The sequence below is a fragment of the Aquamicrobium sp. YD-1-mutant5 genome, assembly GCF_059509755.1.
The window spans coordinates 56,480-112,133 of record NZ_JCAKKP010000005.1 but is presented as its reverse complement, the minus strand read 5'-3'; the positions used below and the strand labels follow the sequence as shown (position 1 = coordinate 112,133).

Sequence of the window (55,654 nt, the reverse complement as noted above, 5' to 3'; positions counted from 1 at the left end):
AGGAAGGGCAGCTTCGCCTCAGTGATGTGCTTGCCGAAATTCACGGTCCGCTGCTTGTATTCCTGTGTCCAGCCTTCCGTGCGCGGCGCTTCGCGGCCATCGCCGACCTTCATCTGCTGGCGGTCGTTGGACCCCATCATCACCAGAACGACGGCCGGCTTCTCGGTTTCCAGTATGGGCCCGATTTCGCCCGGCCAGTTGTAATAGTCGTCACGCACGAAACCGGACGAGCCGTTGGAGCGGTCCACCACGCGCACGGCCGGGTTCTCTGCGAAGACGGTTGTCAGCCCATCGGCCAGCCCGCTGGCCAGAAAGTCGCCCACCACGAGCACGACGCGCGCGTCGGATGCCTTTTCCACCACCGGAGCGGGCGGCGGGGCGGGCTCTGCCGGCCTGGCGCGCACCACATTCTTCCTGGCGGCAGGAGCCTGGGTTCTCGGCTGCTGCTTCTGTGGCACGGCGGAGGGAGGTTCTTCGACCCGCTCGGCGCGCCGCGGCGAGAACAGGTTGCGCAGCCACGGCCGCAGCTGCAGATCCTGCCCGTAGGCGGGTGAAGACTGCAATGAGGCGCCGGCGCCCACAACCAGAACGGCAAAGCCCGCCAGCAGGGCAGGCTTTGCCATTTTTCCGATCCGCTGAGACAATGGCAAAGCCAAGGCGACCCCTCTCCGAGCCTGAAGACTTATACGGGAACCGCGCTCATGCCGCCGTTTTCGGCAGCCGCCGGTTCCCGTATGGCTGCTCGCGACCCTTACTGGTTGCGCCGCAGCCGCGACAACACTTCCATGCTCGGATGGCCATCCTGCTGCATGCCGATCTTGGCCTGATAGGTCATGATCGCGGACCGCGAGCCGGATCCGATCTTACCATCGAACTTGCCCGTATAGTAGCCATACTGCGACAGGCGCTGCTGCAGTTCCTGCCGCTCGACGAAGCTCAGCTTCGTGAAAGGCCGGTTCCAGTCCTGCACCATCCCGCCATAGCCAGCGATCTCGTCGGCGAGCAGGCCGACCGCCAGCGCGTATTTGTCGGCATTGTTGTAGCGCTTGATCACCGAGAAGTTCTTGATGACGAGGAAGGCCGGTCCCTGACGGCCGTCGAGAACCTTCAGTTCCGCCTGATCCGAACCGCTGACGAAAGGTTTGCCGTTGGCGCGCTTCACGCCGATCGAGGCCCATTTGTCGAGCGACATCGAACCGCTGGGGAACTTGCGGCCCGGCGGCAGCACCACCTCGTACCCCCATGTGCGGCCGCTCTGCCAGCCGTTCTTGGCGAGCAGGTTGGCGGCGGTGCCGAGCGCGTCGGGAACGGAGCTCCAGATGTCGCGCTTGCCGTTGCCGTCCATGTCGACCGCATAGGCCTGATAGCTGGTGGGGATGAACTGGGTGTGGCCCATGGCGCCGGCCCACGAACCGGTGAGGTGGCTCTCGTCGATGTCGCCGCTTTGCAGGATCTTCAGCGCGGCGATCAGCTGGGTGCGCGCGAACTTCGCCCGCCGCTTGTCGGCATAGCCGAGCGTGGCCAGCGAACGCACGACGGAGCGCATCACGTCGTCGCGCTTGAGGATTTCGCCATAGTTCGATTCCATCGACCAGATGGCGAGCAGAATGTGGCGGTCGACGCCGAAGCGCTTTTCGATGCGGTCGAGCCATGGCTTCCACTGGCGTGCCATCTGGCGGCCGGTGGCGACGGATTCGTCGTGAACGCGATTGTCGAAATAGTCCCAGGTGGGTGCCACGAATTCCGGCTGGAAGCGGGCTTTCTCCAGAACCACGGGATCTATCTCGGTAATGCCCCGGAAGGCGCGGTCGAAGGTGGCGCCGGAGACGCCGTTCTGCGTCGCCGTGGTGCGGAAGCTTGCCACCCACTGGCGGAAGCCGGCATCGGCAAAGGCTGAGCCTGCCGGAAGCATGAGGGCGAGCGACAGACCTGCCACGGTCAGGGCGCGCAGGAAGGGGCGTGCTTTTCGATCGGACATCTGGTTCTCCTGAGATATGCCGGAAAGCCAATCCATTGCAGGAATTGGGTTAGGATTTAGTTTACCATAGGCCTGACAGAGGAACGAAAATGAGGGCAGGCTGTTTACTCCACGTAACCGCCGGAAGCTGTCAGATTCCGGCTGTTCAGTATTCCTCAATTTCGCCATGCGAATGTTCCGTACGGTGGCGGCAAAAAAGAGAGTGAGACGCTGAGATTATGAAGAAAGTAAGAAAGGCAGTCTTCCCGGTCGCGGGACTGGGCACGCGCTTCCTTCCGGCCACGAAGGCCATTCCGAAGGAAATGCTGACGGTGGTGGACCGGCCTGTCATTCAATATGTTGTCGATGAAGCGCGCGAAGCGGGCATCGAGCATTTTATCTTTGTCACCGGACGCAACAAGGCGGTGATCGAGGACCATTTCGATATTCAGTTCGAGCTCTACGACACGCTGGAACAGCGCGGAAAAACCGAGGTGCTGGAGCGCCTGCAGCAGTTGCAGCCAGCACCGGGCCAGACCAGCTTCACCCGCCAGCAGGTGCCGCTCGGGCTTGGCCATGCGGTATGGTGCGCGCGCGAACTGGTCGGAAACGAGCCGTTTGCCCTGCTTTTGCCGGACATGATCATGCAGTCGCGCAAGAGCTGCCTCGCCTCCATGGTCGAGCTTTACGAAAACACCGGCTCCAACATCGTGGCCGTGCAGGAATGCGATCCGGCCGAGGCCCATAAATATGGCATCGTCGGGCGGGGAGAAGCGGCCCATTCGGGGTTCCGCATCACCGAGATGGTGGAAAAGCCGGCTCCGGGCACCGCACCTTCCAACCTCTACATCAATGGTCGCTATATTCTGCAGCCGGAAATCTTCAGCATTCTGGAAGGGCAGGAGAAGGGCGCGGGCAACGAAATCCAGCTCACTGACGCCATGCTGCGTCTGGGCAAGGAACAGCCCTTCTATGGCTATCGCTACGAAGGGCGCACCTATGATTGCGGCTCGCCTGAAGGATTTGTCGAGGCCAATGTGGCTTTCGCCCTGTGGCGCAGTGACCTGAGCGCTTCGATGGCCGGCTCGATCCGCTCGCTGCTCGACGAGATCAAACCTGCGTGATCGGCAACCGCATGTGACTTAACGGCGGGCGGCAGTGAACCGCCCGTTTCGTTTTTTGAGGCTTCGGTTCAGATGCGGTTTCGGTCTGACGACCGGTCTCAGCGTCTTGCGGTGATGCCCAGATAGACACTGTTGGTTTTGGAATCCCGGCCCATGATATTGCTGTCCAGCGTCTCGTGACGGGCGCGCACGGTCAGGCCCATATAGCGGTTCATCCACCATGTCAGGCCGGCTTGGGCGCTGTAGATGAGATCGCGCTGATCCGATCCGCTGTAGTCGCGCCAGTCGATGCCAAGTGCGGCATTGGCTGTCAGGTTGGCGCGGATCTGGCGATCGCCGGTCAGACGGAGCGCGTAGAGCACCGACCCGCTTTCGCCCGGCGTCGTGCTGCCCTCAAGTGTTGTCGTGCCGCGCAGTCCGATATTGGTGCCGCGCTGCGGCGACCATCTGAGCGTCGCATCAAGCGCGGCTGCCGAAAGGGCACGGAGGCGATCGTCGTCGAAGCTTTCGCGCAGCCAGCCGGCGGCTATTTCGCCGCCCAGCTTCTCGCCGAGGTCGAATTCCGTGCCGATGCTGGCGCCGATACGGTCGGCGGAGCGGCGATAGGTGCCCGGATCGACACGCTCGTCATAAATGCGCCGCCCGCCTTCGATCTGCACGAACGGGGTAAGTGCGGGCGAAATCTCGTAACCCGTGCGCAGCCTTGCCGTGTAAAGCGTCGAATCGCGATGTTTCTGCGAAAGCGTTCCAACCGATGAGAGCTTCGCGTCCTCGTAGAGGTCGCGCTGAACTTCGCCGGTAAGGCCGAGGCGCAATTTGCCGAGAGACTTCTCCACACCGACGCTGCCGTCGATCCTGTGGCGCGTCGGCTGCGAGGCCGTGCCGGTGATGGCGACCGGCGACGAGGCGGATTCTGGCGAGCTTTCATAGCCGAGCCGTGCAATGGCGCGCCAATCCCGGTCGAGATCAAGATTGAGCGTGGCATCGATCCGGCCCCGTACCTCGTCCAGATGCTCGCCGGAAACGGATTTGCGCCAGGTCGTGTAGCCTGTGATGTCGGCTGAATGCCTGTTCCAGTCGGATACGGCGCCGATGCGCAGCGTCGTGTCGGAAAGCACGGCAGAGCCGCCGCCCGCACTGCCGCTGGCGTTCGATGTCGCAGTCAGGCCTTGTTCGAATGAGGGGCGCAGCATAAAGCTGCCCATTCTGATGCCGGGTGCCGCAAACGGATCGTCATCGAAGCTGCCGGTTCCGCGTTCTATGGCTCCGGTGCGTTCCTCACGCATGTTGGTTCGCGAAATCTCTTCCGGATTGACGGCACCTGTGCGCGGGTTTGGAGCCTGTCCTTCCTCGCGCTCTTCTGTCACCGCTGCCGCGCGGCGACGGGTGGGCGCGGGTTCGGGAGGCGCATCGAGTGCCGCATCGACCAGCGGGTCGACGCCCGGCGCGATGTTCGCGTCTGGTGGGGATTCGGAGCCTGCGCCGGAGGTGGCAGGCCGGTAGGCGGGTGCCGGAATGCCCCGCTGACGCTCCTGCTGCCTGGGTGAAGCGGAGGTTCCGCGCAACTCCATATCCTGAGCCGACGATGGCGCGACAGGTATCAGAAAACTCGTCATCAGAAACAGCGCGCCGAGTTTCCCGGCACGCTGAACGGTTCCGAATCTGGAGTTCAAACGCGGCATCACCACCTCAAAGGCGCGGGCGCGCCATGCTTACCGAACCGTAAACGGTGATGGTTAACGGAGGGTTGAATGGAGGTTCGCATGAGGTCGTCAGGAGCAAATTATTGGACATGAAGCGTATGAAGCGCTAAGCGCACGCCCATGACCGATACCAGCGCTTCCGATCTGCGGCACCCGACCGTGGAATCCGCACTCCGCACCGTCGCGACCGGGCAGGCGGGATTGCTTGCTCTGACCGATGCCCTGCAGAACGGACTGGCCGGGCCTTTCCGGCAGGCCGTCGACACGATTTCGGCCATAAAGGGCCGGGTCATCGTCACCGGCGTGGGCAAGAGCGGGCATATCGGTTCCAAGATCGCGGCCACGCTTGCCTCGACGGGCACGCCGGCTTTCTTCGTGCATCCTTCCGAGGCCAATCATGGCGACCTTGGTATGATCGCCCCCAACGACGCGATCATTGCGCTGTCATGGTCGGGCGAGACGGCGGAATTGAAGGGCATCATCGCCTATTCGCGCCGTTTCTCCATTCCTATGATCGCCATTACTTCCGGTGCGGAATCGGCTTTGGCGCGGGCGTCGGACGTGGTTCTGCTTTTGCCGCGTGTTGCGGAAGCCTGCCCGCATGGGCTGGCGCCGACCACCTCTACCCTGCTGCAACTCGTGCTTGGCGATGCGCTGGCTATCGCGCTTCTGGAGGCGCGGGGCTTCACGCCGGAACACTTCCGCACCTTTCATCCGGGCGGGCAGCTTGGCGCGAATCTGACGCGGGTTTCGGAAATCATGCGCGTCGGGGATCAGATTCCCGTGGTCAGGCCGGGCACGGGAATGCCTGAAGCCATCGCGATGCTCGCGCAGAAACGCGTGGGTTGCGTGTGCGTGGTGGATGATGCCGGCAAGCTGGTGGGCATCATCACCGACGGTGACCTCGCCCGCAATCTGCATCGTGATCTGACCCGCACGACCGTCGACGATGTGATGACGCGTTCGCCGAAGACCATTGAGCCGGATATGTTCGCCGGCTCGGCGGTGGCTCTGCTCAACCAGCATTCGATCAGCGCGCTGGTGGTGGCCGAGGAAGGCCGGCCTGTCGGCATCCTGCATTTCCACGATCTGCTGCGCGTTGGCGCTGCCTGATCCGTCAGGCTGCCGGACATTCCTTTTAAAACGGGCCTTTTAAAAAGGGTCTTGACCTTCCAGCGCTGGAAGGTGGCAGGAAGGTCTGCGCCAATGATTGCGGCGGGGGTCAGAACCTGCTGAGAAGGGATGCCTGCATGAAGGGATTAAGCCGTCGCACTGTTCTGGCTCTGGCCGGATTCGGGATCGGGCTGGCGCTCGGCGGCGGGCGCGTATTTGCCGCGCAACAGGTGGTTGAAGTGGCGCGCTCGCCTTCCTGCAATTGCTGCGGAGCATGGATCGACCATATGAGGGCCGAGGGCTTTACCGTGCGCGACCGGCTGGTCGAGGACCTCGATCCTCTCAAGACCGCGCTCGGTGTTCCCGCCTCTGTGCAATCCTGCCACACGGCGGTCATCGACGGCTACGTCATCGAGGGTCATGTGCCGGCGCGCGAAATTCGCCGCCTGCTTGCCGAGCGGCCGTCCGCCATCGGTCTCGCGGTGCCGGGGATGCCGGTCGGTTCGCCCGGCATGGAAACCGGCGGAACGCCGGACGCCTATGACGTGCTCATCTTCGGTGCCGAGGGTGCGCGCAGCTTCGCCCGTTACTGACGGGCGAGGAGCTTCTATTCGGCCTTTTCCACCGTCAGTTCGAGATCGGTATCAGCCGCGGCAATGACGCGCACGCGCGTGCCGGCCGGCAGGTCGGGTCCGCAGACACGCCACAGGGTGTCGCCGAGCTGGATGCGGCCGCGCCCGTCGCGGATCGGCTCGGCCAGCGTGGCGGTGCGTCCGATCATCTGCTCGCTGCGACGGTTCAGCAGAGGCTGGTCGGTGTCGCCCTGACGTGACACGACGAATTTCTTGCCGAAATAGGCCGATGCCAGCGACAGGATGAGGAAAAGCAGAACCTGCACCTGCCAGCCCCAGAAGCCTGCTTCCCACAAGGCAAGCGACGCGGCACCGACGATGAGCGCGGCAATGCCGATCCACAGCAGGTAGACGCCCGGCGCGAAGATTTCGAGGCCGAGCAGAACGAGGCCGAGAACGACCCAGTTCCACGGGCCGAGTTCTGAGATGATGGGCGCGATCATGGCTTCCGCCTGTTGCTGGATCTCACGAGTCGGTGGACCGAACCACCGGCGGGCGTGCACCGGACTGGCGTGCGCCGGCCGAGCTGCCGCCATTGCCGAACACTTCTTTGGTGATCTCGCCGATGCCGCCCAGCGTGCCGATCAGGGCCGAGGCTTCCATCGGCATCAGCACCACCTTGGAGTTGGTGGCCGAACCGATTTTCGCCAGCGCTTCAGTGTATTTCTGGGCGACGAAATAGTTCAACGCCTGCAGGTCGCCCTTGGAAATGGCTTCGGAAACCACCTGCGTGGCGCGGGCTTCCGCCTCTGCCGCGCGCTCACGCGCTTCGGCGTCACGGAAGGCGGCTTCGCGCCGGCCCTCTGCTTCGAGAATCTGCGATTGCTTGAGACCTTCGGCGGTCAGGATCTGGGCGCGCTTGTCGCGTTCGGCCATCATCTGGCGGGCCATGGAGTCCACCAGATTGGCGGGCGGGTTGATGTCCTTGATCTCGACGCGCGTGACCTTGATGCCCCATGGATGGGCTGCCTCGTCCACCACGCGCAGAAGGCGCTCGTTGATGGTGTCGCGGTTGGAGAGCAGTTCGTCGAGGTCCATCGAGCCCATGACGGTACGAATGTTGGTCATGGTCAGGTTGAGGATGGCGTTTTGCAGGCCCGCCACCTGATAGGCGGCCTGCGGGGCGTTCAGCACCTGGTAGAAGGCGACGCCGTCCACGGCGACGATGGCGTTGTCGCGGGTGATGATCTCCTGCGTCGGAACATCGAGCACCTGCTCCATCATGTTCATCTTCGCGCCGACGCGGTCTACGAAGGGAACGATCAGGTTGAGGCCCGGGGAGAGGGTGCGCGTATAGCGCCCGAAGCGCTCGACGGTGAAGTTGAAGCCCTGCGGCACCGTCTTGATGCCCGCGAACAGCACCAGCAGCACAACCACCGCCAGCACCACTATGACAATATCGAACCCTGCGAGCATCGCCCGTTACCTCTCGAAAGCATTTGCTGTCGAAAGACATTTAGAGCATTGCCGGCCGAAGTGGAAACCGCCTGCTGCAAAAACAGCGGCTTCACACAGGTTCGGTGTCCGGAAAGCAGGATAAGGCTGGGATCAGGCCCAGCCGGCCAGTTCGCGGCGCACCAGAGTCTCGATGACGGCCATGCCTTCGGGGCTGTCGTTCAGGCACGGAATATGGCTGAACTTCTCGCCGCCGGCATGAATGAATTCCTCGCAAACCTCGCGGCCGATCTCATCGAGGGTCTCGATGCAGTCCGATACGAAGCCGGGATTGAGGACGGCGATGCGCTTTATCCCATCCTTTGCCAGTTTCTCGACCGTGGCGTCTGTGTAGGGTTGCAGCCATTCCTGCGCGCCGAAGCGCGACTGGAAGGTGGTCATGAGCTTGTCTTCGCCCCAGCCCAGCTTCTCGCGCAGCAGGCGTGTGGTTTCCAGGCAATGGCGCCGGTAGGGGTCGCCCTTGTCGGAAAAGGCTTTCGGAATGCCGTGGTAGGAGGCGAGGATCACCTCCGGCTCGAAATCGAGTGTGGCCAGATGTTTCCGGATCGAGGTGGCGAGGGCTTCGATGTAAACCGGCTCGTCGTAATAAGGCGGTATGCTGCGAACGGCGGGTGCGCGGCGCATCTTCATGAATGCGCGGAAGAGCTGGTCGTTGGCGGTGGCGGTGGTGGTGGCCGAATATTGCGGATAAAGCGGGAAGGAGACAATGCGGTCGCAGCCGCGCTCCACCAGCTTCTTCGCCACGCTGCCGGTCGACGGGTTGCCGTATCGCATGGCCCAGTCGACGGTGACGTTGGCCAGATCGCGCAGGGAAACCGACAGTTTCTCGCTCTGCGAGCGGGTGAAGGTGTGCAGGGGCGATTCGTTGCGCTCGCGGTTCCAGATGCGCGCGTAGTTCTCGCCGGATTTCTTCGGACGCACCGTCAGCACGATGCCATACAGGATCGGATACCAGATCAGCTTGTTCAGCTCGACGATGCGCGGATCGGACAGGAATTCCCGCAGATAGCGCCACATCGGCTTGAATTCGGTGCCGTCGGGCGTGCCGAGATTGAGCAGCATCACGCCGACCTTGGCGGTGCGGACCGGAACCTGCCGGGAAACAGGCTGGCCGGGCTGGGCCGCCGGCGATTTGACGGCAGCGGCTTCTGTCTGATCGATCTGTGTCATGCGCTCGCTTTCTCCACGAGCCGCAGAACCTAGCGCTGTCTTGCGAGGATGCAATGCAGCGTCTGGCCGCACCCGCATGCGGCGGACGATACGCCGCATGTCTGCTCGGGATCAGGAGGCTCAGGCGCGGCGCGTCAGGACGAAATTCTGGCCTGTGGCGCTGGTGCAGTTGAGCTGGCTGGTCGATACCATCAGGCAGTTGAAGCTGATGGGCGACTGGCGGATCAGCGAGGTGCCGCTGATCTCGACCGAATTCGGGCCGGTCATGCGGTAGCTGCCGTCGGACAGCTTCTGGCCCGTGTCGGTGGCGACCGTCTGGAACGCGCCTCTCGAGAAGGTGGAAAGACCGGTGCCCTGCGCATCGATCCACGAGCCGTCGACACCGTTGCGCGCCGCGACCGGTCCGCCAGGAGGCGGTGGGGTCGTCGTACACGAGGCCAGCGCACCGGCCGTCAACATGATCAGGCCTGCGTTTGCAACTTTACGGGCAATGTTCATCCTGGGCATCTCCTCGATCCGCTTCTGTTCAATCGCGCGATTTAGGCTCGATTGCAAGCAGGGCAACCGGGAAGGGCACAAGCCTATCTCACCAATATGTTGCGGAACTGCCACGGATCTTTGGCGTCGATGCTTTCGGGGAACATGCCGGGGCGGTTCTCGAGCGGCGTCCAGTCGGTATAGTAACCGTTCACAGGCCCGAGATAGGGCGACTGGATCTCAAGGCAGCGTCTGAAATCCATCTCGTCGGCCTCGACGATGCCGGCTTGCGGGTTTTCCAGTGCCCAGACCATGCCGGCAAGGACGGCGGAGCTGACCTGAAGGCCGGTGGCATTCTGATAGGGCGCCAGCTTGCGCGCTTCGGCGAGCGAAAGCTGCGAACCATACCAGTATGCGTTCCTGTCGTGACCGTAGAGCAGCACGCCCAGTTCGTCGACGCCGTCGAGCAGCTCCTTTTCTTCCAGCACATGCTGGGTGGCCTGCGGCTTTCCGGCGGCGCCGAACATTTCGTGCAGCGACAGCACCGCATCGTTGCACGGGTGATAGGCGTAGTTGCAGGTCGGCCGGTAGTGGACCTTGCCCTTCTTGCCGTGGAGCGTGAAGAAATCCGCGATCGAGATGGCTTCGTTATGGGTGACGAGGAAGCCATATTGCGGCCCGGGGGTAGGGCACCAGCTCCGCACCCGGGTGGTGGCGCCGGGCTGATCCAGATAGATACCCGCCCCACAGCCTTTCTTGTGGCCGCGGGCATTCTTCGGCATCCATTTTTCGTGCGTGCCCCAGCCGAGTTCGGCCGGCTGCAACCCCTCGGCGATGAAACCCTCGACCGACCACGTGTTCCAGAACGTATCCAGCGGTTTCGGCTTCTTCGCGCGCTGCGTGTCGCGCTCGGCGATGTGGATGCCCTTCACGCCGGCATCGCACATGAGCTTCGCCCAGCCTTCGCGGTCGCCCGGTGCGGGTGGCTCGTTGGCATCGAGGCCGAGATCCCCGGCAAGATTGACCAGCGCCTGCTTGACCAGCCACGAAACCATGCCGGGATTGGCGCCGCAGGTGGAAACCGCGGTGGTGCCGCCCGGCCGCTTGCGCTTTTCCTTCAGCAAGGTTTCGCGCAGCGCATAGTTGGTGCGCGAGGCGTTGTCCGCCTTCTCGTCGAAATAGAAGCCGAGCCATGGCTCGATGACCGTGTCGACATAGAGAACGCCCAGTTCGCGGCAAAGGCGCATGAGATCGACGGAACCGGTATCGACGGACAGGTTCACGCAAAAGCCCTGACCTTCGCCGGCCGTGAGCAGCGGGGTGAGCAGTTCTTTGAAATTGTCCTGTGTCACGGCCTCCTGAACGAAGGCGATACCGCGATCGTCAAGAAGCTTGCGGTTGGTGTCGCGCGGATCGATCACCGTCAGGCGCGATTTGTCGAAGCTGAAATGGCGCTCGATCAGCGGCAGCGTGCCGCGACCGATGGAGCCGAAGCCGATCATGACGAGCGGGCCGGTAATCTCGCCGTAAACCGGCCATTTCGAGTTTGCCATTCTTCGCATGCTCCCTGTTGGATCGCGTTCGGCAGGCTTGCCGCAGGACGGCGCAACAATCACAGATCTTTGTCACATACCAGTGAAAGGCGGCGCGTTCGACAGTTGCGGCCCGATCAGGCCGCTAAATCTCGATATATGGTGAAGCGATAGCCGTCTTTCTTCAGGGAAGAAACGTCGCGGGGATCAGGCCACGCAGCGCATTGCCCACATAGACCGCACTTGCCGATCGAAGCGATGAGGCCGGGATCACGCCTTCCACGGCGCGCCCCTGATCGATGAGTTCACCGCGCAACACGCCGGCAAGCAGGCCGCAACGCAAGCGGGGCGTGACGAGAACTCCATCGCCGAAATCGACGAACAGGCTGGTGATGGTGCCTTCGCAGACCTCATCGTGTTCGTTCATCAAAAGCACTTCGTCCACTTCAGATAAGGGATATTCCGCACGGGCGCTTTCATAGAGCGTGCGCCGCGTCGTCTTGTGGCACAGCAGCGGGTCGTTCGAGGACAGGCGCGTCCGCGCCAGCCGCAGGCGCCAGGCCGTGCCTTCCGGCAAAGGCTGAAAAGGCTGGGCGGTGGCCGTGACCGTGCCGTCATGGCTGAGCAGCAATCGCATGCGCAGCGCCGTTGTTGCCCCGGCAGAGGCGTTCTCCAGTGCCTGAACGGCCTTGTCCGCGTCGCAGGAAAAACCGAGTTCGAGGGCCGAGGCGGCAAGCCGCGCCAGATGCCGGTCGAGCCGCAGGAAGCCTGCTTCGGGCTCCCGGCGCAGCGTCTCGATCAGCTCGAAGCCGGGACCGTTCCGGTCGCGAAGCGGGCCTTCAGCAGGCATTCGCGGTACTCCTCCTCAGCCGTGGAATCATACACCACGCCGCCGCCGACATTGTAGACGGCCTCGCCCTGGGGGTAGAGCGAGATGGTGCGGATGGCGACCGAAAAGCGCATGGCGCCGCCGGGCGCGATCCAGCCGATGGCGCCACAATAGACGCCGCGCGGACTGGTTTCGAGGTCCCGCAGCACTTCCATCGCCCTGATCTTCGGCGCGCCGGTGATAGAGCCGCAGGGAAAAAGGGCCGCAAAAATGCTGCGCAGCGAAAGGTCCGGCAAAAGTCTGGCCCGTACCCGGCTCACCATCTGGTGGACCGTGGGATAGCTTTCGATGCGGAACAGTTCCGGCACATCGAGCGAGCCTACTTCGCTGATGAGGGAAATGTCGTTGCGCAAAAGGTCGACGATCATCCGGTTTTCGGCCTGGTTCTTCTCGTCGTTGCGCAGGAATTCCTTCAGCCGCTCGTCTTCTTCCGGCGTGGCTCCGCGTGGCGCGGTGCCTTTCATCGGATGGGTCTCGATCCAGCTTTCCCCGTCGATCTCGAAGAACAGCTCGGGCGAGCGCGACAGCACGATGGGACCCGCGCCGAGATTTGACAAGGCGCCGTAGCGCACGGGCTGGCGCTCGGTCAGCGCATCGAACGCGGCCAGCGGATCGCCGGTCCATTGCGCGTCGACCGGGAAGGTCAGATTGCCCTGATAGCAGTCACCCTCGCGAAGATGCCGGTGCAGGCGCGAAAACCGTTTCTCGTAATCGGCGAAGGACCAGCGTGCCTGCGCATCATGAATGGGGCCGTTGGTGGCCGGCCGTGCCGGCTCAGGTGCCTGCCGCTCCAGCGGCCCATCGAAAACACCGATGCACAGCAGGGGCGCACGCCTGCCATCGGGCAGGCGCGGCACAAGCTTGGGCTCCAGCAGGTATCCGGCCTCGTAGGAAAAATAGCCGGCCAGCCATTTCCCGGCCTCGTGAGCTGCCTGCAGCCGCTCCCATGCGGGCTCGAATTCATCGGCGGCAAAGGGAGCTACGATCTCGGAAGGCCGCGAAAACAGCTTTTCGCTGCGCGCGGGATCGTCGCGGAACAGAATGAAGGACGTGTCCGGCACCTTGCACCCGTTCTCAGGCAGCGCTGTCCAGAGCTTCAAGCTCGTCGATCAGCGCGGAAATAACACCGAGCCCGCCCTGCCAGAAGCCGGGATCGGTGGCGTCGAGCCCGAATGGCTTCAGGAGTTCGGAATGGTGCTTCGTGCCGCCGGCGCGCAGCATGTCGAAATACTTCTCCTGAAAGCCGCTTTCGGCGTTCTGGTAGACGGCGTAGAGCGAGTTCACCAGGCAGTCGCCGAACGCATAGGCGTAGACATAGAAGGGCGAGTGGATGAAGTGCGGGATATAGGCCCAGAAGGTCTCATAGCCTTCGCCGAGCCTGATCGCCGGGCCGAGGCTTTCGGCCTGCACCTCCATCCAGAACTGTCCAAGCTGTTCAGACGTCAGTTCGCCGTTGCGGCGCTCTGTGTGCACCTTGCGCTCGAACTCGTAGAAGGCGATCTGACGCACGACGGTGTTGATCATGTCCTCCACCTTCTGGGCCAGCATCGCCTTGCGCTCGCGCTTGTCGGTCGTGCGCTCAAGCAGCGAACGGAAGGTCAGCATCTCGCCGAAGACAGAGGCGGTTTCGGCTAGTGTCAGCGGGGTGGAGGCCATGAGCGCGCCCTGCGCGCCGGCCAGCACCTGATGTACGCCGTGACCCAGTTCGTGGGCCAGCGTCATCACGTCGCGCGGCTTACCCATGTAGTTGAGCAGCACATAGGGGTGGACGGATGGCACCGTCGGATGCGCGAAGGCGCCCGGCGACTTGCCGGGGCGGGTCGGCGCGTCGATCCAGTTCAGATCGAAGAACTGGCGGGCAATGTCGGCCATCTTCGGCGAAAAGCCGTTATAGGCGTCGAGAACGGTGCTCCTGGCGTCGTTCCAGCCGATTGTCGCCTGCGGTGTTTCGGGCAGGGGCGCGTTGCGGTCCCAGTGGTTCATCGTTTCCATGCCAAGCCAGCGGGCCTTCATGGCATAATAGCGGTGAGACAGGCGCGGATAAGCCTCGCGCACCGATGACGCCAGCGCGTCCACCACCTCGCGCTCGACGCGATTGGCGAGGTGGCGGGAATCGGCGATGTCCTCGAAACCGCGCCAGCGGTCGGAGATTTCCTTGTCCTTGGCCAGCGTGTTGGTGATCAGGCTGAAGGTGCGGATGTTCTTCGAGAAAGTGGCGGCAAGCGCTTCGGAAGCCTTGCGGCGCACTTCCCCATCCGCATCCTGCAGGCGGTTCAGCGTGGGCTCCAGTGTCAGTTCCTCACCGTCGATCTGGAAGCGCAGGCCGGTCATGGTCTCGTCGAACAGGCGGTTCCACGCGCCGCGCCCGGTGACGGATTTTTCATGGAAAAGCTGCTCGACGCGATCTTCGAGCTGATAGGGCTTTTCCTTGCGCAGATCCTCAATCCATGGCCGGTAGTGGCCGAAGCCTGCATCTTCCGACAGCGCTTTTTCAATCAGCGCATCGTCGATCTTGTTCAGTTCCAGACCGAAGAACAGAAGATGGGAGCCGGCATCGGTCAGCTTCTGCTGCACGTCGCCGTAGAACTTGGCGCGAACCGGATCGGCCGTGTCGCCGGTGTAGAGCAGACCTGCATAGGAGCCGATGCGGCCGGCCAGCTCGTCCAGCGCTTCATATTCGCGCATGGCTGCGCCCAGCCCGCCCTCGCTGCCGCGTTCGGCTTCTGCCGCGAGACTGCCTTTCCAGCGGGTTTCGAAGGCGATGGCATCGGACGCCGCCTTTTCCAGATCGCGCTTCAGTTCCGGTGCGTCGTGGCTGACATAGAGATCGGAAAGGTTCCACACCGGCAGGTCGCCGAGATCCGCCTTCGCCTGCGTGGCGGAGGACGCGGCAAACTGTCTTTCCGGGAAACTTGGCATGGGAAACCTTTCGATCTGAAGTTCTATAGTACAGCGGCCGTTTGGCCGGCGGCGAAACAATTCATTCACCGGCTTTCTTGAAACCTTATTTAGAACCCTGTGCCACGTTGATCCATAGGGGAAAATCAAAGGCGGGCTGTTCGGGCGTTCATGTCAGGTTCCGTGCTCATAGTCGACGACGATCCGGTCCAGCGCAGGCTGCTGGAGGCGGCGGTCTCGAAATTCGGCCATAAGGCCGTGGTTGCCGATGGCGGAGAGGCCGGCCTTCGGGCTCTCGACGGGGGAGGCGACATTTCGGTCGCGATCCTCGACCTGTCGATGCCGGGGCTGGATGGGATCGGCGTGCTCAGGGCCATGCGCGAGCGCGATATCCGCGTGCCGGTCATCGTCCAGACGGCGCAGGGTGGCATTGAAACGGTCGTGCAGGCCATGCGCCATGGCGCTTTCGACTTTGTCGTCAAGCCGGCATCGCCGGAGAGAATCCAGTCGGCCATCACCGGTGCGCTGAAGGTCGGTGCGGCCGAAGGAGAGACGCGACGGGTGGCGCGCTGTGCCGCCGGCATACTCACCTTCACGGATTTGCTGACCCGCAGCCCGGCAATGGAACGCGTGCTGCGGCTCGGCCAGAAGGCCGCAGCCTCGCGCATTCCGATCATGATCGAGGGCGAATCCGGCGTCGGCAAGGAGATGGTGGCACGCGCCATACAGGGCAGCAGCGACCGCCGCACGAAACCTTTCGTCACCGTCAATTGCGGCGCCATCCCCGAAAATCTCGTCGAAAGCATCCTGTTCGGCCATGAGAAGGGCGCTTTCACCGGCGCCGCGGATCGCCATACCGGCAAATTCGTCGAGGCGCATGAGGGCACGCTGTTCCTGGACGAGGTGGGCGACCTGCCTCTCGATGCGCAGGTGAAGCTGTTGCGAGCGGTGCAGGAGGGCGAGGTCGATCCGGTCGGCGGTCGCCAGACGGTGAAGGTCGACATCAGGCTGATCTCGGCCACGCACCGCGACCTGATCCAGCAGGTGCGGGACGGCAAATTCCGCGAAGACCTGTTCTACAGGCTGAACGTTTTTCCAATTCTGGTGCCGCCGCTGCGCGAGCGCCGGGAAGACATTCCGCTGCTGGTGAAGCATTTCATTAAGCAGGTGGTCGTCGACCATCCCCCGCGCAGCATATCCGATCGTGCTCTCTCGCTGCTTGAGGCCTATGACTGGCCGGGAAATATCAGGCAGCTTGAAAACGCTGTTTTCCGCGCCTCTGTGCTCTGCGAAGGGGATGTGCTGACGGAAGAGGAATTCCCGCAGATCCGCGCACAGGTGGAAGGGACGATCGACCTTGACCGGGAGCGCGGAACTGGCGGGGAACCGCCCGGTCCAAGCCCGGATGAAGCACCGGCTGAGGCCCCTGCGCAGCCTTCGGAAGCGGAATTGCGGCCGGGCCTTCTTCCCATGCTGGACGCGCGCGGCCATGTGCGCGCGCTCTCGGTGGTCGAGCTTGAAATGATTCGTTTTGCGATCGAACACTACAACGGCCGCATGAGCGAGGTGGCACGCAGGCTGGGTATCGGCCGCTCGACCCTTTATCGCAAGCTCAGGGAATATGGCATCGACCCGGAAACCGGGCGTGCCGTGCGGGTCGAGACGGCGTAAGCCTGTCACGTTAGCTCTTTGTTAACGCATTATAAATGGCTTGTTTACCATGCGCGGCCATGTGCGTTTTTGGCCGTGCGGTTGCCACGCTGTCACCGCATTTGGTCTTCAATAAGGGACCATTAACCATTAGGATTGATATTCGGATTTGGTTAATCCATATCCGTTTGCTCAAATCCGGGGACAAACGGCAGCCTGCAAGGCCTTTTGATTTGAACAGAAGCGAGCGACACATCAACGGTCGGCATTCCTGCGGAACCCTCACCAGATGGGTGGTTGCGGCGGTATGCGCTTTCGGTCTCTATTCAGTTTCTTCTACAGCCGCGCATGCGGAGGTGAGGACGCTGAAGCTCCACAATCTCCACACCAAGGAGAAGGCGGAGATCGTGTTCAAGCGCAATGGACGCTACGATCAGGATGGCCTGAAGAAACTCAACGTTTTTCTGCGTGACTGGCGCCGCAACGAGCCCACAAAGATGGATCCTCGCCTGATGGATCTTGTCTGGGAGGCTTACAGGGCCACCGGATCGCGCGAATATATCCATGTCGTCAGCGCCTACCGCTCGCCCGCGACCAACAACATGCTGCGTGGCCGCTCGAAGGGCGTTGCCCAGAAAAGCCAGCACATGCTTGGCAAGGCGATGGACTTCTTCATTCCCGGCGTGCCGTTGAAGAAGCTGCGCGACATCGGCCTCAAGATGCAGGGCGGCGGCGTCGGCTATTATCCGACATCGGGATCACCCTTCGTTCACATGGACGTCGGTAATGTCCGTCACTGGCCGGGCATCAGCCGCAAGGAGCTGGCGAGCGTGTTCCCCGACGGCAAGACGCTGCATGTCCCGAGCGACGGCAAGCCGCTGCCGGGCTATGAGCAGGCTCTGGCTGCCTACAAGTCGCGAAATGCGGCCGGTGCGCCGGCAATCGCTCTGGCCGGCCCCACCACATCGGGCAAGTCGGGCAAGTCCGGAGGCCTGCTGGCAGCCCTGTTCCGCGGTGGCGGAGCTGATGAGGACGAGGATAACAGCGTGGCCGTTGCGGCAGCGCCTGCGCCGAAGAAGCCGGTTGCCTCGGCGCCCGCTTCCGCGCAGGCAAAGCAGCCGGCAGAGCCATTGCCCGGCATTGCCGTGATCTCGCCTGATCGGGCCAATCGTGCCGAAATTCCACAGCTCGCGGACGAACCGGTGCAGGAAACGCCTGAGACGATCATCGCCGCACTGCCTGTCAGGAGCATTCCTGTTCCGGGCGCCGCGCCGCGACCCAGGGCAGAGGTTGGCGTTCAGACGCCGGATCAGGTTCCGTTCGGCGTTGCCGACGTCAACCCGATCCAGACGGCGGCTGTGCCACCGGCGAATGTTCCGTTCGCTCAGGCCAGCGCCGAGCCGCCGCCGCAGGTCGCCGCGAATGAAAGTGTGCCGGTGCCGAGTTTCCGGCCGCGTGAAAGCACGGCTTCGCAGAACCTGACCGCACTTGCAGCGCTGGAAGTCGATGAAGCTCTTCCCGCTTCGGACGCCGTGGTTGCCGCCGTGCCGACCGCCCGCCCGAATGACGAGGTCAAGGCATTGCTGGCTGAAGCGGAAAAGAAGACGGAGGATCTTGCCGAATATCAGGTGGCGGCCGTGCCGACGCCGCGCTCGGCTTTTGTCGATCCCGCCGGTGTTGATGCTGCACCTGCAGCCTCTCCACGCTCGGCAGCCATCGCAATGCCGGCCGATCCGGCTGGCGCGATCGGCGGCTCGGTCAAGACCACCCGCAAGGCTGCCCGCCCGACGCCCGATGTAGCGAAGCCGGAACCTAAGGCTGTGGTTGTTTCCGCAGAGCCGAAACTTGCCCGCTGGGCGCTCAATTCCGGCGAGCATGTGGAAAAGGCCGCCAACGCCACGACCGCGCCGCGCTATGCCTATAATCTGGTGCGCACGGCGCCGACCGAGGTCTACACCACCGGTTTCCAGGCCCGTAACGAGATGGGGAAAGCCAATCAGTTCACCGGAACGGCCGTGAACTTCCTGTCGGTGGCGAAGTTCGAAACCAAGGTCAACTGAGGTTTCTGCCGCATTAATGCGACACCAGATGTTTCTATCTGGCTGCAAAATACTCTGGCGGCCGGTGACGGTTGGGACCGTAAAGCAGGCAAGGCACCCTGCAAATGCGGGTGAACTGAATTCCCGACGGATGGGTCGGGGTCGGTCTTTAAAGAGATCGGCGCGAGGACAATAAAAAAGGCCACCCCGGAACGGGGTGGCCTTTTTCGTATGAAAATCAGGCGGCGCGCGTACGTTCGTTCCGCTTCCGGCGGCCGGATGCGGTGATGGTGCCGCAGGCGCCATCCAGCGCGTCCTGCTTGAGTTCGACCGCCAGCAGGCGGTGACGCTCATAGGGGCCGGGCATCGCCAGCTCCCCCGTGCGCTCAGCCGAAAAGCCGAAGCGGCCATAATAGGGCTCGTCGCCGACCAGCAGGATCGCGCCATGGCCGAGATCGCGCGCCTCGGCGATCGCCTGCCGCATGAGGGCGGAGCCGATGCCGGCGCTTTTCACGGACGGTTCCACAGCGAGCGGGCCAAGCAGCAGGGCCGGCCGGCCGCCGGCGCCGAGGGTGACGTTCCACAGGCGCACGGTTCCGAGAACCGCGCCATCGGCCGAGCGGGCGACCAGCGCGAGACCCTCTGCCGGCAGGCGGCCGCGGCGCAGCGCCTCGGAGGACTTGCGCTTGCGTCCCGGTCCCATGGCGCGGTCGAGCAGAGCCTCGCGCGCAGCCTTGTCGGCCGGACGTTCGGCTTCGATGGCGAAAGCCGGCAGGTCATGAACTGCACCGGCAGTTCCGAAGATGTTGAAATCAGCAGAGGCGATGGCGAGGCTGTTCATATCCGCGATCCTTCACAGGCGGAGTTTTTCCACGAGCGAACCCGCGCGCCGGAGACAATTTCACCGGCGCACGGATGATCTGACGAGCCCGGAGCCCGTCAGATCACGTAGGATCGGAGGGGCTCGAAGCCGTTGAAGGCGACCGCCGAATAGGTGGTCGTGTAGGCGCCCGTGCCCTCGATCAGCACCTCGTCGCCGATGGTCAGCGACAGGGGCAGGGGATAGGGCTTCTTCTCGTACATCACGTCGGCCGAATCGCAGGTCGGCCCGGCCAGCACGCACGGTTCCATCGCATCGCCGTCACGCGGGGTGACGATCGGGTAGCGGATGGACTCGTCCATGGTCTCGGCCAGACCGCCGAACTTGCCGATGTCGAGATAGACCCAGCGCACATTGTCGTTGTCGGCCTTCTTCGAGATCAGGACGACTTCCGACTTGATGACGCCGGCATTGCCGACCATGCCGCGGCCCGGCTCGATGATCGTCTCGGGAATGCGGTTGCCGAAATGCTTCGACAGCGCATCGAAGATCGCCTGTCCATAGGCCTGAGCGGCGGGAACGTCGGTCAGGTAACGGGTCGGGAAACCGCCGCCCATGTTGACGAGTTTGAGCACGATGCCTTCAGCCGCCAGCTTGCCGAACACGTTGGCGGCGTCAGCCAGCGCGCGGTCCCACGAGGTGAGGTCCGTCTGCTGCGAGCCGACATGGAACGACACGCCATATGCGTCGAGGCCGAGCGCTGCGGCATGGCGCAGCACGTCGACGGCCATCGCCGGAGCGCAGCCGAACTTGCGCGACAGCGGCCATTCAGCCCCTTCGCCGTCGGTCAGAACGCGGCAGAACACCCGGGCGCCGGGAGCGGCGCGCGCGATCTTCTCCACCTCTTCGACGCAATCCACCGCATAGAGCTGAATGCCCAGCTCATGGGCGCGGGCAATGTCGCGCTCCTTCTTGATGGTGTTACCGAAGCTGATGCGGTCGGGCGTGGCGCCGGCATCGAGCGCCATCTCGATCTCGGCGACCGAGGCGGTATCGAAGGACGAGCCCATCGATGCGAGCAGGCGCAGGATCTCGGGCGCAGGGTTAGCCTTCACCGCATAGAAGATGCGCGACTGCGGAAGCGCCTTCTCGAACGCGCGATAGTTCTCCTGCACGACGTCGAGATCGACGACGAGGCAGGGACCGCTCGGGCGGCGGGTGGCGAGGAAATCGAGGATACGCTGAGTGGCCATGGGGTCTTCTCCATCGCGCCGGACAAGGCGCGCACAAAGGCTGCGTCGAGCGGGCACGCAGCCTCGCATGAACGCGGTGGACAAAGGCGGAAGAGAATTTGCGGGGAGCCGGCCGGTGGAGACACCGGAACCCCGAAACGCCTTTCCGCGGCGGTGAGCTGAAGCCTTGCCCGGCTCCGGCTCGCTTTGTCTGCCTTGGCTTGGATGGGAGTTCCCAACCGCACTGCCGGCAATGAAGGTGTGCCTCTTCAGTAACCCCGATCTATGGACGATCGGCAGACACCAGAAAGGCCCGCACCGTCGTTGCTTCAAGGCGTCCTCGATCATGTGGTTGGCCACTTGATCGACCGGGCTCGTTATTTCCCGGGTACCGTCCCGATTGTCCTCGCCATTCGAGGAACCGGGGGACGCCCACAGGCACGTGCGACTTTGGGCAAGCGCGATATAGGAACAGCGCATGTCACAATCAACTCAAATCTTTGAGTGCCTTGAAAAAATTCCGGCATCGAACAATCCTGCCATCATCGTTTCACTTTTGGAGACGATGGCTGCGCCTGTTATCCGGCGGAAGGAAGCCTCATGGACACGCTGACACGCATGCGCGCATTCATAGATGTGGTGGAGGCCGAGGGTTTTTCGGCCGCCGCACGCAAGATAGGGCGGTCGAAGGCCCTGCTTTCCAAATATGTGCGCGAACTTGAGGACGAGCTGGGCGCGCTTTTGCTCAACCGCACCACGCGCCAGTTCTCCCTCACCGAGGCCGGCCACACCTATTACCGGCGCGCTTCCGAGATCGTCCGTGAGATCGACAGCCTTGCTGATTCGGTGCGCGAATCATCCGGCGACGTGCGCGGGCGAATCAAACTGTCGGCGCCGCGTACCCTTGCCGACGCGCCCATCGGTCAGTCGCTGGTCGATTTCGCCAAGGCCCATCCCGACATCGTGCTGGAGATCAGGCTCGACGACCGCTTCGTCGATCTGGTCGAAGAGGGCTTCGACCTCGCCATCCGCATCTCGCGGCTGGAGAGCTCGTCGCTGATCGCCCGCAAGCTGGCGCCGTTCAGGGTGATGATCTGCGGTTCGCCGGAGCTGCTGGCCGCGCATGGCAGGCCCGCCAGGCCGCAGGATCTCGCCGGCATGCCCTGCATCGTCGACACCAATGGAAGGTGGCTGTCGAACTGGCCCTTCAAGGGCGAGGGCGGCGAGACGATCAGCGTGTCCGTGGCCGGCCCCATTGAGGTCAACAGCCCGATCGCCGCGCGCGCGGCCGCCGTTTCCGGCCTCGGCTTCGCCGGCCTGCCGGATTTCATCGCCGAACCGGAGATCGCCGCCGGCCGGCTGGTGCCGGTTCTGGAAGACCGGATCCTGGAAGGCGGCGGCATTTTCGCGGTCTATCCGCACCGACGCTATCTGCCGGCCAAGGTGCGTGTTTTCGTGGATTATCTCGCCGACTGGTTCAAAACCCGCGCGGCGCCATGACACATCTGTCATGGTTTCGTGCGATTGTCCCATTTTCGCCCGCTTTGTGATAATCCTCGGGCACGCAGCAAGACAGGGAACACGAACCTTCATATGTCCTTCAAACGCACAGTGCTGAAGGCCGGGGCCGCGATTGCAGCCCTGCTTGCATGTACGGTTCCCGCAAGCGTGCATCCGCATGTGTTCGCCGAAGCGCGGCTCGACGTGGTACTTGGTCCCGATCACCAGACGGTGAAGGCGCTGCGCCATCTGTGGCGCTTCGACGACCTGTTTTCCTCCACCGTTCTGATGGAGTTCGATGCCAATGCCGATCTCAAGCTTGATGCCGACGAGCTCGAGCAGGTAGCTAATACCATCCATGCCTCGCTTGCCGACTTCAACTATTTCCAGATGGTCACGGTGAACGGCAAGGATGTGAAGATGAAGCCGCCACCCGGCATCATGGCCAATTTCGAGAACAACCAGCTCATCATCCTGTTCGAATCAGAGCCTGAGACACCAATCCAGCTCACCGGAGATATTCGCCTCGGCGTTTACGATCCGACTTTCTATACAGCCATCGATTTTATCGACGACGCCAACATGGCGGTGGAAGGCCTGCCTTCCTCCTGTGTTCGCACGGTGATCCGTCCCGATCCCGACACCGCTCTGGCGGAAAATCAGCAGACCCTGACCGAAGCGTTTTTCAACGATCCGGCAGGAACCGACATGAGCAGGATTTTCGCGACCAAGCTGGAGCTCAAATGCCATGCGTGAGGACCGTACCTTGAGCAAGATCTTTATACGCGTAACTTTCGCCCTGCTGGCAGTGGCCTATGTGCTGTCGCATTTCGCCGTCCAGGCCCATGCGCAAAGCTCGCTCGGCATCGGTGCCAACGAAGCCGTCATCCCCTCCGGCGGCATGTTCTCCGGGCTGATGATCTGGATCAATCAGCATCAGCAGGCGTTCTACCGGTCGCTGTCATCCGCCATGAAAGCCCTGCGCGACGATGGCGGTCAGGTGTGGGTGCTGGTCGGCCTGTCCTTCGCCTATGGTATTTTCCACGCGGCCGGTCCCGGCCATGGGAAGGCAGTGATTTCGTCTTACATGCTGGCCAACGAGGTGGCGCTGCGTCGCGGCGTGGTGCTGTCCTTCATCTCGGCATTCCTGCAGGCGGCAACCGCCATTGTGGTCATGCTGCTTGCCTATTTCGTGCTGCGCGGCACCTCCATATCGATGACCAATGCCGCGCAGTTCCTTGAAACTGCCAGCTATGTCTTCGTTACGTGCTTTGGTGCATGGCTTCTGTGGAAGAAGGCTGGGCCCGTGGTGAGGCGCATGATCGGCGCTGCCCCTGCCTACAACCTCTCGGCGGCAAGCGTTCCGCACGTACACCATGATCACGCCGACTGTGACGGACACCATCATAATGGTGAGCATTGCAGCCATGGGCACCATACGCATGATGATGCACATCATCACCACGATCATGCGCACCATCATCATGACGAGGGCATGGTGTGCTCCAGTTGCGGCCATTCGCATGCTGTGGACCCCGCGCTTCTTTCCGGCGAACGGTTCGACTGGCGCACCGCATGGACGGCCATGGCGGCTATCGGCCTGCGGCCATGCTCGGGAGCGCTGATCGTGCTGTCCTTCGCCCTGCTGAACGGGCTGTGGGTGGCGGGCATCCTGTCGGTTCTGGCGATGGCGCTGGGCACCGCCATCACCGTCTCGACGCTGGCCGTTCTGGCGGTGACGGCGAAGAACTGGGCGGTACTGCTGGCCGGCGGCGGCAGGCTCGGCAACCGCATTCACGCCACGATCGAGATCGGCGCTGCCGCTTTCATCTTCCTTGTCGGCGTGACCCTTCTGTCGGCCAGCCTCAGCGTCTGAGGACTCAGCCGTTGCCGTTCTGGCGGCGCGAGCGCAGCCAGAAAAACAGGAACGGTGCCACCAGAACAAGCCCGATGACGACGGCGCCCAGAACCGGCGATATGGCGCCGACCGCGATCATGATCTGCGGCACGAAATAAAGGAATGTCCCGAACACGGCCAGAATCAGGAAGGTGGCAATTGCCGTCTGTCTGGTTTCGCGGGTCATGGTCGTTCCTCGGTGGAGTGCGGCTGGCGCCAGCCAGCCATGTCAAACATCATGAACCCTGCTTTGCCACGTTGTGCTGCGAATGACCATGGTGTTCGTCCTCGTTGCCATGGCAGTCTGCGCAGCAACCGAGTTCGGTTTCGACCGTCGCATGGTCTACGCCATGATCTGAAGCCAGCCTTCGCTTGATAGCCGAGACCGTCTCATGGGCGTCGGCTCCTTCGTCCAGCCGGGCGTGAAGCGTGGCCATATGCTTCGAGCCGTCGAGAGACCACAGATGCACATGATGGACGTCGCGCAAGCCCGCGATATTGGCCGTGAGATCGGCCGCGACCGCGTCGCGGTCCAGCGTTTCGGGCGTGCCTTCCAGCAGGAGATGGGCAGCCTCGCGCATCAGCCGCCAGGCGGTGGACAGGATGATGACAGCCACCAGCACAGACAGGATCGGATCGATCGGGTACCAGCCGGTGGCGATGATGATGAGTGCGGCGGCAATGGCGGCGACCGAACCCAAAAGATCGCCCAGCACATGAAGGATGGCGCCGCGCATGTTGAGGCTTTCGCGGTCGCCGCCATGCAGGATCAGGAAGCCCGCAACATTGACCACCAGCCCGAGCGTCGCGACCACCAGCATCGGTGCGCCGAGCACCTGCGGCGGCTCCTGAAAACGCTGCCACGCCTCATAGACGATCCATATGGCAATGACGAAAATGGCAATGCCGTTGGTATAGGCAACCAGCGTCTTCACGCGTCCGAAGCCGTAGGACATGCGGGCCGTGGCCGGGCGTTCGGCCAGATGGAACGCATACCACGCCAGGCTGAGCGCCAGCGTGTCGGTGAGCATGTGGCCGGCATCGGCAAGCAGTGCCAGCGAATTGGTGAAGATGCCGCCCAGCGCCTCGGCGATCATGAAGCCGCCCGTCAGGCAGGCGGCGATCATCACCCGGCGCTTGTCGGTGGCGCCGCCATGGTCATGCGCATGGTTATGGCCGGCATGATTATGTGCCGCGTGACCGTGCGCTGTTTCGCCAGCCTTGTGCGAATGGGCCATGCTCGCCGCCTTTCGAGGCTCAGGTGACGGCGCGGAATTCCTCCAGCCGCCGGATCTGTTGTCCGTCCGAATCGAAATTGGATGGGTCCAGCCAGGAAATATAGGCGCTTTTCAGCGCCGGCCACTCCTTGTCGATGATCGAATACCACGCTGTGTCGCGATTTGCGCCCTTCACCACCATGTGCTGGCGGAAGAGACCTTCGAACGTGAAGCCGAAACGTTCGGCGGCGCGTTTCGAGGGTTCGTTGGCGTTGTTGCACTTCCATTCATAGCGGCGATAGCCGAGTTCATCGAAGACATAGGAGGCGAACAGGAATTGCGCTTCGGTGGCGGCCGGCTTGCGCGAAACCAGCGGACCCCAATAGATGTTGCCGATCTCGGCCACGCCGTTATTCGCATCGATGCGCATCAGGGTCTGGCGGCCGGCGACCTTGCCGCTTGCCTTGTCGATGACGGCGAAGAACAGCGGATCGGGACTGGCCTCGGCCTTCTCCAGCCAGGGTTGGAAGGCGGCGCGATCCTGAGGCGGCAGTTCCGGCAACCAGGCGAAGCGCGATCCGGCATCCGCGACGGCAGACGCCGCGAACAGTTCGTCGCCGTGGCGCGCGGCCTCCAGCGGCTCCAGCCGCACCGTGCGGCCTTCCAGAATCGTGCGCCCGGGGCGCGGTCTTGGCTGCCAGTCGCTCAGATCGTCTGCCATGCTTGCTTCCCTTCCTCTTTGCGGTGAGGCTCACAGGAAAATGCGGGGGTAGGCAAGAACCAGCACGATGCGGGACCTGTTCCAGGGCGAGAAGGTCAACCCCTGCCGACGAACGGCATTTTGGTTGCCATCACCGTCATGAACAGCACGTTGGCATCGAGCGGCAGGCCGGCCATATAGACGACCGCTTCCGCCACCCGCTGAACATCCATCACCGCCTCGACCGCCACGCTGCCATTGGCCTGCGGAATGCCCGCCGCCATCGGCGTGGCCATTTCGGTCAGCGCATTGCCGATGTCGATCTGGCCACAGGCGATGTCGAAGGGGCGGCCATCGAGGGCGAGCGTTTTGGTGAGCCCCGTGATGGCGTGCTTGGTGGTGGTGTAGGGAACCGAGCCGGGACGCGGTGCATGAGCCGAGATCGAGCCGTTGTTGATGATGCGGCCACCCATGGGCTCCTGCCGGCGCATGGCGCCGAAGGCCGCGCGGGCGCACAGGAACGACCCGGTGAGATTGACGCCGAGAACCTCGTGCCAGTTTTCGACCGGGATTTCATCTATGGGGGCCGCCTCGCAGCCCATTCCGGCATTGTTGAACAGAAGATCGATGCGGCCGAAAGCTTCGACCGCCGTGCGAAACAGGTTTTCAACCTGCTCTGGCGAGCTTACGTCGCAGGAAACGGCAAGGCCTTTGGCCTCGGTGTCCGACGTTTCGGATATAGCCGCTTCCAGCGGTTCGGTGCGGCGGCCACAGAACACCGTGTTCCAGCCGTCACGCAGCAAAGCCTGCGCCACGCTTTTGCCGATGCCGGAACCGGCGCCCGTTACAATTGCTGTTCCCCTGATTCCCATGCTTCCTCCTCCGGACTGGCAGAGGGTTCGCAGAACCGGCGGCGCAAGGCAAGCATACAAAAGGGGCGATCATTCGCGATCGCCCCAATTTGCAGACAGCGTCCGGGAGGAGGAAGACGCGTCCGTCTGTTTCAAATGCTGCGCCCTGAAGGCTAACAACTGGTTAACGGCTGTGTTCTCACCACGGAGAGCCGGGAACCGGGGCCGGTTGCGGCGCGCCGGACGAGGCAACCGTCGCCTCGATGTGATCGACAAGCTGGTCGGCAAGGCCAAGGCGTCCGGCCAGCAGATCGAGATAGCCGCGTTCGGCACGGGTGTCGGCATCGACGGCAAGCCGTGAGGCCGTATAGAGTTCCACTTTCTGCGCCTCGGTCCGGGCAGCTGACACCAGCGCGTCGAGGTCGAGCGGCGATTCGATTTCTGCCCTGAGGAAGCTCTCCGCGTCGGAATCGAGCCCCGAAAGGCTGAGCTTCTCGCCGATGCGGCGGCGCTCTTCATCATCGATCCTGCCATCGGCCCTGGCGGCGGCGATCATGGCGCGCACCAGCGTCAGGGCGAATTCGGCTTCGCCCTGTGGGGCCTGCGATGGATGGAACTCGGTATCGGCGGGCGGGGGCAGCAGAACCTGTTCTTCAGCGGGTGCGGCCTCGTCCGGCTTTTTGCCGTTCTGGTAATTCTGGTAGGCTTTGTAGGCGAGGCCGCCAATGGCCGCCAGGCCGCCGAGCTTGACCGCCGCGCCGCCGACCTTGCGGCCGGGCCCGGTGCCGAGAAGCACGGCCGCGAGCGCGCTGGCGGCCAGAGGATTGTCCTTGGCCATCTGCACGGCCTGACCGGCCTTTTCCCGGACGGTTCCGGTCGTTCCGGGAATCTGCGAACCGAGCAGGTCGTCGAGAAGCTTCTTGGGGTCGAACATCGGCACCTCCGCTAAGGCCCATGGGGCGATTTCTGTCGCAGACAGGTAGGGCGGCAACCTTGTCATTACAATGACACGGAATGGGCACCGATGCGGAAGGGGGAGGCGGTCAGCTTCCGATGTGTTCCCTGCCGCGTCTGGCGGCCAGTTCCACCTGCCGTTGGCGCTCGGCATAGCGGGCGCGATCTTCCTCGGAGCGGCTGTCGTGGCAGTACTCGCAGGAAATGCCGGGACTGTATTTCGGCGAGGCCCGCTCGGCGGGCGTCAGCGGATGGCGGCAAGCACGGCAAAGCTCGGCCTCGCCTTCCACCAACCCGTGCGCAACCGATACGCGCTCGTCGAAGACGAAGCATTCGCCTTCCCACAGGCTCTGTTCGGCGGGTACTTCCTCCAGATATTTCAGGATGCCGCCCTTGAGGTGGAACACCTCGTCGAAACCCAGCGACTTCACGAAGGCGGTGGCCTTCTCGCAGCGGATGCCGCCGGTGCAGAACATGGCGATCTTGCGGTTTTCCAGTTCGCCGCGGTGCTCGTCCACCCATTGCGGGAACTCGCGAAAGCTGTCGGTCTGCGGGTCGACGGCGCGCCTGAAGGTGCCGAGCGCCACCTCGTAGCCGTTGCGGGTGTCGATGACCACGGTTTCCGGGTCGGAAATAAGCGTGTTCCACTCAGCCGGCTCGACATAGGTGCCGACGCTCTCCAGCGGGTCGATGCCTTCGACGCCCATGGTCACGATCTCGCGCTTCAGCCGCACCTTCATGCGGTGGAACGGCATTTCGGCGGCGTGACTGTATTTGACGTCGAAGCCGGACAGCTCGGACTGCGCATTCAGGTGGTTGACCAGTTCGGCGATCGCTTCCGTGGTGCCGGCAACGGTGCCGTTGATGCCTTCGCGGGCCAGCAGCAGCGTGCCCTTGATGCCGCGCGCGCAGCAGAAGGCGGCCAGCGGCGCGCGCATCTCCTCGAACCGGTCCAGCCGGCAGAAGCGGTAGAGCGCGGCGACCCGGACGCTTTTGAGATCTGGAGTTTCAGTCATGCGCAGGGCCTAGCGCTTACCGCGCGTGGATTCAAGATGTTCCGGCCGGCTCATGATAAGGCAAAAAGCGCCAATGCTTTCCGGTGTCCGGAAGGGAGACCGGCATTTTCCGGACGCGTTTTTATCCCCACCGTTCCAATCGCGCCGAAACTCGGGCCTGCCAACGGGAGCCGACAGGGGAGCGCACAAGCCAATGTTCAGCCAGGATGTCATCCGCGAAGCACAGGCCGCAGCACGGCAGGCCGGCATCACACCGGCTGCCCTTCTGGCTGTCATGGACGTGGAAAGCGGCGGACGCGTTTTTGCCGTCGTGCAGGGGCGCAACGAGCCGCTCATTCGCTTTGAGGGCCATTATTTCGACCGCCGCCTAACTGGCAGCAAACAGGCGCGCGCCCGCGAGCTTGGGCTCGCCTCCCCGAAGGCGGGCGCGGTGGCCAATCCCGCCACCCAGAGCGCCCGCTGGGCGCTGCTCGGCAAGGCCACGCAGATCGATGCCAGCGCCGCCTATGAATCCACATCATGGGGGATCGGGCAGGTGATGGGTTCGCACTGGCTGTGGCTTGGCTATCCCAATGTGCAGGCACTGGTTGCCGAAGCGCGGTCGGGCGTGGCCGGCCAGATCCGGCTGATGGTGGGCTATATCGACAAGGCAGGCCTGATCTCAGCGCTGAATGCGCAGGACTGGCCGGCTTTTGCGCGCGGTTACAACGGTCCCGGCTATACGAAGAACGGCTATGACAGGAAGCTCGCCGCCGCTTATCGACACCATGCGGGAGGCGCAGGCACAACTGATGCCAACACTGTTCTGAAGGCCGGCTCTAAAAGCGAAGCCGTGCGGGAATTGCAGCAGCATCTGGCCGCGCTCGGCTATGGCATTGCGGCTGATGGCCTTTTCGGGCCGGCGACACAGGCTGCGCTACGCCGCTTCCAGAAGGAGAATGGTCTCGTCACCGACGGCATCGCCGGGCCAAAAACGTTTGCGGCGCTGAAGACGGCCATTGCGCGCCCGACGCCCGGCTGGTGGACAGCCATCAGGGCGGGGTTTTTCCGGCTGCTTGGGCTGTCCTGAGGCGAGGGCTTCATAGACTTGACAAATCTGTCGTGCTAAATCGGTTGAATTATTGATTTCACTGAAAGATCGCCATGCCGAACAAGTCCGACAAGCTGGTTGCCCTGCTCGCTGGCCAACCCGTCATCCCGGTGCTCAGGATCGCGGATGCGAAACGCGCAGTGCCGCTGGCGCGCGCGCTGGCACGAGGCGGGCTTCCGGCCATCGAGATCACGCTGCGCACCGACGATGCGGTCGAGGCCATCCGGCGCGTGGCCGGGGAGGTCGGGGAAGCGATCGTCGGCGCCGGCACCATTCTCGACCCCGCCCAGTATGAAGCGGCGGTGTATGCGGGCTCCCGCTTCATCGTCAGCCCTGGCATCACCAAGGAACTGCTGAAGGCATCCGCCGACAGCGACGTGCCGTTCCTGCCCGGGGCGATCACGCCGGGCGAGATCATGGCCGCCCGGCAGGCGGGCCTGAACTTCCTGAAATTCTTCCCTGCCGAGCAGGCCGGCGGCGCTGCCTTCCTCAAGGCGCTGGCCGCGCCGATCGCCGATGTGCGCTTCTGCCCGACAGGCGGCGTCAGCCCGGCCAATGCCTCCACCTATCTCGACCTGCCGAATGTCATCTGCGTCGGCGGCTCGTGGGTGGCGCCCGACGATCTGGTCGAAAAGGAAGACTGGAGCCGCATAGAGGAACTGGCGCGCGAGGCCTCCGGTCTGCGCAAGGCTGGCTGAACTGAAAGGCGCGGGCAAACGCCCTGCCATATCGGCTTGAAAGCAAAGAAGGCCCCGGTTGAACGGGGCCTTCTGTTTATCCTTAGCCTGTTGCGGGCCGGGGTGTTTGCCGTGCCGGCAGCTCAGCCAATCAGCTGGCTGAGCTGCATGGCGATCGACATGTCGCCCTCGATCTTCAGCTTGCCGCTCATGAAGGCCATGGTCGGGTTCAGATCGCCGGCGAGCAGCGATTCCAGATCGTCGAGCGATAGCTTGATGGTACAGTCGGCCGGGCCGTCGGTGGTGGAGATGCTGGTGCCGTCGATGAGGATGACGCCATCGCTTCCCGTATCGAACTTCACCGACCGGTTAAAGCCGGCGCTCTCGACCTGAGACTTCAGCTTGTCCGCGATGTCCTGAACGCCCATGATTCTCTTTCCGTGATTTTGCGCCTGTGCGCTGTTGCGTTTGCCCGGACTGTGCCAAGCCTCCATACGGTGCGGGAGACCCACGCCGTTTGCAGGTTTTATAGGTCAATATTGACGTTTACGTCAACGTGATTTCGGGATTTCTCCGCGCCGTATCTTATGGGGCGGCTTCCGGTGCCGGATTGGTCTGTGCAGCGGGTTTGCGGCGGCGGTTGGGATGATTGCGGATCTCGTCCTTGGTCAGGAAATCCACCTGTTCCACCAGCACCTCATGGATGAGCTTTTCACCGACGCGGGCATTGACGGCCTCGCGCACGCCGTCGCGGAACTTGTCGATGTTAATTGGAGCCTGGCCGGTGAAATCGAGCTGGGGCGTGGAGTAGAGGTAGGAATAGACCTCATCGGTGATCAGGGCCGGCGCCGGCACGGAGAGCCTGTTCAGACGGGCCGGTTCGGCAGTGAAGACCAGCCGCGCGATGAAATATCCATCGACCTTCGCGTCGCGCACCACCGGTACGGTGATGATGTCGGTCTTCACATAGTCGAGACCGCCGAACATGGCGGGGGCGGACGCCGCATCGTCGCTCTTGCCGGAGGCCTGAAACGCGTAGAAGACAGCCCCCACCGTTGCCGCGCTGATCCACAAGGCCGAGACGACGAACTTTATCATGGCAGCACGGCAAGCCCTGTTCGCATGGCAAGCCTCGTCATGACTGCGCCCAGCCGAACTGGCCGGCGGAATAGGTGCCGTCGGCTTCCGCGTGCTGGATCGCGTCCTTCAACAGGTTCGCCACCTCGGTCACGGCATTGAGATGCGCCAGAATGGCGGCCTCGTTTCGCGCCAGCTTCTGGCGCAATCGCAGGAGTCCGTCGCGATGCTCGGCCATGGTTTCGGGCCGGCCGGCTTTCATCGCCCGGTTCAGCTCGTAGAGATAGCGGCTCTTGCGGGCATTGGATGCCTTGATGTCGAATGCGGGATCGGAGCGAATGGCTTGCGTCTCGGCCTCGACCGCTTCCTCGATGCGGCCGATTATGGCGGCAAGGCTGCCGGGTGCGGCACCCGCGGCAACCATGTCCGACGGGCGGGGAAGGCCGGGGCTAAATTCGGAATACTCGTTCATGACCCTGCCTTACTTGCTGCGGGATTCTGTCTGGGTTGGGCTGTTGTCGCCAAGCGAGCGCACGACCCGCAGCTGAAGCTGGTGGACAAGCGATGACGACATGCTGAGCTGCGCGTCCAGCTCGGCCTTGCGCGGATTGGCCGAAGCCGTGCCCGTCGCATCGGCCTGCCCGGCGGCCATGTAATGGGCCGACGCCAGGGTTTGGGCGATGCCGATGCCGCCGCGCGCGGCCACTACGTCTGCAATATTTTCTGACATGCGCGCCTTCCACATGTCGCCGGCCAGACCCTTGCCGAAAATGCCCTCAGCATCTTTCGGCAGCATGTTCTGGATGAAGGTCTGCAGGACCATGGCCTCGAACCGCCTGAAGCTGTCCGCTCCTTCGGCAGGCCGGGAGGCGCGGGCATTGCGGACGCCTGCGACCTCGAAAGGCGCGTCGCTTTCGCCGGCGCGGCTGAGCAGTTCGGCATGGGCCTTGCGGATGTCGGCCGAGTCGGCCGCCCGCGCCACATCGAGCACTATGTCGCTGGGGGGAGAGATCGCCAAGAAAAGAGCCTTCCACCGGTTTTCCTGCAAAAGATCATGACGCCGAAACCTTGCCGCAGGCTGACGTGCCGTTCGTTCAGCCGCGGGTCTGGCGCTGTTCGATGAGATCGAGCAGCGTGCGCTCTTCCATGTGGCGCTCATCGGCCCGCCGCGCCTGCCGGTAGGCGCGCTCCACGATGTTGGTGCGGGCGATGGCCGAGGCAAGCTGCGCTGCCTCGGCGCTCGCCTTCTCGCGCTCCGCATCGGCCCGCGCCAGCGCTTCGGAAATCCTGCGGTTGTACACTTCAGGAAAGAGAGCGGAGAGCGAGCCGGGCGCATCGAAGCCGGATGCAATCTCTTCTGCGTCGCGCTTCGCCGCTGCCGACGCTGCCAGATGCATGGCATGGCGCATTTCGTGCAGGGCGGTAAGCTGTTCCTGTACCTTGACCAGCTTTTTCAGGCGCTGGGTGCGCTGGGCCATGCGCGTTACCTTGCAAGGGTCATGCCGAGGAAACCGTCGGCGAACAGGGACAGCATGGTCGAGAAGGCGAAGTAGAACAGGATCAGCCCGCCGGCGACCACGAAGGGGAGCGATATGAAGTAGATCGGGATCTGCGGGGTCAGCTTGTTGACGAAGCCGATGGTGAGGTTAACCAGAATGGCATAGGCGATGAAGGGACTGCCCAGCCGCAGCACCAGAAAGAAGCTCTCCGAAACCGTGTCGGCCACGTCGACCAATGCCGATTGCGGGTTGAAGAAGACGTTCACCGGCGCGATCGAATAGGAGGCGACGAGTGCGCGGACTATTTCCAGATGGAAATCGAACACGAACAGCAGCAGCAGCGCCGACAGCGAGATGAGGGCGGCGAGCGGCCCCTGCGGGTCGGGTTCCTCGATGGCCGTGCCGCCCATGCTGTTGAAGCCCATCAGCATGGCGATGGCGGTGCCGATGAAGCGCATGGCTTCCATGTAGAGGCGCGTCAGCGCGCCGATCAGCCCGCCGATAAGCAGTTCGGAGACGATCATCGGCGCCAGTACGGAAGGGCGGGCATCGACAAAGGGATAGATGCGATCCCACAGGAAGGCGAGCAGCGCCATGGTGACGGCGATCGCCGTGAACAGGCGCACCTGCACCGGCACACGCACGCTCGAAAGGCCGGGCATCAGCATCATGCAGGCGCCGATGCGGCAAAAGGCGAGAAAGCCCGCCAGAATGGTGCTCTCGGCCAGAGCCGTCACGATATGGTTCCAAGCACCCTGATCTCGACGCCTCGGGCGATCTCGACATGGCTGAGCACAGGCAGGGTCGGGAACAGGCGTTCGATGATCATGCGCACATAGGGGCGCGCATCCGGCGCGGTGACGAGAACGAAGCGCTCGCCGGCTTCCAGATGCTTGCGGATCGCCTTGGTGGCGTCCTGTCCGAATTCTTCGAGCTGGCGCGGGTCGATGTCGAACTCGCGGATCTCGCCCTTGGCATCGCGCTTGAGGCTCTGGTGAAAGGCGAGGTCCCAGCGATTGCCGAGACGCAGCACTTTCAGCACGCCGCCTTCGGTGAGGTCGCCGCAGATCTGCTGCGCCATGCGGATGCGCACATGCTCGACGATCTGTTCGGTGCGGCGCACATGCGGCGCGATCTCGGCGATGGCCTCGATGATGAGGTGCAGGTTGCGGATCGACACGCGCTCGGCCAGCAAAAGCTTCAGCACCGCCTGCAGGCCCGGATAGGAGATGTGCGTGGTGCAGATCTCGTCGGCGAGCTTGCGGTATTCGGGGTCCTGCCGCTCCAGAAGCGCCTTCATGTCCTTGTAGGACAGAAGCTGCGGCAGGTTGTTGCGGATGACTTCGGACAGATGGGTGAGCAGGACCGACATGTTGTCGGCGAAGGCGAACTGCTCGCGCTTGAGGTCCTCGGCGAAGGTTTCCAGCACCGAATAGGCGCGCATTCCGAAGGCCGGCTCCTTCACTTCCTCGCCCGGAATTTCGGGAAGGTCGCGATTGCCGAGCAGCACCATGATCTCGCCGACACGGGTTTCGTATTCGGCCACGACAGTGCCGTGGATCTTGATCTGGTAGCTTTTCGGGGGGATGGCGAAATCGTCTGTGAGCCGGATTTCAGGAACGACGAAACCATACTGGGTGGCGAATTTCTTGCGCATCTTACCCATGCGGAAGGCGAGTTCCTGGTGCGAGGTCAGCAGCCGCGTCGAAAGCTGCTTGCCGACCAGAAGTTCGATCTCGGCGGTGGCAAGAGAAGCCTTGACCGAGTTCTTTTCCTCGTCGGCCTTGGCGGCTTCCTCGCTCTTGCGGGCAGCATCTTCGGCGGCCATCTCGCGCTTCTGGCGCATCGGGATCACATAGCCCAGACCAGCCATGGCGCCGGCCAGAACCATGAAGGGAAACAGCGGCAGGCCGGGCATGATGCCGAGCAGGGCAAGCAGCGATGCAGCAACGTAAAGCGCGCGCGGGTGCGCGCCGAGCTGGCCGAACACGGCCTGGTTGGCGGAGCCGCGCGTGCCGCCCTTGGACACCAGCAGGCCGGCGGCCAGCGAGACGATCAGCGCCGGAATCTGGGTGACGAGGCCGTCGCCGACCGAGAGCTTGATGAAGACGTCGGCTGCCTCGCCCATGCTCATGCCGTGGCGCAGATAGCCGATGGCGATGCCGCCGACGATGTTGATGGCGGTGATGATGAGGCCGGCGATGGCATCGCCACGCACAAATTTGGAAGCACCATCCATGGAGCCGAAGAAGGACGATTCCTCCTCCAGTTCGCGCCGGCGCAGCTGTGCCGTCTTGTCGTCGATGGTGCCGGCGGAAAGGTCGGCGTCGATCGACATCTGCTTGCCGGGGATGGCGTCGAGGGTGAAGCGCGCACCCACCTCGGCGATGCGGGTGGCGCCCTTGGTGATGACGATGAAGTTCACCACGATCAGGATCAGGAAGACGATCAGGCCGATGACGAAATCGCTCGACATGACGAGTTTCGAAAAGCCGCTGATCACATGGCCCGCCGCGTTGGTGCCCTCATTGCCATGCGAGAGGATGACGCGGGTGGTGGCGATGTTGAGCGACAGGCGCAGCATCGTCGCGATCAGCAGGATGGTGGGGAAGGACGAGAAGTCGAGCGGGCGCTGGATCCACAGCGCAACCATGAGGATCAGCACCGACAGGGCAATCGAGAAGGCGAGGCCGATGTCGATGAGGAAGGCCGGGATGGGCAGGAACAGCACTGCCAGAATGATGACGATGCCGAGCGCGAAGAAGACATCGCGCCCGTTGCGGGCCGTGCTCCCCGTCGAAATGGTTTCGCTGATCGCCATGGTCTGCCGTTGCCACCCTTGCGCAAGTTCTCTGTGAAACTAGCCGCTCAAACTTGCGCGAGGGTGGGGCGCAGGGTCAGTGCAGGTCGATCGGCCCCTTCGGCGTGACGATGGCCTGCTGGGCGCTGGTCTGCCGCTCGATCAGGCGGCGCACGCGTGGCCTTTCCGTGCCGCTGTGCAGGGCGCGGATACGTTCCGAAATCGCGGCATCGGCGAAGGTGGCGCGAGTGTTGTGGCGCACATATTCCAGCCAAGTCGGCGTATGGTAGCTTTCCATCCAGATGTCGGGATTTTCGAGATCGCGCGCCAGCGTCCAGTTGCGTGCGCCGTCGCGGCGGCGGATGCGCCCGCGCTCGGCCATCAGCTCGATGAACTCCGGCAGATCCTGCTCCTGAATGACATATTCGATCATGATGGCGATGGGGCCGCTGCGCGGCTTCAGGTCGAGGGACAGCAGCGGCTCGGTCCAGCGGTTGAGCGGATCGAGGTTCATGGTGGTCAGTTGCGGCAGGGGCACGGCAAAGCCGATGGCGCCGCCGGCGAGCATGGTCAGCGATGACGCAATCAGGGCCGTCTCCACGCCATGCGTTTCGGCGACCACGCCCCAGATCCAGCTTCCCAGCGCGATGCCGCCGAAAGTGGCCATCTGGTAGATGGAGAGGGCGCGACCGACCACCCAGCGCGGGGTCGACATCTGCACCGTCACGTTGAAATGCGACAGCGCCAGCACCCAGCAGGCGCCGCCGATCAGCAGGCCGGAGGCGGTCAGCCAGGCATAGGAGCTGAGTGCTGCGGTGAGCGCGCAGATGGCGAAGCCGACGAAAGCGCAACGCACCATCACCTCGCTCGACAGCATCTGGCGCAGGCGACCGCTGATCAGCGCGCCGCCGACGGCGCCAAGTCCGAATGCGCCCAGCATGATGCCGAAGGTAAGCGGCCCTCCCTGCACCAGATCGCGCGCGACCAGCGGCAGGAGGGCGAGAATGGAACCGCTGGTAAAGCCGAAGGTGGAGGAGCGCAGCAGCACCTTGCCGATATTGGGCGACATGGCGACATAGCGGATGCCCGCTCCCATCGCGGCCCCCAGCGTCTCGCGCGGCAGCTTGGAGGCGGGCAGGTTCGGCTTCCAGCGGGCAAGGACAGTCAGCAGGGCGATGTAGCTTGCGGCATTGACGGCGAAGGCCGCCGCGGCACCGGCCGCGGCGACGATGATGCCGCCGATGGCGGGACCGACCGAGCGGGTGAGGTTGAAGCCCATGGAGTTCAGGGCCACCGCTGCCGGCAGGTCTTCGCGCGGCACCATATCGCCCACCGAGGCCTGCCATGACGGGTTGTTCAGAGCCGTGCCGCAACCGATCAGGAAGGTGAAGGACAACAACAGCCACGGCGTGATGAGGCCCTTATAGGCGAAGATGGTGAGCAGAACGGAGACGATGAGCATGAAGCTCTGCGCCACCAGCATGACCCTGCGCCGGTCGAAGCTGTCGGCGATCGCACCGCAGGCCAGGGAAAACAGCATGATCGGCAGCGCCGTGGAAGCCTGAACAAGGGCCACCATATCCGACGAGGTGGTGATCGAGGTCATCAGCCACGCGGCGCCCACGCTCTGGATCAGGCCGCCGAAATTGGAGGCGAGGCTTGCTGTCCATACCGCACGGAATATTCCGTGCCTGAAAGGGGCGAGAGTGGAGCTTCGGTGGGTGTCGTGTTCGTCGTCGATCACTCGTTACGTTCCGCCGTGAGGCGGACCTTTTCAAAATCCGGGTTGCCCATGGCCGAATATATTGGGCGCAAATCGTTTCGGAGAAGTATGTTTCTAACATGGGCGCGTCGCGCCGCCGTGTCCAGTCTCGCCATGCGTGGACCGGTTCCGGAGAGCGAACTGGCACAGAAGGTTCGGACGAGAATCCGAACGCAAAGAAGCTGCTTTCGCGTCTTTCCCGGAAAGGCTCTAGAAGCCGTTCTCGACGCGTTCGAAAATGACGTTGGCAAAGGCCGAAATCTGGCTGCCGACGAAGGGTCCCGAGAGCGCCACCACAAGCATGATCGCCACGATCTTGGGCACGAAGGTCAGGGTGATTTCCTGAATCTGGGTCAGGGCCTGCACGAGCGCGATGCCGATGCCGACGACCATGGCCACAAGCACCACGGGCGCGGAGGCGACAAGCACCGTCCACACCGCATATTGCATGATGTCGAGCGCATCGGCTTCGTTCATGGCAAAAGCCCCGTCATGAGGGCGATCCGTTCAGGTCGTGGCCGGATCGGTATCGCCTGCCGGCGGCGCCGTGATGCTGATGCCGGGACCGACCAGAACCTGCTCTCCGGATTCCAGAACGGCCACCATGCCGTCGCTGAAGAGGCGCACTTCCTTGACGATGCCGGAAACCTCACCATCAAGCGAACTGATGGAATGCCCGATCAGGCTGGTCGCCTGCGACAGGCTCGACGCCTGCAGGATCTGGTCCAGCTTGGTGTTGGCCTGCATGGATTGCTCGACCTGCGAGAAGGTGGCGAGCTGGGCCACATACTGGGTGGAATCCATCGGCTGCGTCGGGTCCTGATTCTTCATCTGCGCGATGAGCAGCTTCAGGAACGAGTTGTAGTCCACCATGGCCTTGGACCGGGCCGAGGACGACTGGTTGGCGCCGGCAGGAATTGATGTGGTCATATCGACGTTCATGGTCAGCGTGCTCCCATGGCCAGCGGTTCGAAATCCCGCAGTTTTTCCCGGTCATTGCCGCCCTGCAGGGCGGCCTGCTCGGCCGGATAGAGTGAGCGTATGGTTTTCAGCGCGCCGTAGACGTCGCCTTCTGCGACCATACGGTCGACCTGCTTGAGGTGGGCCAGGATGTGCTCGTCCCCGAAACTGGCCAGCAGAAGCGGCAGCGACTTGCGGAACATGTCACGCGCGTCGGGGGCACCTTGCGGGTTCATCAGCATGACCTGAAGAATGAAATAGATCTGGCGCAGGGGCGTGCTGGCGTCTTCCGGCTGAAGCACGTGGTTTTCCAGCAGGAACTGAGCATCGTTCATGATCTCGATGGAGACCTTGCGGTCAGGGCGGATCACCGCGCCATTGATGTAGAGCTTCTCATTCGCCTTCAGGGACAGCTTGAGCGTGCTTTTCATTGGATGCCATCCCGGATGATCTGGGAGATCTCGATAATGCCCTGAAAATCGCTGGTGCGGCCCTGCCTGATGTCCTCGGCCTCGCGCAGCACCCACATGCCGATCGAGATGAGATTGGCGCGCAGTTCCTTCGGCAGGGCATTTTCGCCGGAGCCGAGATCCTCAAGCAGCGTCGCCCAGATACGTGCGGTGAAATGCAGCGCCTCCACGGCTTCGCGCGATTCCGCGCCGGCCGCGGCTGCGGCCGTCAGCATGTCGATCGACCGGCTGAGCAGCTGGCGCTCGCGGTCTTTGGCATCGGCCACCGAGTCGGTCTGAATGTCGGCGTAGGAGAATTGATACATCGCGAATTCGCCCCGTCAGGTGAGGTAGTTCAGCAGGCTGAGCTGGTTGATGCGCGCCGTCAGCGCGAAGGATGTCTGGATATGGCTCATCAGATCGTTGACGCGGTTGGCGGCCTCGTACGGGTCTATGCCCTCCAGTGCGATGATGTGCTTCTCGAACAGATCGATCTGGGTGTTGATGCGGGTGCTGGCATCCGATACGCGGTTCTGGATGATGCCGGTCTGCGATTGCAATTGCCCGAGATCGGCAATCGCTTCGCCGGCAAGCGCCTGCGCGCGCGTGGCGACGGCCATTTTGGCTTCCTGCGACAGGTTGCCCGAGAAAGCCTCGAAGGCGAGCGTCGCGGCCATGGCAACCTTGCGCAGACCCTCGTTGTTCGCGCTCACCGAGGTCTGCGTGGTCTCGTTCAGGGCTATGCGGCTGACGATCGCCTGATCCGTCGCGCTCGACCAGTTCGCTTCCCAGCCCGCACCCATAAACTGCGGTTCCACCACGCTGGTCATGAATGTTTCGATATCGGCGGCGGAAATGCCGGCGGCGGCGGGATCGTCCTTGGTGAATCCGAAATGGCTGAGGAAGGCGGCATCGAATGCGGCTTTGGCCGGCGAGGAGGATGACGTGTAGTCGTCGAGGGGACGAACGTCGGTGTTGGTGCCGGCAAACAGATATTCGCCATTCATGCTGGCGTTCAGCAATGTGGACAGCGATTGCAGCGTGGTGCTGCCGCTCTTCGATGTCACGCTGTCGGATGCATCGCCGGCGACGGCCACGGTCAGCACGTTCACGAGGTTCTGCGTTGCCGATACGATCTGGCCCAGCGAATCCTGCGTGGATTTGAGGCGGGCGGACACCAGGGCGTTGGAATCGACCAGCGCGTTCAGCCGGTCGAGGTCGCGGTGAAAATTCACCGCCTGCGCGCTTCGGGCCCCCAGCGCCAGCCCGGTATCGGCTACCTTGCCGGTGTCCATCTCTTTCTGGGCTTTGACCAGATCGACCTGCATGCGCATCTGCGAATAGCGCATCGCATTGGAGATGGCGGCTGATGAGACGGAAACTGCTTTCATGGTCAGACCGCGTTCAGCAGGGTTTTCAGCATTTCGTCCACCGTGCTGAGCAGACGGGCGGACGCCTGATAGGTGTGCTCAAGATCGAGCATGAGCGACATTTCGGTGTCGATGTTGACGCCGGTGGCATTGGAGAGCGCTTCGGCTGTGCGCGATGCCAGCGCCTCTTTCGTATCGGCCTGCGTGGTTGCCTGCTGGCGCGCATTGTCCAGCCAGCCAATGGCGCTGGCCGAGTAGGCCGTGACGCTTGAAGACGCCGTGATGCCCGAGGCTGGGCTGAACGTCATCGGCTGGTCGAGCCGGTCGCCAAGCGCAATCAGCCGGTCGGCGAAGGATGCCGTGCCCGCTGTGTTCGCAACATAGCCGGCGCCATTGGCTCCACCATCGCGCAGCAGGGTGACGTTGCCGCCCTGTTCGGGATCGAAAGCCGCATTGACCGAAATCTGCCCGGCAAGGCCGGTGACAAGAGTGCCGGGGACGCCCGGCGCGCCGTTCCATGTGAACAGGCCAGCGGCGTCGGAAAGGGGAGGCGCGCTTTCAGCAAAGGCGCTGATGAGGCCGCGCGCGATCTCGTCGAGCTGCGCCTGCATGGTCACGCTGGTGCTGTCGCGCAGTTGCAGCAGGCCCGCGAGCTTGCCCGATGCCTCATCGGTGCCGGGGGAAACCGGCACATTGTCGATATAGACCGTCGAGCCGGCCATGCCCGGCGAATAGGCAGCCGATGGCGCGAAAGAAACGGGGCGCGCCACCGTTTCAAACATGGTGATGCCGTTCGTGGTGGTGATCACCATGTCATTGTCGGCGCGCATATGCGTCGTCACCGGCACATGCCCGGCAATTCTCTTCAGCAGGGCGTCGCGCTTGTCGAGCGCATCCGACACATCGGTTCCGGTGCGGGTGCCGGAGACGATGGCCTTGTTGACGTCCTCGAACTGCGCCAGCAACTGGTTGAGTTCCGAGACCGAGGCGGCGATCTGGCTGTCGGCTTCGGCACGGAAGGCCTGTATGGCTTGCGTGCCGTTGTTCAGCGAGCGCACGGCCTGTTTTGCCGCGTCAACGACGGTTGCGCCGACATTCGGGTTGGACGGCGTCGTTGCATAGAGCTGCAGGGCATTGTGCAGCTTGCCGATGGCGCTGGAGGCCGACGAGGCGTTGTCGACGCCGTTGACTGCAAGTTGCAGCCGGTCGAGCCCGCTGGCCAGCGTGCTTTGTCCGCTCCAGGCCGAAATGGCGGTGATGTTCTGGCGGAAGAGTTGCTGGTCGACGGCGCGCTGGATGGTGACCATGCGCGCGCCGGGCGCGGTGCTGACAACCACGCCGGTGCGGCGCGCATAGTCGGGGTTCGACGCATCCGCCACATTCCGCGTGACAACGCTGGTCTGGCGCGACGTGGAAAGAAGCGCAGATTGAGCGATGCTGAGTGCGGATGAAAGTGACATGCTGCGGTTTTACGGCTGACGCCGCCTTTATCTCTTGAGGTTGACGAGAACGTCCATGAGTTCCGAGCCGGTCTGGAACACCTTGGAATTGGCCGTATAGCTGCGCTGCGCGGCGATCATGTCGGTCAGCTCCTCGGCGATATCGACATTGGAGTTTTCCAGTGCGCCCGAAACGATAGACCCGCGCGTCTTTTCATTGGCAAGGCCGATGCTGACATCCCCTGACTCACTGTTGGCCGCGAAGACGTTGCCGGGCAGAACGGTCAGACGGTCGGGGCTCGGAACCTCGGCCAGCGGAATGGAGAACAGCTTTTCGATCGTGCCGTTGCCATAGATGGCCGACACAACGCCATCCTTGCCGATCTCGATCTTCTCGATGGCGCTGCCGGCGTAGCCATCGGCATTCTGCACGACCGACGGCTGGGTGCCGCTCTCGGTCATCTGGGAAAAGTCGAGATCGATGGCCTGTCCGCTCGGCAGGGACAGGGACAGCGGCGTGACAGCCGGATCGATGGCTCCCGTTACCGGATCGAAGGTCAGATTCGTGGTTCCCAGCGCGCCGGAGGAATAGGGAAAGCCGCCGCCCGGAGCCGCATCGGCGCGGTCGAAGACTGCGACCTCCCATGTGCCGGCGCCGGTGTTGGTGAAATGCACATCGAGGATGCGCTGGGTACCCTGCGCATCATAGACGACGAGCGAGGAGCTCACCGTGCTTTGCGCCGATACGCCGTTCGCAGACGGCAGGTTGGCCGGCGGCACCGGAGTGGAGCCGGTGGGCACGCTGCCCTGAAAAGCGCCTTGCGTGGTGGCCTTCGCCGGGATCTCGCCTTGCGGAACGGCGACGGGAACGAGGCTGCCATAGTCGGCCGAACCGGATGCGGGCGTAAAGCCGTAAGGGTAGGCCATGAGCTGGAAGCCGGCCGCATTGACCAGACGGCCCTGACCGTCGGGCACGAAGGCCCCGGCACGGGTCAGGAACTTGGTGCCGCCGGGATCCTGCACGACAAAGAAGCCGTTGCCGTCCACGGCAAGGTCGGAGGCGGAGGTGGTGTATTTGTGGATGCCCTGCTGGCTGATCGAATTGATCACCGTGGTGGTGACGCCGCCCGATGTATAGCTGCGCCCGGTATTGGGCATGACCATCGACGAGAATTCGGTCGAAGCGCGCTTGTACCCGGTGGTGTCGGAGTTGGCGATGTTGTCGGCGGTCGTGGCCAACTTGCTCGACTGGGCCGCCATGCCGGAAACGCCGGTACGCATCATTCCGTAGAGGCTCATTGAGACGTCTCCTCAGGTCCACCTTGTGTGGCGGGCAGGATAGACCGTCTGTCTTGCGCGAAGCTGGCGCGGGCCTGACCTTGTGTCGCGCCTTCCTGCTTCACAGAACCAGCCGGTAGCCAAGGAAGCGCTTGGACTCGATGGGGTCGTGCCCCAGCCTTTCCCGCAGCTTCTTGCGCAGTTTGGAGATGTGGCTTTCGACCACGTTCTCCTCCACCTCGTCATCGAAGATGCCGTAGATGGCGTTGAAGACCTGGGTCTTGGTGACGCGGCGGCCGCTGTTGGCAGCCAGATATTCCAGAATGCGGCGCTCGCGGCGCGGCAGCGGCAGGGGCTGACCGTCGATCTCGGGATCGCGCCCGTCCATGAAGATGCGCATCCGGCCGACCTCGGTGTAATCGGGCTCGGTCTCGGCGCGGCGGCGTATGGCGCTGATGCGCGCCAGAATCTCGCGGATGTGGACGGGTTTGCGCACCACATCATCGACGCCGGATTCAAACAGCTTGAGGGTATTTTCCAGTGAATTGTGTTCGCTGAGCGCGATCACCGGAGCGCCGGTACGGCCACGGATCTGGCGCGGCGATACGCTGCCTTCGCGGCAATCACCGATCAGGAAAGCGCTGACGGAGCGGAGGTCGTCTTCCCGCGCACTCGTCACCCACTCGTCGAAGTCGTCCGGCGCGAAGCCCGTGCAGGCAACGCCTTCCCTGTCAAAAAGTGAGTTGAAACCCGCAGTTACGAGTTCTCGTTCGTCCACGACAACGATCATCGGCCCGCCTTCCGAATCAATTTCAATAACCCCAAAAAAAGGGTTAACGGCCGGCCTGATTCCTGACCAACCTTCAATTTTTGCGACCATAATTTTGGGGAGTGATAAACGCTGGGGTTGTGGCGTTATTTTTGGGATTTTGACCCGTTTCAGCACAGTTTCGACCAGAATGCCCTGATCGGCTACAACTCACTGGCGGCAAAAGCTGCGTGCGTTGTCCGTCCACTTGCCGAAGCCGACCGCCACCATGTTGGTGATGACACGGCAAACATAGGTCTTCTGCGCGGGGTCGTTATCGGGGCCGGCGTGGTAACGCGCCACCGCCATCGACCAGGTGGAGTGGCGGGCATGAAGGCTGAGCAGGAAGCGGGCGGCGTAATCCACGTTGCGGCGCGGATCGAGCATGTCTTCGATGCTTCTGAACTGGTTTCCGTGGTAGTGATGATTGATCTGCATACAGCCCAGATCGATCAGCTTGCGTCCCTCGCGTTTGGCTTCATGAAAGGCCGAAACGGCTTCGGTGCGATTTTTCGGAAACAGCGCTTTCCCTTCTATATTCAGGGCGTTGGGTTGCAAGCTGCCTTTTCTGCCGGTCTCCGTCAGCCCGACGGCATAGAGGATGCCGGCGGGAATATCGTAGCGTTGCGAGGCCCGCAATATCTCCTTCTCGCAGGAGTTCGTGGCTGCTTTTGCCGGAGCAGGCGACAGATCATATATAGAGATCGCCAGCAGTGCCGCCGCGAGAAGACGCAGCTGGCGTGCTGGTTTTCTCATGCCTGTCTGCATTGTTTCCGGATGCATGTCGTTCCCCCCGGGAGCTGTCATGGCCCGATTGTCCGGACTGAAAGTCAGAAGCTTGCCGATCCGGCATGTTCATTTCCGCAGGGCGACCGGCAGGCGTCGCTGTTGCGGAAGGCTGCAATATCGTCACCTTTCCGATGTCGAATCCCAGATCGCGCATGGCGCGTGTGATGGTTTCACTGTCCGACGACAGCCGATGCCATCCCTCATGCGTGTCGGGAATGATTTCAACCATGAGTTGATTTCCCGACAGATGCAGGCGGGCGCTGATCATGCCGAGTTCAGCCGGATGCAGCTCGATCCGCAGGCTTTGTGCCGGGCCTGAGGGTTTTGGAGTGGAAAAAGACGCCGCCGATTGCAGGGATTGGGTCTGCCGAACACCTTCTTCGCCCGCCAGCACCTCGACCAGAGCCGCAACCGTGGGGTTTATGTTTACGGAAGCAGGAGCGGCGAAGGTTTGCACGGACGTTACCGTCACCCTTTCGGGATGCTTTTCGTGGAAAGTTTCTTCGGGCCGCTGATCGGGAAGCGATGCGGACAGGTCCGGTGTAGATTTGCCGGGAGCAGCCGGGGTGCTATCGGTCGTGCCGCCATCCATGAGCGCAATGGCGTGTTCAGGTCTGTTATCCGTGCGGATGCCGGAAACCCCGCGCTCCGCTTGGTCGGGCTTAGGCGCTTGCGTCATCCCGATCCCGTCTTCCGGCACTGTGTCTGCTGGGAGATTTTCCTCGCCGGTCGCGGCTGCACGTTCGATTTCACGCAGGCTGATGAGCAATGGCAGACGATCGCCTGTGGCTCCGACATGGGCCGGATAGTCCTGCTGTCCGGCTGGCGGAACGGCCTCCATGGAGGCTCCGCTGTCGGTGTCTGCGATATCCTCCGCGGCGTCGGATTTTTCCGAGCAGAGGACAGCTCTGGCCTTTGCTGGAAAACCGGTATCGCCCCGCGCCGAACCATTGCCGGCGTCGATCAGGCCCTCAAAGGAGCCGGTTTCTTTTGCTTCACCTTTTTTGGGTGCCGCAGTGGGGTGAGCGGATGGCGCAACCGTGGCTTGACCTATGCTGGCATTCATAACGGGGCCGTTCCAAGCAACTGGTCGATCTTTCCGATGGCACGCCGCGTTCTGGAGATTGCCTCATCCGTCTGGTCTGGTTTCGCAGGCGGCTGCGCGTCCAGTGCGACGGCGGGGGAGGCTGCTTCAGACGGTACAGGTGCAGGCGTGTTTCGGGCCGATGCCGGTTCGGGCATGATGCCTTCGACGAGTGGCAGTTCAGCCTCATCCTGTGCGGTGATCGCATGGGGAGCGGGTGCTGCGGGGTTTTGCTTTACCGCCTTTGCAGGAGGGGACGTAAAGACACCGGCCGGTGGCGCGATCACTTCGCTGGTGACGGTACGCACGGCATCGAGCAGCATCCGGTCGCCGGGGGAAAGCTGGTTTCGATCTATGCCGCGCAGTTTCTTCGCCAGGTCTTCCGCCGGTTCGTCCGCCACTTTGGACAATCCGGAATAGAGCTGCGTGCGGGCATCGTTGCCGCCTGCCTCGCCCTTGCCGGATTTCGCTTTCGCGGCGGAGAAGGCCGACAGCTGGGCAAGCCCCTCGATCGCTGCTCCGCGTGCGATGCGCAACCAGATCACATGCCTGCGCTCCGCATCCATCATCGAAACGATTTCGTCGAGCTTGCCGCGGCCGATGACGGCATCGAAGGCGACCGCCCCGGTCACGAAGGAATCCGCAAACTGGCTCGCATAAGGCGAATGCAGGAAACGCGCCACATACTGGGTTGAAGCGCGGGTGAAACGCTCCGCATCCGACATGCTCACCGCGATGGCGATGGAGCGGCGCAATGCGGCTTCCTCGACCAGCGTGCCGGGAGCCAGAAGCCGCGCCCGGTCGAGCAGTTCCAGCGCTGTTTCCGGCTGTTCCCGCGCCAGAAGCGATCCTTTGACAAGGCACACGAAGGTGACGATATCATCGGAAAGCGCATTCATCTCGATGCTGTCGAATGCTTTCAGGGCGGCGGCCGGATCGCCTTCCAGATAGGAAATCACCGCATCCGCCAGCGCCTGATCAGCCTTGTCGAGCTTCAGGCGGGCAATGGCTTCCTGCAAGGTGGCGGGGTTGCCGCCGCTCATGCCGTAAACCAGAAGCGCACGAAAATTGCGTGGTTCGGAATAAGCATCGGTGCCGGCCTGCCGCAGGCGCGCGTCGGTAAGCTCGAGCAGCTTGGCCTGCATCGGCAGTGCTGCATGGTCGCCGCCAGCGATCCGGTCCTGCACCAGCTGCAATGAGCGCACCAGCTGGAAGGGCTGCAAACCTTCGCTTGCAGTGGCTGCATTGGCAGGCAGGGCAAGACCGATACCCGTCGCGCAGATCAGCCAGAGGTGCAGGCGAAACCTTTTCATCCCTCAGGCTCCAGAAGGATGGCAATGCGGCGGTTGACGGCGGCGAAAGGATCGGTGGCGTTTCTCGGCATCCTGTCGGCAAAGCCGGAGACTTCCCTGATGCGCTTTTCGTCGATGCCGCCGCGCAGCAGCATGTAATAAGCGGCGTGGGCGCGGGCCGTTGAGAGGCGCCAGTTGTCATAGGAGCCGCTGCGGAACGGGCGGGCGTCGGTGTGGCCCTGTATCGACAGTTTGCCTTTCTGCGCGCTGAGGATCTTGCCGATCTTGTCCATGGCGATCACCAGTTCGCGCCGGGGCGTTGCGGCGCCGATCTCGAACATGCCGAAATCGAGCTGGTCGGTTATGGTGAGCACCACGCCGCCCTCGGTGGCTTCCACGGAAATGCCGTCGCCGATCTTGTCGCCCGCGCCGAAAGCCTGTTCGATCTTGCCACGGATTTCCGCTGCCGCCTGTTCAGCCTGCTGCGCGCGGTCCGGTCCCACCTCAGTGGCCATGGCCGGAACTGCCGTTTCCTGCGGAGCTTGCTTTGAGGCTGTTTCTGCGGGGCCTTCGTCACTGCTTTTTTGGGCGGCAGCGTCGGTCGAGGCTTCCCGCTGTGCCGCCTCTGCTTTCGGGGCCTCCGCGCTGGCCTCGGCGAGCGGATCCGTCATTTCCTGGGACCAGAAATCGGGAGCGAAAGGATCGCGGTAGAACTCGCCGCCGGAAGCGCCGGAGGCTGGTCCCGCATTCTGCCTGCCGCCATCGCCTTTTTCGCTGACGTTCTGCATCTGCCCCGTTTCGGCCGCGATTTCGGCCAGCACGGCATACGGGTTGGCAAACAGGGCCTCGTCCGGTGACAGCATAGCCGACCCCGGACCTTCCATCTCGTTGCGTTCGGCAGACGAACCGGGATTGCCTACACCTTCGGCGCCTGTCGTCGCATGGGCTTCAAGGGGATCGTTTTCCGCTCGTCCCGAAGAACCGGGACCGGTGCCGAGATCCTCAAGGCCCTTGCGGTTGGCGTTGCGGTCGATCAGCTTGATCGGGTTGAAGTAGCTCGCCACCGCCGCACGCGTCTGTTCATTGGCGGCATTGATCAGCCACATGACCAGAAAGAAGCACATCATCGCGGTCATGAAATCGGCGAATGCGATTTTCCAGACGCCGCCGTGATGCGCTTCATCCTCATCGTGCCTGCGGCGCACGATGATGATTTCCTGCCGTGGTTCGGTGGTCTCGTTGCTGCTCATGACAGCATTCCGGAGAGTGCCGCCGACCATTCGTTCATGCGGGTTTCGATGACGGTTTCATCGATGGAAACGGTCAGGTCGAAGCCGGGGGCTTCGGTGAAGGCCAGCCTGCCGGCGCGTTCTCCCAGCATCTTGCTGAAGGTTTCAAACAGATGGACGGGGCCTCGCACCTCGATACGCATGGCCTCTGTATCGGCAAGCGTGGTGGCGACCGTTCTGGCAAGCTCGGCCAGTGAGCGCTCGCGCAGCGTTTCGGTGAGCACGCCGCCTATGGTGCGGGCAGCGGCAGCGCCCATCGCCTCGCACAGCTGATCCTGCAACTGGTCCATGCGCGCCGAGACGAGCTCGCCGAGGTCCGTGCCGAGGCTTTGCAGGAGGGCCTGCGCCTCAAGTGCTGCGTTTTCGCGTTCCACTGCCAGCTGGGCCGCATGTTCCTGCGCCATGCGTTCTCCAAGCTCCGCTTCCGCCCGGAAAACTGCCTGAGCGATCAGCGCATCGACGTCCGGCGCGGCCACTCGCGCTTCGGCCGAGGCATGAACAGGTTCATGCCGGGCGTTGTCATTGGACCGGCCGAAATCAGGCAGGAAATCCCAGAGAGCGGCTGCGGACATCAGGCGGCAGCCTCTGAAACGGTGGAAGCTGCTTCAGCGGCAGCCCATTTGCGCAGAATCTGGGCGGTGCGTTCTTCATTGAGGTCGACCATACGGGCAAGGCGCTCCTGCGGGGCGGGGCGAAGCCGGCGGCTGATGTCGTCGATCGGGGCAGGGGAGGTTGCGCCCATATTGGTGAGTGCGGGCGGCTCTTCTGCGCCGGCGGCCATGTCGGGCGTCGGCAGCGAGCGCTGCACGTCCTCGAAGCTCGGGGCTGCAAGGGCTGTCGCAGGCTTCGCAGTCAAGGCGGCCGCCATGGGCCGAAGGCCGAAGAAGGCGACGAGGAAGGCAACAGCCACGAACGCTGTCGCGTTGATGAGGGTGCCGGTGTATTTGCCCATGGCATCCATGACACCGGGCTGAGGCAGGGCTTCGCCGTCGAGACCATCGATGAACTCCACTGCCGACACGTCGATGACGTCGCCGCGCTTTTCATCAAAGCCGGTGGCCGATGCGACGACCTTGCGGATTTCCGCCACGCGCTCCTCAAACTGCTGAGGCGTTGCATTTTCTCCGAGAATCGACAGCAGCCGGTGCTGGTTGACAACCACGGCGACCGACATGCGGTCGACTGTATAGCCGTTCGAAATGGTGGCGACGCGGCGCGAATTGATCTCGTAATTGGTGATTTCCTCGCGCCGGTCGTTCTGCGAGCTCGATTGCGGCCCGTCGGAACTGACCGCCTGCGTTTCGGGCAGGTTCTGCTCGACGCTGGTCGGCGAGGCGGTCTGGCGCTGGCTGCTCGCTTCGTTGTTGCGCACGCTCTGAACCGATCGCTCTACGCGCGAGGCCGGATCGAAGATGGTTTCCTCGATCTGTCGGGTGTCTGTGTTGACGTTGGCTTTCACGCTGGCGCGGAAATTGTCGGTGCCGAGATAGGGGGTCAGCGCGCGGCGGATGTTGTCCTCGATCTGGGCCTCGACGGTCTGCTCCACGCCAAGCGAGCGGACGGCGCTGGTGTTGGATGGATCGTCTCCGGCAGCCAGCAGGTTGCCGGCGGAATCAAGCACGGTCACCTTTTCCGCGCCCAGGCCGGGAACGGCGGCCGCAACCAGATGACGGATCGAGCGCGCTGTCTTACCGCCGTCGGTTCCGGCGTAGCGGATCACTACCGAGGCGGATGGCTGCTGCTCTTCGCGGCGGAAATTGGCGCGCTCCGACATGACGATGTGAACGCGCGCCGCCTTGATGCCGGCCAGCGACTGGATGGAGCGGGCGATTTCACCTTCCAGTGCGCGAACGCGGGTAATCTGCTGCATGAAGGAGGTGAGGCCGAGCGACCCGACATTGTCGAACAGCTCGTAGCCGGCATTGGCGCTGTTGGGCAGGCCCTTTTCGGCCAGCAGCATGCGGGCGCGGGCGGTGTTGCCGGATGCCACCAGAACGCTGGTGCCATCGGAGCCCACATCGAAGGCGATGCCAGCTTCGCCCAGAACCATGCCGATCTGGCTCACGTCCTGCCGCTCCAGCCCGACATAGAGCGTTTCGTAAGCGGGGCGGTTCAGATAGATCGAGCCGACCACGATCGTGGCCATGATCACAGCCGCCATGGCGCCCATCAGCGCCAGGCGCTTCGTGCCAAAACCCTTGAGGTTTTCGATGATTGTCTGGATCTGTTCCGGCACTGCCCCACGGCTCCCGCATATTGGCCAGTTCAGAGCCTAGCTGCCGAAGCTTGTGCGAAAATGAAATCGGGCCGCCTGTGCAGCGGCCCGTTCATGCCGAAGTGGGGGCGCTTACCGTCAGCCCTTGAACAGGGCGAGGATGTTCTGCGAATTGGTGTTGGCGATCGAGAGCGACTGGATGCCGAGCTGCTGCTGGACCTGAAGCGCCTGAAGGCGGGTCGATTCCTTGTTCATGTCGGCATCGACAAGCTGGCCGACGCCCTTTTCGATGGAATCCATCAGCTTGGACACGAAATCCTTCTGCATGTCGATGCGGGCTTTGGCAGCGCCAAGCTCTGCCGCCGCATTGGTCATCTTGCCCAGAGCCGATTCGATGTCGGTGAGCAGATTGTCGAACTTGGTGGATTCGTCGGCACCGGTCACGCCGGCAAGGTTGTTCAGGTCGATGTTGAGGATCGACACGCCGGAGGCGGTGCCCGTGGTGTCGAGGATGCCTGTTCCCGCGGCGGGTGGCGTCACGCCGGAATCGATCAGCCTGATATTGGTGAATTCGATGTCGATGGTGGTGGTGGAGACCGCACCGCCGGAATCACGGTTATAGGCCGAGATGATCGAAACCTTGCCGGTGGCGCCGGTCGTCTGGAGAAGATTGGAGCCGGCATAGGAAGCGCCGCCGATGCTATCACGCAACTGGGCGACGTAGGTGTCGATCTCGGCCTGGATCTTGGCGCGTTCCTCGACGCCCGAAGCCTTCGCGAGCAGCACCTTCTGCTTGATCTTGTCGACAACCGTATGCGCGGAATTCATCGCTGTATAGGCGGTGTCGACCTTGCCGGCTCCGAGTCCCAGTGCATCCTGAACCACGGAATTGGCCTGATTGTCCGAACGCATGGTGGTGGCGATCGACCAGTAGGCGGCGTTGTCGCTGGCGTCCGCGACGCGATAGCCCGTCGATATACGGGCTTGTGTCTGCTCGAGAGCCTTGTTCGTCGCGCTCAGGCTTTGCAAAGCCGTCATTGCGGATGCATTCGTCATGATGCTCGACACTGGTGCTACCCCTCGGTCAACAGGCGTTCCGTTCGCCACGTGGCGAAACTTTCGGTTAACCATAATTACGAATTCGTGGTTAACAGACGATTAAAGCCGGCGGCGTGGGGTGGCAGAAAAAGAAAGGCCGCGCTTGCGAAGAAGCGCGGCCTTTCAGTTTTCAGGGTTCCGGCCGTGGCCGGACTGCTTTTAGCGGAACAGCGACAGGATCTGCTGCGAGTTGCCGTTGGCGATCGACAGCGACTGGATGCCGAGCTGCTGCTGGACCTGAAGGGCCTGCAGACGGGTCGATTCCTTGTTCATGTCGGCGTCGACGAGCTGGCCAACACCCTTGTCGATCGAGTCGGAAAGGCTCGACACGAAGGAGGACTGCAGGTCGATGCGGGCCTTGGCGGCGCCGAGTTCGGCAGCACCGGTCGACATGGAGCTGAGAGCTTTTTCGATGTCGGTGAGCATGTTGTCGAAGGCAGCCGATTCGGTCGAGACGTCGCCGGCCGTGTAGCCTGTGACACCGGTCAGATCGGAAACGCTCAGGTTGAGGATGCTCTTGGTCGAGGCCGTTCCGTCCTTGTCGAGCGTGCCGGTGCGGGCATCGGCAGCGGTCGGGTTGCTGTCGATCAGGCGGGTTTTGCTGAAATCGACGTCGATCGTGCCGGTGGTGACGGCGCCGGTGTCATCGCGATTGTAGGAGGTGATGACGTTCAGCTGGGTGGCAGTGCCGGCGGAATCGGTCTTCAGCAGGTTGGAGCCTGCGTAGTTGGCGCCGCCGATATTGTCCTTGAGCTGGGCCTGATAGGTGGCGATCTCGGCCTGGATCTTGGCGCGGTCTTCCGTGCCGGCGGTCTTGGCCAGCAGAACCTTTTCCTTGATCTTGTCGACCACCTCGATGGCCTTGTTCATGGCCGTGTAGGCGGTGTCGATCTTGCCGGCGCCGAGGCCGAGCGAGTCCTGAACGACCGAATTGGCCTTGTTGTCCGAACGCATGGTGGTGGCGATCGACCAGTAGGCGGCGTTGTCGGAAGCGGTGGCGACGCGGTAGCCGGTGGAAATGCGGCTCTGCGTGGTCTCGAGCGCCTTGTTGGTGGCGTTCAGGCTCTGAAGCGCGGTCAAAGCCGAGGAATTGGTCATGATACTGGCCATGGATACACATACCCTGATTTTACTGGAAATCTGACATACCGGGTCGACCGGTATGACGGTACGGCATCATGCCAATGATCTGCTGAGCGCGATCACCCGCCATTTCCGGAACTATGGCGGAAAGTTGCTTCGAAAAGCATAAGCAACATGGTTAACAGATGGTAAGTGCTGCTTTTTTCGGTTCAGCTGAACGATCGCACCAGCGAGCCGACAAGCAGGTTCCAGCCATCGATCAGCACGAAGAACAGAAGCTTGAACGGCAGGGAAACCACGGTGGGCGGTAGCATCATCATGCCCATGGCCATGGTGATGGTGGCCACGATCAGGTCGATGACGAGGAAGGGAAGAACGATCAGGAAGCCGATCTCGAAACCGCGCCTGATCTCGGAAATCATAAAGGCCGGCACCAGAATGCGCAGGTCGACCTCTTCGCGCGACACGGTCTGTCCGCGCTCGCGGGCAAGGTCGGCGAACAGGTCGAAATCCTTGTCGCGCACATTCTCCAGCATGAAGGTGCGGAACGGGTCGGCGATCTTGCCCATCGCCTCGGCCTGTTCGATCCGGTTGTCCATCAGTGGCTGCACGCCTTCGTTCCAGGCGCGGTCAAAGGTGGGCGCCATGACATAGAAGGTCATGAACAGCGACAGCGAGATCAGGATCAGGTTGGCCGGGGTGGATTGCAGGCCGATGCCGGCGCGCAGGATCGAGAAGGCGATGATGAAGCGGGTAAAGCTGGTCACCATGATGAGCAGGCCGGGCGCGACCGACAGCACCGTGATCAGGCCGAACATCTGGATGATGGTGCCGACCGTGGAGCCGCTCATCTGGCCGATGCCGCCGAGATCGATCTGCTGCGCCAGCGCGTTGCCGGTCATGGCAAACAGGCCTGCGACGGCCACAGGAACTATGCCGGCAAGTGCCGAAGTTTTCACTCGAACAAGCGTTTTCATTCGAATACGAGCGTCCTGATCAGCACGTCGCGGACCCTGCCGTCGGTGCGCAGCATGGCTCTCTCACGCAGGTCGGCCTTGAGGTGCTGGAGTCCGCTCGGACCTTCCGCCTGATGCATCTTCAGGGTGCGCATGAAGGCCAGAAGATCCTGATGGACCATCGCGGCCGTCTCTGTCGGCAATTCCTTTTCGATCAGCAGTGAAACGTCCATACGCACCCATATGTCCATGGGAGCTGCCATGTTGGTGGTGATCGGCGGCAGGTCCTGCGTGATCAGCTTCAGGCCGGACGTGGCGATAGCCGGCTGGGACGCAGTCTGCGCGGCGGGTGGTCGCGGCGTCTGTGGCTGCTGGCTTTTCAGATAGACGCCCGCACCCCAGCCGATGCCGAGCGCCGCGACTGTGAGACCGGCCAGCATCGCGATCTGGAGGATGATCGACGGACCCTTCTGCGTCGGTGCGGGTGCGGTATCTGCCATCGCCATGGTGTTTTCCCTAGAACGGCAGGACCTGATCCAGGATCTGCTGGCCATAGGCCGGCTGCTGGATCTCGGAGATGCGCCCGCGTCCGCCATAGGAAATGCGGGCTTCGGCGATGCGCTCGTAGGAAATGGTGTTCTTCGCGCCGATGTCGGACGGGCGTACGATGCCGGCGATATGCAGCACGCGCAGCTCGGCGTTGACGCGCACTTCCTGCGATCCCTTGATCATCAGATTGCCGTTGGGCAGCACTTCCGTCACCACGGCGGCGACGTTGAGCGTAATGGTCTCCGACCGTTCGGTCGCGCCGTCCGCGTTGGTGACAGTCTTCGACTTCAGGCTGCCATCGCCGGAACCACCAGTCGAGGATCCGTCCCAGCCGACATCGGCCTCGAAACCCAGTGTCCGGCTGGCGGTGCGGCTGCGGTCGTTCTGGTTCTTGAAGCGCGCGCGGTCGTTGATCTTGATGTTGACGGTGAGAATGTCGCCGGCGCGGAGCGCGCGCGGATCGGTGAACAGGCGGCTCTGGCGATCGTCCCACAAGGAGAAGCGCTTGACCGGCTTGGCCGGCGTTTCCGGATACTGGTAGACCGAGACGCTGCCGCCCTCGATGCCGGAGCCGACCGGGGAGAGAGCCGGCTCCTTGTTGACCTCGCGCAGGTCCGTGGCGCAGCCGGCCAGCGCCGAACAAGCGAGGATGAGTGCGAGCCTTCGCATCATGAGGGGTCCGTCCTGCGTGCTGCGCTGGCCATGACGCTGGTGAGAATGGCTGCGGCCTTCTGGTTCATTTCGTTGAGAATGACGCTGGCCTTGCGGGCATCCAGCTTCATCAGGATCGCGGCGGCGAGATCCGTCTCGACCATGGCGAGACGCTCGGCGGCGGCATCGGGCTTCATGCCGGCATAGATGGAGACAACGCTTTCCTCGGCGCGGGCGAGGAACAGCTCGCGGCGCTTGAGCCATGTCTCATATTCGGCCCGCTTGTCTTCCAGAGCCTTGATGCGCTTGTCGACCTCGCCCTGCAACTGCTTCAGCTCTTCGGCCTGCAGCGCATAGCGGCGGTCGCGCGCGGCATCGGCGATGTTGGAGCAGAAGCGCTGCACTTCGCTGGCATTGCTGTCGGGAAGGGGCGTTGCCTCACGCTGCAACTCTTCCAGGGCAACCGTTTCCGGCGCGCCCGGCAGCACCTGACGAACTTCTGCGCCCGTCGCCGGCAGAACGGTCAATGCCAGGAGAGTGGCGAGAAGAAGCGGAGCGGGGCGGGGTTTGATCACGGACATGGTCATTGCACCACGAGATCGGCCTGAAGGGC

The 55,654-nt window shown here is 62.9% G+C and carries 58 protein-coding genes (2 of these 58 cut by a window edge); 10 read left to right on the top strand and 48 right to left on the bottom strand.

Annotated elements, in window-relative coordinates:
* Both AC5XE7_RS10465 and AC5XE7_RS10460 read right to left on the bottom strand, forming a co-directional pair.
* Positions 1-623: the 5' portion of an SGNH/GDSL hydrolase family protein gene (locus tag AC5XE7_RS10465; protein ID WP_495365971.1), read on the bottom strand. Its footprint begins 592 nt before the window's first position; 623 of the gene's 1,215 nt are visible here — the first part of the coding sequence; its start codon is at positions 621-623; its stop codon lies off the left edge, out of view.
* Positions 624-751: 128 nt separating this feature from the next.
* Positions 752-1,978, bottom strand: a complete 1,227-nt coding sequence (locus AC5XE7_RS10460; protein WP_495365970.1) for a lytic murein transglycosylase — start codon at positions 1,976-1,978, stop codon at positions 752-754.
* 218 nt (positions 1,979-2,196) lie between these two features.
* On the opposite strand from AC5XE7_RS10460, the gene galU reads away from it, so the two are divergent.
* Positions 2,197-3,081, top strand: coding sequence for a UTP--glucose-1-phosphate uridylyltransferase GalU (gene galU / locus AC5XE7_RS10455; RefSeq protein ID WP_183831836.1), 885 nt, complete (start codon positions 2,197-2,199; stop codon positions 3,079-3,081).
* 98 nt (positions 3,082-3,179) lie between these two features.
* Here galU and AC5XE7_RS10450 read toward each other — a convergent pair whose 3' ends face one another.
* Entirely contained in the window at positions 3,180-4,697 is a 1,518-nt protein-coding gene (locus AC5XE7_RS10450; RefSeq protein ID WP_495917752.1) for an outer membrane beta-barrel protein, read from the bottom strand.
* A gap of 207 nt (positions 4,698-4,904) precedes the next feature.
* Here AC5XE7_RS10450 and AC5XE7_RS10445 point away from each other — a divergent pair, with 207 nt between their 5' ends.
* Both AC5XE7_RS10445 and AC5XE7_RS10440 read left to right on the top strand, forming a co-directional pair.
* Positions 4,905-5,897 carry a KpsF/GutQ family sugar-phosphate isomerase gene (locus AC5XE7_RS10445; RefSeq protein ID WP_183831834.1) on the top strand — a complete coding sequence of 331 codons (993 nt, stop codon included), beginning with the start codon at positions 4,905-4,907 and terminating at the stop codon, positions 5,895-5,897.
* A 137-nt stretch (positions 5,898-6,034) separates the two neighbouring features.
* Entirely contained in the window at positions 6,035-6,490 is a 456-nt protein-coding gene (locus tag AC5XE7_RS10440) for a DUF411 domain-containing protein (protein ID WP_495365968.1), read from the top strand.
* 14 nt (positions 6,491-6,504) lie between these two features.
* On the opposite strand, the gene AC5XE7_RS10435 is transcribed toward AC5XE7_RS10440, so the two are convergent.
* The 8 genes from AC5XE7_RS10435 to AC5XE7_RS10400 form a co-directional block, all read right to left on the bottom strand.
* Positions 6,505-6,972, bottom strand: a complete 468-nt coding sequence (locus AC5XE7_RS10435; RefSeq protein WP_495365967.1) for an NfeD family protein — start codon at positions 6,970-6,972, stop codon at positions 6,505-6,507.
* Between the two features lie 22 nt (positions 6,973-6,994).
* Positions 6,995-7,945: an SPFH domain-containing protein gene (locus AC5XE7_RS10430; protein ID WP_183831831.1), complete on the bottom strand. Its 951-nt coding sequence runs from the start codon at positions 7,943-7,945 to the stop codon at positions 6,995-6,997.
* Positions 7,946-8,077: 132 nt separating this feature from the next.
* Positions 8,078-9,154, bottom strand: a complete 1,077-nt coding sequence (gene hemH / locus AC5XE7_RS10425; protein WP_495365966.1) for a ferrochelatase — start codon at positions 9,152-9,154, stop codon at positions 8,078-8,080.
* 120 nt (positions 9,155-9,274) lie between these two features.
* On the bottom strand, positions 9,275-9,652 hold the full coding sequence (gene omp10, locus AC5XE7_RS10420) for an outer membrane lipoprotein Omp10 (RefSeq protein ID WP_495365965.1): 378 nt from the start codon (positions 9,650-9,652) through the stop codon (positions 9,275-9,277).
* An 83-nt stretch (positions 9,653-9,735) separates the two neighbouring features.
* Entirely contained in the window at positions 9,736-11,184 is a 1,449-nt protein-coding gene (locus tag AC5XE7_RS10415; RefSeq protein ID WP_495365964.1) for a homospermidine synthase, read from the bottom strand.
* A 163-nt stretch (positions 11,185-11,347) separates the two neighbouring features.
* Entirely contained in the window at positions 11,348-12,013 is a 666-nt protein-coding gene (locus AC5XE7_RS10410) for an aminotransferase class IV family protein (protein ID WP_495365963.1), read from the bottom strand.
* Positions 11,962-13,113: an aminodeoxychorismate synthase component I gene (locus tag AC5XE7_RS10405; protein WP_495366052.1), complete on the bottom strand. Its 1,152-nt coding sequence runs from the start codon at positions 13,111-13,113 to the stop codon at positions 11,962-11,964. Before AC5XE7_RS10405 ends, AC5XE7_RS10410 begins: the two co-directional genes overlap by 52 nt.
* Before the next feature lie 13 nt (positions 13,114-13,126).
* The gene (locus AC5XE7_RS10400) at positions 13,127-14,971 is read right to left on the bottom strand and encodes a M3 family oligoendopeptidase (RefSeq protein WP_495365962.1); all 1,845 of its coding nucleotides are present in this window, start codon (positions 14,969-14,971) and stop codon (positions 13,127-13,129) included.
* Positions 14,972-15,121: 150 nt separating this feature from the next.
* Between AC5XE7_RS10400 and AC5XE7_RS10395 the strand changes: the two genes are divergently transcribed.
* Complete coding sequence (locus tag AC5XE7_RS10395) at positions 15,122-16,621, top strand: sigma-54-dependent transcriptional regulator (protein WP_495365961.1); 1,500 nt, start codon at positions 15,122-15,124, stop codon at positions 16,619-16,621.
* Between the two features lie 272 nt (positions 16,622-16,893).
* On the top strand, positions 16,894-18,660 hold the full coding sequence (locus tag AC5XE7_RS10390) for a peptidoglycan L,D-endopeptidase MepK (protein WP_495366051.1): 1,767 nt from the start codon (positions 16,894-16,896) through the stop codon (positions 18,658-18,660).
* Between the two features lie 217 nt (positions 18,661-18,877).
* Here the strand turns inward: AC5XE7_RS10390 and AC5XE7_RS10385 are convergent, their stop codons facing one another.
* Together AC5XE7_RS10385 and odc2 are read right to left on the bottom strand one after the other, a co-directional pair.
* Positions 18,878-19,480 (bottom strand): GNAT family N-acetyltransferase, encoded by a 603-nt coding sequence (locus AC5XE7_RS10385; RefSeq protein WP_495365960.1) that lies wholly within the window; start codon positions 19,478-19,480, stop codon positions 18,878-18,880.
* A gap of 98 nt (positions 19,481-19,578) precedes the next feature.
* Positions 19,579-20,712, bottom strand: a complete 1,134-nt coding sequence (odc2, locus tag AC5XE7_RS10380; protein WP_183831822.1) for an ornithine/lysine decarboxylase — start codon at positions 20,710-20,712, stop codon at positions 19,579-19,581.
* 579 nt (positions 20,713-21,291) lie between these two features.
* Between odc2 and AC5XE7_RS10375 the strand changes: the two genes are divergently transcribed.
* The 3 genes from AC5XE7_RS10375 (at position 21,292) to AC5XE7_RS10365 (ending at position 24,067) form a co-directional block, all read left to right on the top strand.
* Positions 21,292-22,191: a LysR family transcriptional regulator gene (locus AC5XE7_RS10375; protein WP_495365959.1), complete on the top strand. Its 900-nt coding sequence runs from the start codon at positions 21,292-21,294 to the stop codon at positions 22,189-22,191.
* Positions 22,192-22,284: 93 nt separating this feature from the next.
* Positions 22,285-22,947: a DUF1007 family protein gene (locus tag AC5XE7_RS10370; RefSeq protein ID WP_495365958.1), complete on the top strand. Its 663-nt coding sequence runs from the start codon at positions 22,285-22,287 to the stop codon at positions 22,945-22,947.
* Between the two features lie 10 nt (positions 22,948-22,957).
* Positions 22,958-24,067, top strand: coding sequence for a nickel/cobalt transporter (locus tag AC5XE7_RS10365; RefSeq protein WP_495365957.1), 1,110 nt, complete (start codon positions 22,958-22,960; stop codon positions 24,065-24,067).
* Between the two features lie 4 nt (positions 24,068-24,071).
* Here AC5XE7_RS10365 and AC5XE7_RS10360 read toward each other — a convergent pair whose 3' ends face one another.
* The 6 genes from AC5XE7_RS10360 to trhO all read right to left on the bottom strand — a co-directional run bounded on the left by AC5XE7_RS10360 (position 24,072) and on the right by trhO (position 28,826).
* Positions 24,072-24,275, bottom strand: coding sequence for a hypothetical protein (locus AC5XE7_RS10360; protein WP_239799440.1), 204 nt, complete (start codon positions 24,273-24,275; stop codon positions 24,072-24,074).
* A 49-nt stretch (positions 24,276-24,324) separates the two neighbouring features.
* Positions 24,325-25,326, bottom strand: coding sequence for a cation diffusion facilitator family transporter (locus AC5XE7_RS10355; RefSeq protein ID WP_495365956.1), 1,002 nt, complete (start codon positions 25,324-25,326; stop codon positions 24,325-24,327).
* A 19-nt stretch (positions 25,327-25,345) separates the two neighbouring features.
* Positions 25,346-26,026, bottom strand: coding sequence for a GNAT family N-acetyltransferase (locus AC5XE7_RS10350; protein ID WP_495365955.1), 681 nt, complete (start codon positions 26,024-26,026; stop codon positions 25,346-25,348).
* 95 nt (positions 26,027-26,121) lie between these two features.
* Entirely contained in the window at positions 26,122-26,877 is a 756-nt protein-coding gene (locus tag AC5XE7_RS10345; RefSeq protein WP_495365954.1) for an SDR family oxidoreductase, read from the bottom strand.
* A 178-nt stretch (positions 26,878-27,055) separates the two neighbouring features.
* Positions 27,056-27,790, bottom strand: a complete 735-nt coding sequence (locus AC5XE7_RS10340) for a tellurite resistance TerB family protein (protein WP_495365953.1) — start codon at positions 27,788-27,790, stop codon at positions 27,056-27,058.
* A gap of 109 nt (positions 27,791-27,899) precedes the next feature.
* On the bottom strand, positions 27,900-28,826 hold the full coding sequence (trhO, locus tag AC5XE7_RS10335) for an oxygen-dependent tRNA uridine(34) hydroxylase TrhO (RefSeq protein ID WP_495365952.1): 927 nt from the start codon (positions 28,824-28,826) through the stop codon (positions 27,900-27,902).
* Positions 28,827-29,019: 193 nt separating this feature from the next.
* Here trhO and AC5XE7_RS10330 point away from each other — a divergent pair, with 193 nt between their 5' ends.
* The gene (locus AC5XE7_RS10330; RefSeq protein WP_495365951.1) at positions 29,020-29,895 is read left to right on the top strand and encodes an N-acetylmuramidase domain-containing protein; all 876 of its coding nucleotides are present in this window, start codon (positions 29,020-29,022) and stop codon (positions 29,893-29,895) included.
* Between the two features lie 74 nt (positions 29,896-29,969).
* Positions 29,970-30,614 (top strand): 2-dehydro-3-deoxy-phosphogluconate aldolase, encoded by a 645-nt coding sequence (locus AC5XE7_RS10325; protein WP_495365950.1) that lies wholly within the window; start codon positions 29,970-29,972, stop codon positions 30,612-30,614.
* A 122-nt stretch (positions 30,615-30,736) separates the two neighbouring features.
* Here the strand turns inward: AC5XE7_RS10325 and AC5XE7_RS10320 are convergent, their stop codons facing one another.
* From AC5XE7_RS10320 to AC5XE7_RS10180, 29 genes are all read right to left on the bottom strand, one after another.
* On the bottom strand, positions 30,737-31,021 hold the full coding sequence (locus AC5XE7_RS10320; RefSeq protein ID WP_183831810.1) for an SCP2 sterol-binding domain-containing protein: 285 nt from the start codon (positions 31,019-31,021) through the stop codon (positions 30,737-30,739).
* A 157-nt stretch (positions 31,022-31,178) separates the two neighbouring features.
* Positions 31,179-31,691, bottom strand: coding sequence for a hypothetical protein (locus AC5XE7_RS10315; protein ID WP_495365949.1), 513 nt, complete (start codon positions 31,689-31,691; stop codon positions 31,179-31,181).
* 37 nt (positions 31,692-31,728) lie between these two features.
* Positions 31,729-32,142, bottom strand: coding sequence for a hypothetical protein (locus tag AC5XE7_RS10310; protein ID WP_495365948.1), 414 nt, complete (start codon positions 32,140-32,142; stop codon positions 31,729-31,731).
* Positions 32,143-32,151: 9 nt separating this feature from the next.
* A complete protein-coding gene (locus AC5XE7_RS10305) occupies positions 32,152-32,688 on the bottom strand; it encodes a rod-binding protein (protein ID WP_495365947.1) in 537 nt (178 codons plus the stop codon).
* Positions 32,689-32,764: 76 nt separating this feature from the next.
* Positions 32,765-33,148 carry a hypothetical protein gene (locus AC5XE7_RS10300; protein WP_495365946.1) on the bottom strand — a complete coding sequence of 128 codons (384 nt, stop codon included), beginning with the start codon at positions 33,146-33,148 and terminating at the stop codon, positions 32,765-32,767.
* Positions 33,149-33,153: 5 nt separating this feature from the next.
* Positions 33,154-33,897, bottom strand: a complete 744-nt coding sequence (gene fliR / locus AC5XE7_RS10295) for a flagellar biosynthetic protein FliR (protein ID WP_210307375.1) — start codon at positions 33,895-33,897, stop codon at positions 33,154-33,156.
* 5 nt (positions 33,898-33,902) lie between these two features.
* Positions 33,903-35,990, bottom strand: a complete 2,088-nt coding sequence (flhA, locus tag AC5XE7_RS10290) for a flagellar biosynthesis protein FlhA (RefSeq protein ID WP_239799428.1) — start codon at positions 35,988-35,990, stop codon at positions 33,903-33,905.
* A 76-nt stretch (positions 35,991-36,066) separates the two neighbouring features.
* On the bottom strand, positions 36,067-37,713 hold the full coding sequence (locus AC5XE7_RS10285) for an MFS transporter (protein WP_239799427.1): 1,647 nt from the start codon (positions 37,711-37,713) through the stop codon (positions 36,067-36,069).
* A gap of 228 nt (positions 37,714-37,941) precedes the next feature.
* Positions 37,942-38,208 (bottom strand): flagellar biosynthesis protein FliQ, encoded by a 267-nt coding sequence (gene fliQ / locus AC5XE7_RS10280; RefSeq protein WP_239799426.1) that lies wholly within the window; start codon positions 38,206-38,208, stop codon positions 37,942-37,944.
* Positions 38,209-38,238: 30 nt separating this feature from the next.
* Positions 38,239-38,673, bottom strand: a complete 435-nt coding sequence (gene flgD, locus AC5XE7_RS10275) for a flagellar hook assembly protein FlgD (protein WP_239799425.1) — start codon at positions 38,671-38,673, stop codon at positions 38,239-38,241.
* 2 nt (positions 38,674-38,675) lie between these two features.
* Positions 38,676-39,122, bottom strand: coding sequence for a flagellar biosynthesis repressor FlbT (gene flbT, locus AC5XE7_RS10270; protein WP_239799424.1), 447 nt, complete (start codon positions 39,120-39,122; stop codon positions 38,676-38,678).
* The gene (flaF, locus tag AC5XE7_RS10265; RefSeq protein WP_183831800.1) at positions 39,119-39,466 is read right to left on the bottom strand and encodes a flagellar biosynthesis regulator FlaF; all 348 of its coding nucleotides are present in this window, start codon (positions 39,464-39,466) and stop codon (positions 39,119-39,121) included. Before flaF ends, flbT begins: the two co-directional genes overlap by 4 nt.
* Positions 39,467-39,481: 15 nt before the next feature.
* A complete protein-coding gene (locus AC5XE7_RS10260; RefSeq protein ID WP_239799423.1) occupies positions 39,482-40,531 on the bottom strand; it encodes a flagellar hook-associated family protein in 1,050 nt (349 codons plus the stop codon).
* Between the two features lie 2 nt (positions 40,532-40,533).
* Positions 40,534-41,970 carry a flagellar hook-associated protein FlgK gene (gene flgK, locus AC5XE7_RS10255; protein ID WP_495365945.1) on the bottom strand — a complete coding sequence of 479 codons (1,437 nt, stop codon included), beginning with the start codon at positions 41,968-41,970 and terminating at the stop codon, positions 40,534-40,536.
* A 27-nt stretch (positions 41,971-41,997) separates the two neighbouring features.
* Positions 41,998-43,248, bottom strand: coding sequence for a flagellar hook protein FlgE (locus tag AC5XE7_RS10250; RefSeq protein ID WP_495365944.1), 1,251 nt, complete (start codon positions 43,246-43,248; stop codon positions 41,998-42,000).
* A gap of 100 nt (positions 43,249-43,348) precedes the next feature.
* Positions 43,349-44,017, bottom strand: a complete 669-nt coding sequence (locus tag AC5XE7_RS10245; RefSeq protein WP_183831796.1) for a response regulator transcription factor — start codon at positions 44,015-44,017, stop codon at positions 43,349-43,351.
* A gap of 189 nt (positions 44,018-44,206) precedes the next feature.
* Positions 44,207-44,791, bottom strand: a complete 585-nt coding sequence (locus AC5XE7_RS10240) for a transglycosylase SLT domain-containing protein (protein WP_495365943.1) — start codon at positions 44,789-44,791, stop codon at positions 44,207-44,209.
* Entirely contained in the window at positions 44,727-45,593 is an 867-nt protein-coding gene (locus AC5XE7_RS10235; protein ID WP_495917747.1) for a flagellar hook-length control protein FliK, read from the bottom strand. The genes AC5XE7_RS10240 and AC5XE7_RS10235 overlap by 65 nt, the downstream gene beginning before the upstream one ends.
* Before the next feature lie 293 nt (positions 45,594-45,886).
* On the bottom strand, positions 45,887-47,221 hold the full coding sequence (locus tag AC5XE7_RS10230; RefSeq protein WP_495365941.1) for a MotC family chemotaxis protein: 1,335 nt from the start codon (positions 47,219-47,221) through the stop codon (positions 45,887-45,889).
* A complete protein-coding gene (locus AC5XE7_RS10225) occupies positions 47,218-48,450 on the bottom strand; it encodes a MotB family protein (RefSeq protein WP_495365940.1) in 1,233 nt (410 codons plus the stop codon). The genes AC5XE7_RS10230 and AC5XE7_RS10225 overlap by 4 nt, the downstream gene beginning before the upstream one ends.
* A complete protein-coding gene (locus AC5XE7_RS10220) occupies positions 48,447-49,061 on the bottom strand; it encodes a hypothetical protein (protein ID WP_495365939.1) in 615 nt (204 codons plus the stop codon). The genes AC5XE7_RS10225 and AC5XE7_RS10220 overlap by 4 nt, the downstream gene beginning before the upstream one ends.
* Positions 49,061-50,725: a flagellar basal-body MS-ring/collar protein FliF gene (gene fliF / locus AC5XE7_RS10215; protein ID WP_495365938.1), complete on the bottom strand. Its 1,665-nt coding sequence runs from the start codon at positions 50,723-50,725 to the stop codon at positions 49,061-49,063. The genes AC5XE7_RS10220 and fliF overlap by 1 nt, the downstream gene beginning before the upstream one ends.
* A gap of 117 nt (positions 50,726-50,842) precedes the next feature.
* Positions 50,843-51,772, bottom strand: a complete 930-nt coding sequence (locus AC5XE7_RS10210; RefSeq protein ID WP_183831789.1) for a flagellin N-terminal helical domain-containing protein — start codon at positions 51,770-51,772, stop codon at positions 50,843-50,845.
* Positions 51,773-51,961: 189 nt separating this feature from the next.
* Positions 51,962-52,912, bottom strand: coding sequence for a flagellin N-terminal helical domain-containing protein (locus AC5XE7_RS10205; RefSeq protein ID WP_183831788.1), 951 nt, complete (start codon positions 52,910-52,912; stop codon positions 51,962-51,964).
* A 182-nt stretch (positions 52,913-53,094) separates the two neighbouring features.
* Positions 53,095-53,787 (bottom strand): flagellar type III secretion system pore protein FliP, encoded by a 693-nt coding sequence (gene fliP / locus AC5XE7_RS10200; protein WP_495366050.1) that lies wholly within the window; start codon positions 53,785-53,787, stop codon positions 53,095-53,097.
* 71 nt (positions 53,788-53,858) lie between these two features.
* Positions 53,859-54,347 (bottom strand): flagellar basal body-associated FliL family protein, encoded by a 489-nt coding sequence (locus AC5XE7_RS10195; protein ID WP_495365937.1) that lies wholly within the window; start codon positions 54,345-54,347, stop codon positions 53,859-53,861.
* 10 nt (positions 54,348-54,357) lie between these two features.
* Entirely contained in the window at positions 54,358-55,062 is a 705-nt protein-coding gene (gene flgH / locus AC5XE7_RS10190; protein ID WP_183831787.1) for a flagellar basal body L-ring protein FlgH, read from the bottom strand.
* Positions 55,059-55,622 (bottom strand): MotE family protein, encoded by a 564-nt coding sequence (locus tag AC5XE7_RS10185; protein ID WP_495365936.1) that lies wholly within the window; start codon positions 55,620-55,622, stop codon positions 55,059-55,061. Before AC5XE7_RS10185 ends, flgH begins: the two co-directional genes overlap by 4 nt.
* A gap of 2 nt (positions 55,623-55,624) precedes the next feature.
* Positions 55,625-55,654: the end of a flagellar basal body P-ring protein FlgI gene (locus tag AC5XE7_RS10180; protein WP_239799410.1), read on the bottom strand. The gene runs 1,209 nt beyond the window's last position; only the last 30 of its 1,239 coding nucleotides appear in the window; the start codon falls outside the window, past its right edge — the gene reads right to left on this strand; the stop codon is at positions 55,625-55,627.

What these genes read in the sequence shown, in the direction of transcription:
- trhO (WP_495365952.1), bottom strand. Translation starts at nt 28,826, where the DNA reads ATGACTGAAACTCCAGATCTCAAAAGCGTCCGGGTCGCCGCGCTCTAC.
- AC5XE7_RS10460 (WP_495365970.1), bottom strand. Translation starts at nt 1,978, where the DNA reads ATGTCCGATCGAAAAGCACGCCCCTTCCTGCGCGCCCTGACCGTGGCA.
- AC5XE7_RS10195 (WP_495365937.1), bottom strand. Translation starts at nt 54,347, where the DNA reads ATGGCGATGGCAGATACCGCACCCGCACCGACGCAGAAGGGTCCGTCG.
- AC5XE7_RS10360 (WP_239799440.1), bottom strand. Translation starts at nt 24,275, where the DNA reads ATGACCCGCGAAACCAGACAGACGGCAATTGCCACCTTCCTGATTCTG.
- odc2 (WP_183831822.1), bottom strand. Translation starts at nt 20,712, where the DNA reads ATGGCCACTCAGCGTATCCTCGATTTCCTCGCCACCCGCCGCCCGAGC.
- fliQ (WP_239799426.1), bottom strand. Translation starts at nt 38,208, where the DNA reads ATGAACGAAGCCGATGCGCTCGACATCATGCAATATGCGGTGTGGACG.
- galU (WP_183831836.1), top strand. Translation starts at nt 2,197, where the DNA reads ATGAAGAAAGTAAGAAAGGCAGTCTTCCCGGTCGCGGGACTGGGCACG.
- AC5XE7_RS10230 (WP_495365941.1), bottom strand. Translation starts at nt 47,221, where the DNA reads ATGAAAAGGTTTCGCCTGCACCTCTGGCTGATCTGCGCGACGGGTATC.
- AC5XE7_RS10415 (WP_495365964.1), bottom strand. Translation starts at nt 11,184, where the DNA reads ATGGCAAACTCGAAATGGCCGGTTTACGGCGAGATTACCGGCCCGCTC.
- AC5XE7_RS10345 (WP_495365954.1), bottom strand. Translation starts at nt 26,877, where the DNA reads ATGGGAATCAGGGGAACAGCAATTGTAACGGGCGCCGGTTCCGGCATC.
- AC5XE7_RS10355 (WP_495365956.1), bottom strand. Translation starts at nt 25,326, where the DNA reads ATGGCCCATTCGCACAAGGCTGGCGAAACAGCGCACGGTCACGCGGCA.
- omp10 (WP_495365965.1), bottom strand. Translation starts at nt 9,652, where the DNA reads ATGAACATTGCCCGTAAAGTTGCAAACGCAGGCCTGATCATGTTGACG.
- AC5XE7_RS10325 (WP_495365950.1), top strand. Translation starts at nt 29,970, where the DNA reads ATGCCGAACAAGTCCGACAAGCTGGTTGCCCTGCTCGCTGGCCAACCC.
- AC5XE7_RS10245 (WP_183831796.1), bottom strand. Translation starts at nt 44,017, where the DNA reads ATGATCGTTGTCGTGGACGAACGAGAACTCGTAACTGCGGGTTTCAAC.
- AC5XE7_RS10340 (WP_495365953.1), bottom strand. Translation starts at nt 27,790, where the DNA reads ATGTTCGACCCCAAGAAGCTTCTCGACGACCTGCTCGGTTCGCAGATT.
- AC5XE7_RS10450 (WP_495917752.1), bottom strand. Translation starts at nt 4,697, where the DNA reads ATGACGAGTTTTCTGATACCTGTCGCGCCATCGTCGGCTCAGGATATG.
- AC5XE7_RS10300 (WP_495365946.1), bottom strand. Translation starts at nt 33,148, where the DNA reads ATGGCCCAGCGCACCCAGCGCCTGAAAAAGCTGGTCAAGGTACAGGAA.
- AC5XE7_RS10410 (WP_495365963.1), bottom strand. Translation starts at nt 12,013, where the DNA reads ATGCCTGCTGAAGGCCCGCTTCGCGACCGGAACGGTCCCGGCTTCGAG.
- flaF (WP_183831800.1), bottom strand. Translation starts at nt 39,466, where the DNA reads ATGTATCAATTCTCCTACGCCGACATTCAGACCGACTCGGTGGCCGAT.
- flgH (WP_183831787.1), bottom strand. Translation starts at nt 55,062, where the DNA reads ATGATGCGAAGGCTCGCACTCATCCTCGCTTGTTCGGCGCTGGCCGGC.
- AC5XE7_RS10240 (WP_495365943.1), bottom strand. Translation starts at nt 44,791, where the DNA reads ATGAGAAAACCAGCACGCCAGCTGCGTCTTCTCGCGGCGGCACTGCTG.
- fliP (WP_495366050.1), bottom strand. Translation starts at nt 53,787, where the DNA reads ATGACCGGCAACGCGCTGGCGCAGCAGATCGATCTCGGCGGCATCGGC.
- AC5XE7_RS10435 (WP_495365967.1), bottom strand. Translation starts at nt 6,972, where the DNA reads ATGATCGCGCCCATCATCTCAGAACTCGGCCCGTGGAACTGGGTCGTT.
- AC5XE7_RS10330 (WP_495365951.1), top strand. Translation starts at nt 29,020, where the DNA reads ATGTTCAGCCAGGATGTCATCCGCGAAGCACAGGCCGCAGCACGGCAG.
- flgK (WP_495365945.1), bottom strand. Translation starts at nt 41,970, where the DNA reads ATGTCACTTTCATCCGCACTCAGCATCGCTCAATCTGCGCTTCTTTCC.
- AC5XE7_RS10205 (WP_183831788.1), bottom strand. Translation starts at nt 52,912, where the DNA reads ATGGCCAGTATCATGACCAATTCCTCGGCTTTGACCGCGCTTCAGAGC.
- flbT (WP_239799424.1), bottom strand. Translation starts at nt 39,122, where the DNA reads ATGAAAAGCACGCTCAAGCTGTCCCTGAAGGCGAATGAGAAGCTCTAC.
- AC5XE7_RS10400 (WP_495365962.1), bottom strand. Translation starts at nt 14,971, where the DNA reads ATGCCAAGTTTCCCGGAAAGACAGTTTGCCGCGTCCTCCGCCACGCAG.
- AC5XE7_RS10440 (WP_495365968.1), top strand. Translation starts at nt 6,035, where the DNA reads ATGAAGGGATTAAGCCGTCGCACTGTTCTGGCTCTGGCCGGATTCGGG.
- AC5XE7_RS10430 (WP_183831831.1), bottom strand. Translation starts at nt 7,945, where the DNA reads ATGCTCGCAGGGTTCGATATTGTCATAGTGGTGCTGGCGGTGGTTGTG.
- AC5XE7_RS10320 (WP_183831810.1), bottom strand. Translation starts at nt 31,021, where the DNA reads ATGGGCGTTCAGGACATCGCGGACAAGCTGAAGTCTCAGGTCGAGAGC.
- AC5XE7_RS10225 (WP_495365940.1), bottom strand. Translation starts at nt 48,450, where the DNA reads ATGAGCAGCAACGAGACCACCGAACCACGGCAGGAAATCATCATCGTG.
- AC5XE7_RS10385 (WP_495365960.1), bottom strand. Translation starts at nt 19,480, where the DNA reads ATGAACAGCCTCGCCATCGCCTCTGCTGATTTCAACATCTTCGGAACT.
- AC5XE7_RS10375 (WP_495365959.1), top strand. Translation starts at nt 21,292, where the DNA reads ATGGACACGCTGACACGCATGCGCGCATTCATAGATGTGGTGGAGGCC.
- flgD (WP_239799425.1), bottom strand. Translation starts at nt 38,673, where the DNA reads ATGAACGTCGATATGACCACATCAATTCCTGCCGGCGCCAACCAGTCG.
- AC5XE7_RS10250 (WP_495365944.1), bottom strand. Translation starts at nt 43,248, where the DNA reads ATGAGCCTCTACGGAATGATGCGTACCGGCGTTTCCGGCATGGCGGCC.
- AC5XE7_RS10260 (WP_239799423.1), bottom strand. Translation starts at nt 40,531, where the DNA reads ATGAAAGCAGTTTCCGTCTCATCAGCCGCCATCTCCAATGCGATGCGC.
- hemH (WP_495365966.1), bottom strand. Translation starts at nt 9,154, where the DNA reads ATGACACAGATCGATCAGACAGAAGCCGCTGCCGTCAAATCGCCGGCG.
- AC5XE7_RS10395 (WP_495365961.1), top strand. Translation starts at nt 15,122, where the DNA reads ATGTCAGGTTCCGTGCTCATAGTCGACGACGATCCGGTCCAGCGCAGG.
- AC5XE7_RS10185 (WP_495365936.1), bottom strand. Translation starts at nt 55,622, where the DNA reads ATGTCCGTGATCAAACCCCGCCCCGCTCCGCTTCTTCTCGCCACTCTC.
- AC5XE7_RS10370 (WP_495365958.1), top strand. Translation starts at nt 22,285, where the DNA reads ATGTCCTTCAAACGCACAGTGCTGAAGGCCGGGGCCGCGATTGCAGCC.
- AC5XE7_RS10220 (WP_495365939.1), bottom strand. Translation starts at nt 49,061, where the DNA reads ATGTCCGCAGCCGCTCTCTGGGATTTCCTGCCTGATTTCGGCCGGTCC.
- flhA (WP_239799428.1), bottom strand. Translation starts at nt 35,990, where the DNA reads ATGGCGATCAGCGAAACCATTTCGACGGGGAGCACGGCCCGCAACGGG.
- AC5XE7_RS10315 (WP_495365949.1), bottom strand. Translation starts at nt 31,691, where the DNA reads ATGATAAAGTTCGTCGTCTCGGCCTTGTGGATCAGCGCGGCAACGGTG.
- AC5XE7_RS10310 (WP_495365948.1), bottom strand. Translation starts at nt 32,142, where the DNA reads ATGAACGAGTATTCCGAATTTAGCCCCGGCCTTCCCCGCCCGTCGGAC.
- AC5XE7_RS10350 (WP_495365955.1), bottom strand. Translation starts at nt 26,026, where the DNA reads ATGGCAGACGATCTGAGCGACTGGCAGCCAAGACCGCGCCCCGGGCGC.
- AC5XE7_RS10445 (WP_183831834.1), top strand. Translation starts at nt 4,905, where the DNA reads ATGACCGATACCAGCGCTTCCGATCTGCGGCACCCGACCGTGGAATCC.